This is a genomic window from Vibrio variabilis, assembly GCF_003263785.1.
GTDB lineage: Bacteria > Pseudomonadota > Gammaproteobacteria > Enterobacterales > Vibrionaceae > Vibrio > Vibrio variabilis.
Genome location: NZ_JYJK01000072.1, coordinates 1 through 54,987 on the forward strand (window position 1 = coordinate 1; position 54,987 = coordinate 54,987).

The following is a 54,987-nucleotide window of genomic DNA, read 5'->3' on the forward strand; positions in this document are numbered from 1 at the left end:
GTGGTCGATACGGTGTCCAAGCCCGACCGACTCGAGAAGTTGACGTGCTTTTGCTTCGTCCTCTTGCTCGCCTTTTAAAAGGCAGGGCAAAGTCACGTTGCCAAGTGCGGATAAACTTGGGATTAATAGAAAACTCTGAAAAACAAAACCGAGGTGCTCACTACGAATACTGGCTCTGTCTTCATCACTCATTTGAGAAATGGGATTAGAGAGTAGTTGGATATTGCCTGTGCTTGGCACATCTAAGCCAGCCAATAGCGTCATTAGCGTCGATTTTCCTGCTCCAGACGTTCCAACGATAGCGATGGACTCTCCTTCTTGAATCGACAGATTCACATCCTCGAGGATTGTTAAATGCTCCGTTTTCGTAGACACTACTTTGGACACTGATTCAGCTTTGATTATGGAAGAACTCATGATTCGGCAACTTTCCTCTTTGATTATTATTTTTGTTTCCTTGGCCTCTTTTCACGCAAAGGCGACGTCTATTCTTATTCTCGGCGACAGTCTAAGCGCTGGCTACAACATGTCAGCAGACCTCAGTTGGCCGACAATGCTCTCCGAGCACCTATCTGACGATGATACCGAGTACACCATCATCAATGGTAGCGTGTCAGGCGATACCACGGGCAACGGTCTTGCAAAACTGCCCGGATTGCTGCGCGAACACCAACCCGACTATGTGCTTATTGAGCTCGGTGCGAATGATGGACTGCGTGGCTTCCAGCCGCCTATCATTGAGCGCAACCTATCTACACTAATTACTCAAAGCCAAGAAGCCGGCGCTAACGTATTTTTAATGCAAATTCGTGTACCGCCTAACTATGGCAAGCGTTACAGCACACTGTTCGAGAACATCTACCCAAAGCTGGCCTCAGAGCACGACATTCCACTCATACCTTTCTTCCTTGAAGAAGTTATCGTCAAACCAGAATGGATGATGCAAGACGGTCTACACCCTAAACCTGATGCTCAACCCTTCATCGCACAATTTGTGGCTGAAGCACTAAAGCCGCACCTTTAAATGGCTAATTGGCGATTCTAGCAACATTGTTGCTGAGCAAATACGCTCAGAATCGCCAATTTGATGCCCTAGCTCAATATAATTTACAACACTTTACGCTATCTTGAGTTTTTATCATCGTCTTAGATAGGTTGTATACAGTGATAGTTGAACCAGTTATCAGCGGTGTTGTCGCAAAGACCTCTCACCCACAAGGGTGTAAAAAGGCAGTCGATGACCAAATCGCTTACGTAAAATCGGCTAGCCCGATCAAAAATGGCCCCAAACGCGTGCTTATTTTGGGCGCGTCATCAGGGTTTGGCTTAGCGGCTCGCATTGCTCTCACATTTGGCGGTGCAGACGCTGATACCATTGGTGTTTCTTTTGAGCGTGGCCCTTCTGATAAAGGATTAGGAACTGCTGGTTGGTACAACAACATCTACTTCAAACAACGTGCCCAACAAGCAGGCCGACGCGCAATCAATATTGTCGGTGATGCGTTCTCTCAAGATGTCCGTGAACAAGTTATTGAAGCCATAGAAACTTACTTTGAAGGTGAAGTTGACCTCGTTATCTATAGTCTAGCAACGGGCGTAAGACCAAAAGCAAACGGCGAATTCTGGCGCTCTGCTATCAAACCAATTGGTGAAGCAGTTTCAGGCTCAATCATTAACCTTGAAACACAAGAGTGGGAAGATACTCTGCTAGAGCCCGCGTCAGATGAAGAAATTGAAGGCACTTTAAAAGTCATGGGTGGTGAAGATTGGGAAAGCTGGATTGACACCCTGGTCAACTCTGATTCCGTCGCTAACGGCTTCAAAACCGTCGCATTCTCCTATGTTGGCCCTGAGATCACTCATCCGATCTATCTTGATGGCACGCTAGGTCGTGCTAAGGTCGATTTACATCAGACAAGTCATGCACTCAATCTTGAGCTGTCTAACTTTGATGGCAATGCCTATGCCGCGGTATGTAAAGCACTCGTCACTAAAGCCAGTGTGTTTATCCCAGGTTTGTCACCCTACCTACTGGCTCTATACAAAACCATGAAAGAGCAAGGTACACACGAAGAGTGTATTGAGCAAATGCAACGTTTGTTTGCAACCAAGCTCTACGGTCAAGACAAGGTTCCTCTGGATGGTGAGCGTTTGATTCGCATGGACGACTGGGAGCTCAATCCCGAAGTTCAAGATAAGGTTAAGCAGCTCCTATCTGAAATGAATCAAGATAACTTCAAGCAAATTGGCGATTTTGAAGGCTTTCAACGCGCATTCTTGAACTTAAATGGTTTTGGATTCGATGATATTGATTACAGCCAACCACAAGATGTTGATGCTCTAAGACGTCTAAAGCCATAAAATCCTTCGGCGAAAGATAACCATTGCTTTCGCCGTTATTTCCTCACAGAAACCGTCACCTCTCAACTTTGAGAATACGTTGAATAATCCTCTCGTTTAATCAAACTCTGCTGCAAATTCCCCCTTAACATCAATACAGCTCTTATACTGTAACAATCAGCTATTCGCTTCGACAAAGATGACGAAGCACAACCACAGGATGTGGTATACATTGAAGAGAAAAGATAAGTTGTCCATTCTGCAGAATATGAGTGGTCAAGAGCGAGATAAAATCCTCGCAACTATGCGAACACCAAATACCGCCTCTATCGCTAGGTCTATTTTCGGTTGGTGCTCGCTAGAAGCCAACTGCCTGAGATTAGGCTATATCACAGAGCAAATGAGTTCTAACGCGCTCACCGCATCCATTGAGGTAACAGCGGAAGAAGACCCTATTCTAGGCGCGTTGCAGTCATTACTTAGTCCAAACCCGTCGCTCACATTGCATTACCAACCCGTCTACTCTCTGTCTAAACACCCTGTAGGCGTTGCATTTGTCTTGTGCGAGGAGCAATCTCAAACTTCCAACTTACTATATCGCTTACAACAAACACTATCGGTGTGGTCTGCGAGAAAAGAGACCGCAAGGAAAATCCAATCCATTCGACGCGGCTATCAGCGCCAAAAAGCGGAACATCAACACTTAGTCGACACCGTTAACTACGACAAGCATAAGTTGGAAAAGCGCATGCTCTATCAACTCAGTCACGATTCCGCGACGAACATGCTCAATCGTTCAGGCTTAGAGAATGCGTTATTAGCTTCGTTCGACAGTGTGCCTATCGTTAACGGCGAAGCCTATTTAAGCGTCATACTGGTTCAATTTACCAATGGAGAACGCGTACAAGCCCGGATCGGGTGTGAAGGTTGGGATGAACTATTGAAAGAGTTTGAGCTAAAAGTCTCAGAAGTCACCGCTCAAATCCACTACTTTGCCAGGATCTCTACAACGGAACTTGCCCTTGCTACCGTCGTTCCCTCTTTTGACGATCAATGTCTTCCCAGACTGTGCAAACAAATTGCACAAGTCGCCAAACAAGGCTTTTTCTATCAAGGCAAGAAGTCCATTTACACAGCTATATGGGGTAGCTAATTCTTTTCACACTCAAGACGCCAGCCAACTTATTGATAACGCGTTCCACGCTGCGTTGGCATGTAAAGAATCCGGGGAACTCGTCTCTTTTTATACCCAAGCTGACCAACAGAGCCAAAAAGCATTCAACCAGTTAGAGCATTACCTCCTTCAAGCAGTACGAAACGATGATCTTATTTTGTACTTTCAGCCCAAGGTCGATCTTGTTTCTAAAAAATGGACTGGCGCCGAGGTTCTACTTCGTTGGAAACACCCAGTGCTGGGAGAGATGTCCAATGAAGCCCTGATCCATATGGCGGAACAAAATGGGCTGATTATCGAGGTGGGTTATTTTGTATTGAGTAACGCTATTGACCGTGCTTCAGAGTGGATTGAGTTTTCTCCGGACTTCTGCTTGTCAATCAACGTTTCCGCTAAACAAATATGCTTGCCTACGTTTGCTAGTAAAGTAGCCGCCTTGCTAGAGCAGTATGAGCTGCCACCTAAAAACCTCGAACTAGAGCTCACCGAAAGCTGCCTCGTTACCAACTTCGAGGTAGCCAAGTCCAATATTGATACCCTTAGATTGTTAGGAGTGAAGTTTGCTCTTGATGACTTCGGTACTGGATACGCCTCATTTAATTACCTAAGAAAGCTGCCGTTTAGTGCACTAAAGATCGACAAAGAATTTTTGACCAATATCTTTGATAATCCCCAAGACAAGTCTATCTTCCGCTCCATCACCAACATCGCCAGAAAGCTCGACAAGCAAGTCGTTGTTGAGGGCGTGGAAACGCGCGAACAACACCTGTTTATTTCCAATGAAGAGTGCGATGTCGGACAAGGCTATTACTACGCCAAACCGATGCCTCGTGACATCTTTGAAATCGAACTACAAAAACAGTATCCACCACCAAAAAATTTTGTTATTCGCTAGCCAAGTTCGTGGCTTTTGCTCAACATCCAAAATGGATTTGCTATTATTCAAGCAAACCCTTTACCCGCGATGGTTCGCCTCCTATAATCGCGCACCAACCTTTTGAAATTCGAGACATTCGACATGGATCTACTTATAGCCAAACTTAAAAAGATCGAAAAGCAAAATTATCGTGCTTACCAACAAATTAAAGGTAGCTACGATTTCACTGATTTTGAGTTTCATATCGATCACGTTCAGTCTGATCCATACGCAGCAGCCTCACGAGTGCGCGCTTTTCGCCGCTGGGCACCAACAGGCCTAGAATGGCTAAAAGAGCAATCACCAGCCTACCAGATTGCGGCGCGTGATTATCTTGCTAGACAGTTCGCTTTATTTGCTAAACAAGAGAATAGCGTCTCGATTTCAACAACCGGTCAAACCGTACTGGATTCAACAGCTGTAGTGTTTACTGATGAAGGGATTGAGCTTCGCTTTCGCATAAATCTGCCGGCCGAAGGTCGCAGCATCTTGGCGAAGAAAGCGATCAACATCATGACTTTCCATTTACCAAAGTACATTCGTAAAGCCACAATTGATCGCGAACTGGATATCACAGCTTTGAAGCATCACTGTGAAGTGATTGAAGACCAAGTCATGTTACGTGATCAGCTTGAAGCCAAAAATCTTGTAGCTTTTGTTGCTAACGGTAGCGTTCTTCCTCGTCTAGCGGGTAACTGCGACCTACCGATGAAAGAGGCGGTGCCTTTCACATCACCGGCTTCTTTAGAGGTGACTTTAACACGCCCTAACCAAGGCGACATAAAAGGCATGGGTGTTCCAGCAGGTGTTACCCTGATTGTTGGTGGCGGCTTCCATGGTAAATCCACACTTCTGAACGCACTGGAGAAAGCGATATACGATCATATCCCGGGTGATGGTCGTGAAGGTGTGGTGACTCTCAATAATGCTTGTAAAATCAAGGCAGAAGATGGTCGCTCAATCCACAACCTAAACTTAAGTAACTACATCAATCACTTGCCATTTGGTAAACAGACCAGCGACTTTAGCACTCAGGATGCTTCTGGCTCTACGTCTCAAGCGGCCTGGCTTCAAGAGTCTATTGAGTCTGGTGCGACCGCCATCATGATTGATGAGGACACCTCAGCAACAAACTTCATGATCCGCGATGAGCGTATGCAGGCGTTGGTTTCAAAAGGCGATGAGCCTATCACGCCATTTGTCGATCGAGTTGGACAACTTCGTGATGAGCTCGATATCTCAACCATCATCGTAATGGGTGGTTCAGGTGATTACTTAGACGTAGCTGACACTGTAATTCAAATGCACGACTATCAAGCGATTGATGTAACGGAGAAAGCGCGTGAGGTGATCAAGCTTCATCCAACCGAGCGCCAAAACGAGTGTGAGAAGCCGATTGAACTTATCCCGCCTCGCCATGTAGATTGTGCTCACCTACAGAAACTGCTTATCGACGGTAAGTATCGCGTTTCTGGTAAAGGTGGAAACAACCTAAGATTTGGTAAAGAACACATTGATGTTCAAGCACTAGAACAATTGGAATCGAACTCAGAGCTCAACGCGATTGGCTGGACTTTGTTCCAGTTTGCGCAAAATCCGGGCTGGTCAATGCATCCACCAAAAGATATTGCGACACTGCTAGAGGGAAATTGGAGTGCCACCATGCCAAACTCGGGCGATCTTGCAAAGCCACGCGTTGTTGATGTACTTGCGACCCTAAACCGTCTTCGAGCTGGAAAAATGAGACAGCCTCGCTAAACAACACTCTCTCATTAAACAAAGCCCTTTCGTTACACAAAATCGTTCAGCACAGCGTGGTCACTACTCTTTGAGCAATGACCACGCTTCACAATAAATCCGAAATTTTTCTGTATCCCCACCCGACCGATCTGGATGCCATTTCAAGGCTAGCCTACGCCAAGCATGGCGTATCTCCTTTTGTGTTGCTGATTCATCCAGCTCAAAACAAGCCAAAGCCTGCTTTTGTGACATTGTCACCTCGCCAACACCAACATGCTGCTTGTAGCGAGTCCAAAACTCTTCAAGTAACCGTTTTACTTCTCGGTTGTCCGCCTCGTAGTGTGACCAATCAAGATAATAATCACGCAATGGGTCTTCATTGGTAACGTTGTGTTGGGCGGGATTGTATGGCATTAAACGAATGTCCATCGCTTCGACTTGTAGCCATTTTTCAGGTAACAATATAGCCTGAAGCTGATAAAGAGCATTCATTAGCAAGAAGTTTCGTTTGAATAAATCTTTCTCTGCGCTGTCATCGAGGATTGGGATAAGTTCTTTTTCAGCCAGTACAGCAAACAGTTTGTGAATTTGAAGTCCATCGGCCTGCCGCTCTACTACGTTAAGTACAGACCATAGTAATGGGTTCTCGGTTTGACGCTGAACGTGTATTTGATGAGGTGAAAATTCCGTCAAGCCGCACTCCCTGTCTAAACGGTGATAGTTCTATCTCTATGGTAGCACTACATCGTAAAGAACAGGAAATGGCAACTAAAAAAGCCTTCACCGAGGTAAAGGCTTAAAATCAGAGGGGATTACTTACGCTTTACGACGCGCTTCAACAGCGTCTGCTAGCTCACGCAGCACTTGCTCAGTGTCTTCCCAACCGATACAAGCATCTGTGATTGATTGACCGTAGGTTGGCGCTACACCATCAACCAAGTCTTGGCGGCCTTCAACTAGGTGCGACTCAATCATAACACCAAAGATTGCATCTTCACCGTTCGCCATTTGCTGGGCAACATCTGTTGACACGACTTTTTGACGTTGGAACTGTTTAGAGCTGTTCGCGTGACTAAAGTCGATCATGACTTTCGCAGGTAGACCGTTCGTGGTCAGCTCGTCTTTGATCGCTTTAACATGGGCTGCGCTGTAGTTTGGCTCTTTACCACCACGTAGAATGATGTGGCAATCTGGGTTACCTGCAGTTTCAATAATCGCAGAGTGACCGTATTTTGTTACCGACAAGAAGTGGTGAGAAGCGCTTGCAGAGCGAATTGCGTCTGATGCAATTTTAATGTTGCCATCTGTACCATTCTTGAAGCCAACTGGGCATGAGATACCAGAAGCTAGCTCACGGTGAACCTGAGATTCCGTCGTACGTGCGCCAATTGCGCCCCAACTAATAAGATCGGCTACATATTGTGGCGTGATCATATCTAGGAATTCACTCGCTGTCGGCATACCCATATCAGTAAGATCAAGCAGAAGCTTTCGACCCATGCGTAGACCATCGTTAATTTTGAACGTGTCATTTAGGTAAGGGTCGTTGATCAGGCCTTTCCAACCAACCGTAGTACGAGGTTTTTCAAAGTAAACTCGCATCACGATTTCAAGGCGATCACCCAGCTCATCACGAAGGACTTTCAAACGTTTGCCGTATTCAACAGCCGCTTCTGGATCGTGAATTGAGCAAGGGCCAACGATAACAAGTAGGCGGTCATCTTCGCCTTCAAGAATGTTGTGAATAGCTTTACGTGCGTTAAACGTGGTAGAAGAAGCGACTTCAGTCGCTGGAAACTTCTCTAACACAGCAACCGGTGGTAAAAGTTCTTTTACTTTATTAATTCTTACGTCATCAGTTTGGAACATCGCTTACTTCTTCCTATTCTTTAAATCTACATCTTATGAGCGCGACCACCACAATCCATTCTGTGATTTGTATCGCGCTCTTTCCTGTAACTTATCCGCTTAGAACAAGAAGTGCAATCACTAATTTTAAAAAAACGCAAATTTCTTTACCGTTTTTCCAAATTAACGCTGTGTAAACTTTTAAATACAGCCGGTTTTTTGCCCTTAAGGATTGATTAACAAAGAAAATTTGCTGGATTTTCGACCAAACTCCTGTTTGGCCATACGATCAAGATCACTCAAAGTGACGCTGTCTGCCACCGATTCGTAGTTATAAAGTGACTCAGTGCCATAACCCAGTAACCAATAACGGAACAGCATAAAACTCATATTCTCAGGATTATCTGTCCAAGGAGAGAGATCGCTTTTTAGCTGAGCAACCACTTTGTCACGCTCGTGAACTTCGAAGCCTTCGAGCACTCCTTTGGTCACATCGTGGAACAAGTTCATGGCCTTTGCTTCGTCTTCTGGCTCTACATGGGCATAAAACGACCAACCAACTAAGCCATTTCCTTCCTGCACGAAACCATAAGCTTCTGGACTGTAGTCCAGTGAGTTGTCCACTCGAACCGTTTTCATTACTCGTTCATTTAGTAACCTTAGCAACAAGTCCTCTGCAAACACATCTTTTGCTGTTCTCGGTTCACTTCGCTCGGCAACTGTCACCATGTACACTTTAGATTTACCGTCGTCAGAAGGATAGCTGTCTATGGTCTTCACTTCTCCCTCCCCTGACGATATGAGCGAGACGGTAGGCCACTGGTATGCAGCTTCGCTAGTGAATTTTATGTTCGCTATATACTGCTCTAATATCGGTTGAAGCTGGGTTACCGGCTTACCTCCTACTAGAACCATTTTATAACCACGGTTAACTCGGAATAGTTTATTGTAGGCCTCCAGTACATCCTCTTTATCCACCATAGCAATCTCTGCTTCCGTTCTTGGTTGCAAGTGACTATTTGCATCCAAACCGATCTTAAACGCATCACTAAACGTCTTGAATTCAGGAGCTTGCTTTAAACGATTGAGCTCATTGGTGAGCATTGTCTTAGCTTTATCCACGGCCGAACTATCTACATCGGTCAGAGACATCGCATGATGCATTACGGACATGACATCTGCGACACCCTTTTCATTAGTCCCAAACACTACCCCGTGTTTAATGTCGTGAATGAAGGGTTCCATGTAACTATTGGTGCGGCGAAATGCTCGCTCTATTTGCTCTGGTGTTAAGGGGCCAATGTTGCTGTTAAGCGCAACGAGCGGGAATAGCTGTCCAGAGGCCATTGACTCGCTGTCAAGTACCGCCGAGCCACCAAGAGAGCCGAACCATCCGTAAAACTTATCTGCTGCTTTATCATGTTGCGCATATAAAACTTCAATGCCATTGCTTAGCGTCAACAGAACCAACTCATTGCCTTTCTTCTCCAATGACACGACACTTCCTTTGGTGCTTGGCGCAATAAGCGCTTTGGTCACGACCATTTCAAGTGGCTTGTCTGTTTTTTGCTTAAGTCCCACTTTAATGGCTCCAACATCAACAGTCTCAAGTTTGGTGTTCACCGCAATAATTGGAGATTGTGAAAGCAGCTTTTTGATGGCTTTATTGGCGTCTTTTAAAGTCATCTTGTCGACCAAACGACGATGAACAGCAACATATTGTTTTGGATCTTGAGCAATACTCTGTGCTTGCAGCCTACCGAACTTATAGTCGACTAGCTCTTTCGGCGTCCAAGTCTGAATATCATTCAACAACTGGTCATTAAATGAGTGCCAACTTTGTTTTACGGTATCGAGCTCCTCTACACTGATTCCGTGTTGCGCTAAAGAGGCGATAGCGCCAGTCACCGCGCGCTGAACTTGCTCTCGCTCTGACTCTTCAAACCCTACCCCAATCACAAAAACACGGTTGCTATTCAAATCCAACGTATGAGAATTGCTCCATTGCAAGGTAAACTCTGGAGAACGGCTCAGTTCAGACAATCTGTTGGAAATCAAATCACCAATAAAATAGGTACCTAGTTGAACGAGCTGATCAGCTTCGGTATTCACTATCGGATTTGGCATTTGATAAGCGAGATCAAGAGCGGCATGCTCCTGTACCAAAGCCTTCGCGACTAAAGGTTCATCATTAAACTCAATCGGCTTAATGAGAGCTCGTCTTGGCTGCTCGCCCTTTTCTAGTGAACCAAAATAGCGACTTATACTCGCAACTATGTCGCTTTGTCCCCAGTCACCAACGATCATGAGCTCCATGTTCTGCGGTTGATACCATTGCTGATAAAATCGCTTAAGTTCTTCCAAGTCCAAATTTTCAATAGAAGATTTGCTACCGAGGATGTCATGAGATTCAAGTTCTGTCCCTTGAGCAAGTGCAGATACGCTTTATCGGTGTAGGGTTGAGGCTCTGGTCTTCTTTGCCTCATTTCGCCAATGACCACACCTTTTTCTTGCTCAATCATCTTCTCGGTGATGGTCATCCCTCCTGCGACGTAGGCTAGCCAAGATAAAGCTGCGTCTTTTGACTCTTTATCATCTATCGAAAGTTCATAAGCTGTGTATTGGTTGAATGTAAACGCATTTAGATCAGCACCAAAACTTACCCCTGATTTAAACAGCTCTTCTCTTGCTGCATTCTGTTCTGGTACATCCTCTACTCTGAAAAATAAGTGCTCTAGAAAGTGTGCATAGCCAGATTGGTTTTGTGTTTCTTGAAGGCTCCCAGCATGAACAACGAGCCTGAGAGCTATCGGCTCTCCCGCTTTTTGATACTGACTTACCAAAAGACCATTTTCTAACTCAGTCGACATCCAACTTGGGTCTGGTTTAATGGGCGCATCGCTCTCTGGAGAACACCCAAACATAAACACGAATACCCAAGACAAACACCATAATTGCAGTTTTTTCATACCAATACCTAGCTTGCGAGTAATACCGGTAAACGCTACGATGTTTCATAAACCATTGAAATGCTATTCAATGGTTTGCATTTAGTTTTACGGCTCAATGCGAGTCAATTCATAAAACCAACCAGTAGGTCATGTCGTGAATAACCCTTCCCCCATCATCCTCGAACCGAAATACTATCTGAGCAACTTCATGACGTTGCTCCACAGCGTAGAGGAGCTATATGGTGATCTATTAGATACGTCAGAGCGCAACTGGTTACATCGCTTTTACCAGCTAGAGGAAGATGAACAATGTCTGTTGATCCGAATGATGACTCGCAAAGGAGAATGGTTTCGAAGCGATAAACTGATATACCCAGAACTTGGGGCTACAGAACCGTTACTCAGCAAACTCGAACTCTCGGGTTTCATCGTTCTCACTCTACCAAGCTCGCCGCATATATTGGCCGACAAGCTCCTGACGAAGCCTGAGCTTTTGTCGCTATATCCTGACTTACCAAAGGCACTTCGTAAGTCACAGCTTATTGAACGACTCCCTGAACAGTTTGAAAGCCCCACATTATCATTGCCATTTACGCCAATTGAACTTGTCGACAACGATAAACTGCCACTGTTTTGTTTACTGTTCTTTGGCAATAGGCATCAAGATTTCGCTCAATTTGTGCTCGAGAACTTAGGGATCCATACATTCGAGCAATACGAAGTTTCTACTAAGACACGCATATTCCATTCTCGAAATGAAATTATCTCATCACTGACATTAGGTGAACTCGCTGCCTCCTATGAAGAAATAGACCGTAAATCACAGCAAGCATTGCAAGATTTCTCTAAGCTCATACCAATGCCACAGGGCAAACACGCCTCTCGTACATACAATAAACTGGTTAATTTGGTTGCGCGCGACCTTGAGCGAGTTGGTGCATTCGATGACGCATTCGCTCTCTTTATACAAACCGTCACTCCACCTTCTAGGGAGCGTCAGGCACGTATTCTGAAAGCACAAGCCAAGCTGGAAAGCGCCCAAAAAATCGTTCAAACAATGCTCGAGAGTCCACTTAGCATTGATGAGTTTGAGGTAGCAGAACGCTTGTCAGCACCTCTGTGCAAAGCGCTGGGTAAGCCAAAACCAAAGGCAGTAAAGCTTTTGCCCCCAGAAGTGCATCGCAAACTTGATCTTAGCTCCAACCGTGTCGAACTTGCCGTTGTAAAAGCGCTGAACAAAGAAGGTTGGCAGGCTTTTTATTTAGAAAATCAGTTTCTAAACACCTTGTTTGGGCTCGCTTTCTGGGACATTTTATTTGCTCCTGTTGAAGGTGCTTTTGTAAACCCCTATCAACGCCAGCCCCTGGATTTGTATCGCAAGGAGTTCGTTGAAAGCCGAAAACAGTTAGTCGAAAACAGACTGAATGACATCCGCCTGCAAGGCATTTCTTGTTTGATTGACCGACACAAAAATAAAAGAGGCATTCAAAATCCGTTTGTTGTTTGGGAGCTGTTGGATGATTCATGGCTGAATCTGGCCATGGAGAGCATTAGCAGCGACCAGCTCATCGGCCTATTTGAAGTGATACTCTCAGACATTCGCGCATATCGAGCTGGTCAGCCGGACGTTGTTGCATTCAAAGATGGCGATTGGATGTGGTGTGAAGTAAAAGGTCCTGGAGACAAATTACAGCACAACCAAATACGATGGATGAAACAATTCGAAAAGCTCAATATCTGCTACCAAGTATGCTACGTCAACCATAGATAACCTATCACGCATTGGACAACTGCTGGTAAAGACCAAGACACCAAGCGCAAAAAAGCCCAGCGTTTAAACTGGGCTTTAGCGATTCAGTATTTAGAATTAGAAGTGCAGGTGAATGACCGATGTTGCAATGCACGCTGGGCGGCGCACACCTTCTATCTCAACTCGAATTTCACGCTCAATTTCTAAGCCTTTACGAATAGGTGTTACCTTAACCAAGGTACTCTTCGCGCGCAGGTTACTACCTACTTTCACAGGGTATGGGAACCGAACCTGATTAAGGCCAATGTTCACCATCATTTTCGCTGTCGGGAACAGTGGTTTATCGGGATCAACACTGTCGGTCAACGCTGGCAGCAATGACAAAGTAAGAAAACCGTGCGCAATCGTCGTTTTAAACGGTGATTCTTGTTCAGCACGCTCCGGATCTGTGTGGATCCACTGATTATCTTCTGTAATTGAGCCGAATTGATTAATACGTTCTTGACCCACATGAATCCAGTTACCCTCGTGAATCACTGTCCCTATTTGCTCTTGCAACTCATCGTATAGAGCCTGAGCTGCGGGCTTGAGCACAATTTCTGGTTCGACCTGTGCAACTTCTGGTTCATTGACCGCTGGCTTGTGATAGTCTCGAACCCACGCTAGGAAATTACTGTGGTTCGTTTTATCAACAAACTCAGTCCAATACTCTCTAATCGCTGGCGACATCCATTGCATAAGCTCAGACTGATGCTTAATAGAATCAGCTCTTTGTTTAAACAATTTAACAACTTTCATCTTGACCTCAAATCACAGTTCGCGAGAACTAACCGTAATATTTTGAAGCAACATGCATGATCACGCAAACATTTTCGAGCGAACATGCGTATTCTGAATGGTGTTTTATTTATTAAAAACAGCACCTTACCGATAAAAAACAAAGTTTTATTTTGTGCACTCCATCAGCCTCGAACCGCTACGAAACCGTTTGCCGTAAAAAGGTTCGCCTTTAAAACCCATCCATTGCGTAACGTTTCACCAGATTGAGCAGATTTAAAGCAAACGGTCAAAAGCATGAATTTTTCGCTTTACAGTTACCTCACCCACCTCTATTATGAGCGCCAACACGGAGAGATGGCTGAGTGGTCGAAAGCACCGGTCTTGAAAACCGGCAACCGTTAATAGCGGTTCTAGGGTTCAAATCCCTATCTCTCCGCCACATTCTAAAAAGCCGCTGATAATTCAGCGGCTTTTTTCGTTTTAATACCTTACAAACCTATACTTGCACGCCATTAAATGTTTAAAGCCTATTAGCAGCTAAACTTAATCCAGATTACTGCGAAATCTATAGGTAATAATGAAAGCTATCCTTCTTTTTCTCTCAATACTTTTTGTGTCTTTTCATGGATTCGCCCATCAAGAGCACGCTTTAGTTGTAAAAGCCAGCGCTTACACTTCTTCAGTCGGTGAAACGGACTCCACACCTAACATTGGTGCCTGGGGTGATACCCTTGAACCTGGCATGAAGTCCATCGCTGTGTCCCGAGATCTGCTCGATATGGGCTTAAACCACAATCAAGAAGTCAGAATTGAAGGGTTTGAAGGTACATACCGCGTTCTAGACAAAATGCATAAACGATGGACTAAAAAAATCGATATCTACATGGGAAACGATGTTGAGAAAGCAAAACAATGGGGCGTGCGAGACGTCACTATTTATTGGACCAACGAAGAGAAATAGATGGAAGATCCTATTAAAAAGGACGGCTGACTTTCAACTAGCCGTCCTTTTTTATTGAATCACACTAGGCATACCCCATTAGGCTCGGTAGCAAAGTACGATTCCAGGCATGACCAGTAGTACCGCTATAGTGATGACATCGGCAACAAAAAATGGCAAACAGCCACGGAAGACATCTTGCACCGAGCATTCAGGACGGACACCCGCGACCACGAAACAGTTAAGGCCAATAGGCGGCGTAATCAAACACAACTCGGCCATTTTCACCACGATGATACCAAACCAAATCGCGCACCCTACTCCTGACACCCCAAAAGCCGAATCTACAGCAGCCACATCCGCGCCACCATTGAGAGCAATCACGGCAGGATATACGACAGGCAATGTAAGCAGTAACATCCCAATCGCATCCATAAACATACCAAGCACAGCATAGGCGCAAAGGATAAGTAGCAGCGTCAACATTGGGCTTTGTTCCAGACTCACGATCCAATCGGAGAAAGCCGTTGGTAAATCAGCGAAACCCAAGAAACGAACGTATATCAGTACACCCCAGATAATTGCAAAGATCATCGCAGACAGTTTTGCTGTTTCCATCAAAGAGCTTTTGATTTCTTTCCAGCGACTACCATGAAAAATAGCCAGCGCCAAAATAAGTGAAGCGCCAAGCGCTCCGGCCTCGGTTGGTGTGCCAACGCCGCCATAGATACAAACAACAATAATGCCTACGACAGCAAAGATTGGCATTGCGCCCGGCAGCGTTTCGAATCTTTCCTTCCAAGTAAAGCCTCTTACCGGCGGGCCAAAGTTCTTTCTTGTTAGCGCCAAAAACACCACCAGACCGCCGTAGATCAGTGCGGATACCGCGCCAGGTAAAAAACCCGCCATGAGCAGTGCTCCCACATCTTGTTCAACGATAATGGCGTATATCACCAATATGGCGGATGGTGGAATAAGCGATGCCAACGTACCACCAGCCGCCACGACTCCAGCAGCAAATCGCTTGTCGTAGCCGAGCTTCAGCATTTCCGGTACCGCGATACGCGCAAAAACCGCTGAGGTGGCGACAGAGGCGCCCGATACAGCCGCAAAACCAGCCGTTGAAAATACTGTTGCCACCCCATCACCTCCCGGTAGCCAACCAACCCAACGTTTAGCAGCTTCAAATAAAGAGCGCGTTAAACCCGCATGATAAGCAAGAAAGCCAATAAGGATAAAGGTTGGAATGAGCGATAGTGCCAGTGATGACACTTTGGAATGAGGAATCGTGCCAGCCATCTTGATGGCAACGAGTAGCCCTCTCTCAAAGCCGAGTTTGGCAGAAAAGATCCAGACCAGTCCAAAGAAGCCTGCGATGGCCGCAGCAAAGGCGACGCGAACACCAATAACCACTAAGAGCAACATAAAGCCCGAGACCCAAAGCCCAATTTCAATCGAATCCATCGAGCCCATTGTGTCAAACAGAGACATCATTTCAACGCCTCCTTGTCATCATCACCACTTACCGTTTCGGCTTCTTTTGCAGCAACTTCCGCAGCAGATTCAATCATTGGGACTGCGACGGGTTTATCTTCTCCTCGCTTAAGTGCTCTAAGATACGCCCACAGTTGAAGCACTAATCTGAGCGCTAATATCGACAAAGCAAAAGGCACAACGAGTTTGGCAGGCCAAGTTGGCAAATTGATATCAACCGAAGAGTCACCTATCGAGTATGCACGCCAAAAGTGCAGGTAGGATCCGTAAATCAACAACGATGTGACCACCAGCATGAGTAGCGTCGAGATAAACTCGGTCAGCCACAGCCAGCGCCCTTTGAAGCGTCCAACTAGAATATCCATACGAATATGGCCACCCATGCGTTGGGTGTAAGCTATGCCCAAAAAGGCAATGAACGCCATGGCTTGCTCGACCCAATCGATGTAGCCACTAATCGGCGTTGAGAACAGCCAGCGGCCTAATATATTGGTGGTCGCTAATGCCACCAGTGCAACGATGACGCACCCTGCGGCGAGATTAAGTAATGACTCAAGTTTAAAGAATACCCTATCGACCCGACTTACCGCCGAGCTGTCCTCTAATACAGACGCAGACATACTCGAAATCCTTTTGGTATTTACAAATAAAACGAGCGCTAGTATTACCTAGCGCTAGAACAACTAATTAGAGATAGTGAAGTTAGTTTTGCTGTTTAAACAATGCGTCGGTGTAATCAAATAGCGCCTTAGCGTCGAACTGCCCTTGGTATTTTTTCACCCAGTCTTCACGAACTGAAGCCGCGAGTTCATTTAGCTGCGCTGTTTGTTCTGGAGTAAATGTCACCTGTTTCACTGACTCGTCCGCAATGGCTTTGTCGAATTTAGCGGTCGTGTTTTGCTCATAGTTTGAAACGTAGTAATCAAGCGCTTCTGGTACCGAGCTTAATAACGCTTCGCGGTGTTCCGGTTTTAGCATTTCCAGCGCTTCTGTATTAACAACAACTGGGCAGTTCGCAGAGCCAAGGTTGAGGTTAGTTGTCACCCAGTTAGCGACTTTATAAGTGTTGGTTGCTAGATGAGCATGAGGTGCAAACGAAGCCGCATCGATCACGCCAGAGTCCATAGATTGACGTACTTCAGAGAAAGGTACGGTTGTTTTGACTGCGCCAAGCTTGCCCAACACGCTCATGATCCCGCCAGGGCCACGCACTCTCAGTCCTTTAAAGTCTTCCAAAGAGCCGAGGTCGTCACTTTTACTGGCAATATTGTACTGAGGGAGAGGCGTTGGCATTAACAAGGTTGCGTTCCATCTCGCCAAATCTTTTTTCACCTCAGGGTGATTAAACACCTCGGTATAAATCTCTCCTACTCGCGCTAAAGACACATCTTGTGAGAAAGGCAGCTCAGTCACCGTGATTGTCGGGTTTTTGTCGGTATGGTAGAAAGAACAAAACTGTGCCATTTCAAATGCACCAAACGAAATGCCATCTAGGTTTTCACGTGCCTTCGACAATCCACCATAGGAGAGCACCAGCTTGAAATCGCCGTTGGTTTTTTGCTCTACCAATTCAGATAACTTTTCAACATTCTCGGTAAACGCACGACGTTTACCCCATAAAGAGACATTCCACTCAGTAGCAGCATGAACTTCTGCCGCGACGAATCCTGTCAAAATAAGTGATACTGTTAATGCCGTTTTCGTTACTTTCATCGACAACTTCTCCTAATCCTTTTCTTATCTTTAGCGCACGTTGCCCGCGCCACTACGAGCCCAGAATCCACTGTTTACCTGGGTCTTAAGCTAACTCAATGATAAGAATAGAATATTGTTAACATTTCGCTCAAAATGTTAACGTTTTTGCAGCGCAGGGCACGTTATCTTTATCCAAAAACACCGCAACTGGTCACTCATCACGGCAGTCAATTTAAAGCCCGTTCATTACTGAAGGTTATGATGATTGACCCTCTCTTGCAGATACACTAGCATCGCCCTGATTTTACTCGACGCCTGTTTTATTGAGTCTTTTATGAAGCACATTCTTTCTTTGGCTATTCCTCTTATTATCTCTCAACTTATCTCAATGGCGTTGGTATTAACGGATGTCTGGATGATGGCCAAACTCAGCGTGGAAGATCTTGCAGGCGGCGGATTGGGCGCGTCCGTATATACATTCGTTTTTCTGGTTGCAGGAAGCATCGTTGGCTGCGTAGCAAACCTAATTGCGATAGCCCACGGGCAAAGCGTCGCAAGGCCGTCCTTTGGCAGACAGCAAATACGTTTTGCCATTAAGGGCGCTCTTATTCTCTCTATCGTAATAACCGCACTTGCTAGTCTGACTCTTAATCTCACAGGTGAGTTACTGGTCGTAGCAAAACAGCCCGTTGACGCCATTCCGATCGCTACCAACTATCTCGATGCTCTCAAATGGGCCATGTTACCTACCCTGCTCTTATTGATCTTGCGCGGTCTGACGAGCACATTTGGCGATGCAAAGTCAGTAATGTGGATGTCCCTCGCCACTGTCGTACTCAACGTACCGCTAAGCTATTGGTTTGCTTTTACACTTAAAGGTGGAATTGCCGGGCTTGGTTGGGGTACAACTCTAGCGGCAACATTAATTCTGTTTGCATACGGTGCGTGGGTGTTTCGTCAAGAAAAGTACTATCGGTTCGCGCCGTGGAAACGGATGTCAGAGTATTCATGGCGCTTAACACTCCCGCTGTTATCTCTCGGCTTACCTATCGCCGTTGCTAGTGCATTAGAACTCAGCCTGATTTATGGTAGTACCATACTCGCAGGCATGCTTGGCGTGACAGCACTGGCGCTGCACCAAGTGCTCCTTCAATGCTTGAACTTTAGTTTCAACATTAATTTTGGCTTTTCCCAAGCCGCTGCAATTTTGACAGGCAAAGACTTTGGTCAAGATCGCTTTGAAAGCATCAAAATGACAGCACGCAGGAGTTTCATTCTAGTCACATTGATCAGCGCAGTATTGGCGATAACGTTTAGTACCTGGCCTCACCTTATCGCTGACATCTTTCAACTTGATGGTTCAAATGACAACCTTAGCAATCAGCTTGCTTCTATCATTTGGGTTGTTGCACTTTGCTTCATGGTCGATGGTTGGCAACTCCTTGCCATGAACCTGTTGCGTGGTATGAAAATCGTAACTGTGCCAATGATAATAACCGCTATTGGTTATTGGGGCTTTGGTATCAGCAGTGCGTGGTGGCTGATGGCACACTTCCAATTAGCGGGCGTCTGGGGCGGCGTTGCAATTGGCCTCGCGGCGACAGGCATAATGCTAATAGGGCTGCTAGCCGTTTCCTTCAGGCGTTGAGTGATGGCTCCAACCGTAACTCAAAAACTTCCAGAAACACTGTTACTAATTGTGCATATTTTCTTTGCGTCTTTGAATAACGTTTCTGCAAGCTCTCGGTCTGGATGAATGCTGTTACTTAACTGGATGTCATAGTGGGTAAAATGAGCCGGCAGAAACTCACCCTTGTGCCCAGTAATTTGGAGATGAAATGGATGTATTTCGTTTTTTCTTCGAAGCGCAAGCTTTTGCAAAGAGATAGCCATACAAGAGCCAATTGAATACAGAAAAGTCTCTGCGGGATTATCTAAAACGGGAGCGACTGAAAGCTCACTAAGTACACGGCCATACCTTAGACCTTTATGCTCATCGAACGAGACAAATATAGGGCCTTCACTCGATGGCTTAACTCTCAACGTCATGTCCTTCTCCATTTGCGTCTGTCTAGGCAAACACTAATGGATCTTTTTGTTGTTGTACATCTTAGTCATCGGTGCCTAGAAGCACGATAAACGGCCGTGTTCCAGATACTAGTCTGTATAAAACCAAGCACTCCATCAGGAGTGCTTGGTTTCTGTGTTGTTTCAAACGGAATTTGAGCAACCTAAAGCTCGACCGATACCATTTCACCATCCACTGTTAACTCAAGAGTATCGCCGACTAGCTTGTGAGACACTTCCACTTGCTGACCTTCGTTCTTGTTTGGAACAAGTAAAGTCAGAATGTTGTGCTCTTTCGCGGCACCGAACCCAACTTCCACGTGGCGGTGGATTTCAAGATCTTGGTACTCGTATGGGTCAACCTCGCCAAAGCCTTCAACATTCTTCACAGACAGAATGTTGTCTTGGGATTCGTTGATAAAGTTTACGTCTAGGTGTGCTACTTCGCCTTGAATGGTGAATGACTTGTCAGCCACTTCGTTAGCGAATGTGGTGTGCATTAACCATGTCATGTCCTTCTCTTCAGATAGAGAAGCCTTGTCTTGCATCACGAATACTTTGCCCTTCACAAACCAGATCTTACGCTTGTAAGACTCAATTTCAGGAACAAAGTACTTGTAAGATGCGGTTGCGTCACCTTCTACCATCTTCACATCAGATTCTGTGTCGTAATCGGTGATCTGACCGCCAGCTTCAATACAGAAGCGATCTTGGTGACCTTCGTAGCCTGTGTTTTTGTTCTCACCGTACTGACCTTTACCACCAAATAGAGGCAGGTTCTTAGAGAACGTTTGACGACGCCACTTAGTGTGCATATCCACACCGAAGCCACCATAGTAGCCAGTAATCGCTGCTAGCGTCTCTCCGAATGCATGTAGAGTGAACGCATTCTGGTCACCGTGTGAGTGAGAGATAGAACCGAACGGAGAACACTTAAATACCATATGGATATGGTTATCACGCTCAGTCATCTTGTTATGGAACGCTGCCCAACCAGTGATTGGGAATACTTTCAATAGTGGATCGTTTGAAGGCGCTTGCTCTTCTGGAGCATCCCATAGAATGTTGAAGCGCAGATCGTCGTAACCAAAGTCCCACCAGCCAAAGTTATAAAACTTCGTGTGCGCTTCAGTATCGCGACCTTTAAGCTGGTTGTAGTACCAAACGTACTCCGGCTTTTGGTTAACACCTGCGTAGTGCTTGATGTTGTATGCCAACTTAAGACCCGGGAAATCACCGATTGAAGACTGGTCACAGAAGCTCGCGCGCTTAGAGTGAACAGGCATGCAATACAGCGGGAAGTCACCTGTGTTCTCGTAGAATGTCTTATTGAACATATCTACGCCACAGTAAGCTTTCAATAGGTCGAATGCTTCGCCTAGGAATGCAGTTTGCGTATTCCAGTAATCAGGACCTTCTGCCCAACCGCCATCTTCACCGCCCCATGGTGGGTAGTGTACTGCGTAGTATTCCAATGCGTACGCAATGTACTCACCCGCTTTCGGGTGGTCATGATATAGCGCGATACAGGTCGGGATGATAGCAGAAGAGATAGAACGAACACCGTGGCTATTCAGTGGGTTGTTGAGTAGATCAACCGTTACTTTTAGGTGGTGCATGATTTCGTCTAGACGCTCGATCAGTGCATCTTGAACTTGCTGACGCTCTTCATCTGTGAAATAAGCGTGTAGCCAATCGTAACCCCAAGCCATTGCTGCGATAACGCGGAAAGCGGCTTCGTCGTTATAACCACGAGAAGTCACACCTTCAGGATCGTAAGTAGACAGCTTCAACGTCCACGCTTTTGCTTTCGCGATCAGATCTTCATCTTCTTTAACGATACCCGCGATAGCAAGGTTACGAGTTGCGTTTAGAGCCATTTGGCAATCAACGTACATTTGACGCCAGTATGGACGCCATAGAGACGCCTTACCAACGGTCTCTTCTGGATATGGCTTTGGCTCTTCATAAGGCGTGGTATCCAAAAACTTAACCGTTGAGTTGTTGTAGAAGTCATCGAACATGCAGTGAGATTCATCTGCACGTACAGCCGCTTTAAATGCTTCCAAATCAGCAGACTGGACAAGAAGGCGCGGACGCGCTTCGCTCAGGTTATCTAGGAATGACAAATCAAAGTCACGTTTTTGTACTTCGATTGGGAGTAGGTCTACAAGGTTACCCGCTGAAGTGTCGTTTTCCAGCTTCATCTTCCTGATGGCATCAAGAGATTTTTGGTTGCTCATGCTAACTCTCTTATTTCAAATTGAGTGAAATGGTATGGGAACCAATATACATCTTATTGTAATACAATTGAATGGATTTCGCTGTCTAAATGCTATTTTTTGGGAAAATCGTGACCTAGGTTAAGTATTTTCCCTGCCCGTTTAATATCGAGTCTAGACGCTAATCAGACATAAAAAATAGCCGCTAAATCTAGCGGCTATTTTCTCAGTTAACGTGTTAAATACGTTATGACTTTACATCTACTGTTTAGTTAGCAACTGCTTTCTGTGGCGCTCGCGCTGCGTTCACTAGCAGAACACCAACTGAAAGAACGATAGAGCCACACAAGATGAACAACAAGCGACCTGTTGGTTCGTTTGGAATCAGTGCCATAGCTAGGATACCGAAGCCAGCAACGCTGATGAGTTTACCCAACATACCACGTTGTTTGGTGTCTAAGTTTTGCTGCTCTTCTGAGTCTGCTACTACTGGTGTGTTCCAGTTTTCAAACAGTTTTTCTACTTCAGCTTCGCGCTCAGGCGAGCGGCCTTTGTAAACTAGCGTTGTTGCTAGGAAGAAGCCACCGGTTAGCACCACGTGCGCTGCCAAGCTAAGTGCAACTTTCAAGTCACCCCACTCACGGCCAGTCAATGCTTGCTCTAGACCAAACCAGTTTTGAATGTCTTCTGCAGTTAGTGAGATACCAAAGATGTAAGAAACGAAACCACCAACTACGAGTGTTGCCCAACCCGCCCAATCCGGAGTCTTGCGTACCCACATACCGAGTAGTACTGGGATTAGCATTGGGAAGCCAATCAATGCACCCACGTTTAATACGATGTCGAATAGGCTCAAGTGACGTAGTGAGTTAATGAACAGACCAATACCGATAATGATGAAGCCCATGATGATAGTCGTCACTTTACTCACGACAACCAGCTCTTTTTGGCTCGCTTGAGGACGAACAATCGGGCTGTAGAAGTTCATGACAAAGATACCAGCGTTACGGTTCAAACCAGAGTCCATTGAAGACATGGTTGCCGCGAACATTGCAGACATCAGTAGACCAACCATACCTGCTGGCATGACATTCTGTACAAACGCTAGGTAAGCTGCATCACCACCCACTGAACCATATTGGTCAGCGAAATCTGGCATAAACGCACTTACGTACCATGGTGGTAGGAACCAAATGATTGGACCAACAATCATAAGAACACATGCTAGACCTGCAGCTTTACGCGCATTTTCACTGTCTTTAGCACACAGGTAACGGTACGCGTTGATACTGTTGTTCATTACACCAAACTGCTTGATGAAGATGAACACCACCCAAAGGATAAAGATACTCATGTAGTTTAGGTTGTTACCAACAAAGAACTCACCGTCGAAATTGCTAACAATGTTACCGATGCCACCACCGTGGAAGTAAGCTGCAATCGCACAGGTAATTGTCACTGCCATGATAACAAGCATCTGCATGAAATCTGACGCAACAACCGCCCAAGAACCACCTGTCACTGCCATTAGCATCAACACCAAACCAGTCACAACGATTGTTGCTTCCATTGGGATGTTGAATACCGCTGCGACAAAGATAGCCAAACCATTTAGCCAAATACCAGCAGAGATCAAGCTGTCAGGCATGCCTGCCCAAGTGAAGAACTGCTCTGAAGTTTTACCAAATCGTTGGCGAATCGCTTCAATCGCTGTCACTACGCGCAACTGTCGAAACTTTGGAGCGAAGTACAAATAGTTCATGAGGTAGCCAAATGCATTGGCCAAGAATAGGATTACAACAACGAAACCGTCGCTGAACGCGCGTCCTGCGGCACCTGTAAACGTCCATGCTGAAAATTGCGTCATGAAGGCGGTTGCACCAACCATCCACCACAACATCTTACCGCCCCCACGAAAGTAGTCACTAGTTGATGTTGTGAACTTACGGAACATCCATCCAATGGCTACTAAAAAGAAGAAGTAGGCAAGAACAACAAGAGTATCAATAGTCATTTTTTCAGCCTTAATTAAGGTTATCAATTTACTGTAGTTAGATTACTCTTTTGCCGGACTTATTTGTACTACAATATGTCCAATGTGTGATCTAAAACAAAGGTTTTCGACTTTCTAAAACGCCCCAAAATACTCACAAAGCCTTTTAAAATTGATGTAAGGACACAAATACAGAGTCACCACAAAAGCAACATTTAATCATACAATACCAAGTCCAAATTGTAACAAAGTGCTGCTTAATCCTAGTTACTAAAGACGCCAAAAACAAAAAAGCGAGCTATCAAAACTCGCTTTCACTCATAGGACTTAATTTGCTTAGTTCACGTGCTCTACTGCCGCTTTCACCAAGGCACCCAGCTCGTCCCACTTACCTTCATCCATCAGCTTGGTTGGAACCATCCAAGTCCCCCACATGCAAGAACTGATGAAATAGATAAGTAGTCGTCAACATTGTTCAAGCTAACGCCACCCGTTGGCATAAAGTTTACTGGGTAAACCGCTGACAACGCTTTAAGCATGCCAACACCACCCGAAGGCTCTGCTGGGAAGAATTTTAATGTACGAAGACCCATTTCCATCGCTTGCTCAACCAGACTTGGGTTGTTCACTCCAGGGACAATCGCCACACCTTTATCAATACAGTATTGAACAGTGCGAGGGTTGAACCCTGGGCTTACGATAAAATCAACACCAGCCTCAATTGACGCATCAACCTGTTCATTAGTCAGTACCGTGCCAGAACCGATAAGCATTTCTGGAAAGGCTTCGCGCATTGCTTTGATTGCATCAATTGCACACTCTGTACGCAGCGTGATCTCTGCACATGGCATACCGTTTTCTACTAACGCACGACCAAGTGGAATAGCGTGTTCAACTTTGTTAATGGCAATTACTGGGATAACTTTTAGGTTTGCTAGTTGTTCGTTTAACGTTGTCATAATTTTCAAACTCGTTTTCTAGAAAAGCCCGCAGTAATGCGAGCCTTTGGGATTTATAGGGATAGTTCTGGCATTTCAGACAGAGGAATGATCGCACCTTTGTGCTGAATGACTTGCCCTGCCATGCAGTGTCCGCTAAATGCAGACTCTTGTGCGTTACCGCCTGTTAAGCGTTTCGCAAGGAAACCTGCACTGAAAGAATCGCCAGCAGCGGTGGTATCGATAACATTCGACACGGGGTTTGGTGCAACAAACTCACGCTTGTCACCTTCAACCACCAAGCAAGCTTCCGCACCACGCTTGATAACAATCTCTGTTACGCCAAGTCCTGAAGTACGGCTGATACAGTCATCCAACTCTTCGTCACCGTATAGCGCTTGCTCATCGTCAAATGTCAGCATCGCGATATCCGTCATAGATAGGACTTGCTCATACCAATGAATCGCTTCTTGCTCGCCACTCCAAAGCTTAGGACGGTAGTTGTTATCAAAGAATACTTTGCCACCGCGCTCTTTGAATTGCTTTAGAGTCTCTATCAGCTTTTCACGACCAACTGGCGTAAGAATTGCCAATGTGATGCCGCTTAGATACAGCGCATCGTAACCAAGCAGCTTCTCAACTAAAACGTTTGACTCAGGTTGCTCGAAGATGAATTTTGCTGCGGCTTCGTTTCTCCAATAGTGGAAGTAACGCTCGCCCGTTTCATCTGTCTCAATGTAATAGATGCCTGGGTTCTTGTCTTTGATTTGAAGAACATTAGAGGTATCGATGCCCTCTTTTTGCCAATTGCTAAGCATTTCACCACTGAACTCGTCGTGACCTAATGCCGTTACATAGCTGACGTTGACATCATGTGCTCTCGTTAGCCTAGATAGATATAAAGCGGTATTTAGCGTGTCACCACCGAATGTTTGCTGTAGCTGACCGTTTTTCTTCTGCAGCTCAACCATACACTCGCCAAGGACTGCAATGTTAATATTTTTCATGGTGTTACCTTTGCAACAGTGATTTCTTAATCGATTATTTCAAAAAGTCTTCGCGAGCAGGGTTAAAGATATCTAGAGGAATACTGTCTTGCTCTAACGCAACGGCGCCGTACATCGCTAGTTTGCGCTTAATATCATCGCCTAGATCGACCCACTGGTGCTCTTCTTTGATAAAGAAAGGGTTCATAATGGTTCTCCACTTTAGATTCACCCTAAGTTTAACTGTTATGTACTATAACCCAAAAAATTATTTGTAATACAATATACCTACAAATCTGTGATCTAAATCAACATACAGACAGAAACATCAAGAGCTTTTCCTTGAATACAATTCGCCACACAGAGTCGACGAATCAAACACAACCAATAATAAACAATAACTTACAGTCCCAACCGTGATTTCGGTCATCATTCTCTGGTCTTCAAGTGGGATTTAAGATGCTATTGTATTACTATTATATTCAACAGCTAATTTGTGAGTAAGATTCGGCCGCACATGCAGTCGATTTCGCTCCAAGCAATCAACAGGATTGGTCACAGCGCTTGTTTCGCGCGCCAATCCATCTAGGAGAAACAGTAATGAGCTATCAACCTCTTTTGATGAACTTTGAAGAAGCCGCTGAGCTTCGTAAAGCTTTGGGCACGGATAGCCTTATGGGGAAAGCACTGGCGCGCGATATTAAGCAGACAGATGCGTATATGACAGAAGTGGGTATCGAGGTTCCTGGTCACGGTGAAGGTGGTGGTTACGAACACAACCGTCATAAGCAGAACTACATTCATATTGATTTAGCTGGTCGCTTGTTTTTGATCACTGAAGAGCAAAAGTACCGCGACTACATTGTTGACATGCTAACCGCTTACGCGACGGTATATCCAACGCTAGAAAGCAACACAAGTAAGGATACTAACCCTCCGGGTAAGATCTTCCACCAGACTCTGAACGAAAACATGTGGATGCTTTATGCATCATGCGCTTATTCCTGTATTTATCACACGCTAAGTGAAGAGCAAAAAGCACTCATCGAAAACGATCTCTTCAAGCAAATGATTGATCTTTTCGTTGTCACCTACGGTCACGACTTTGACATTGTTCATAACCATGGCCTTTGGGCGGTAGCCGCTGTTGGTATCTGTGGTTACGCGATCAACGACCAAGAGTCTGTTGATAAAGCACTGTACGGTTTGAAACTCGACAAAGTGAGTGGCGGATTCCTTGCTCAGTTAGATCAGCTATTCTCGCCAGATGGTTACTACATGGAAGGGCCGTACTACCACCGTTTCTCACTGCGACCTATCTATCTTTTTGCTGAAGCCATTGAACGTCGCCAACCTGAGTTAGCTATCTACCAATTCAACGACTCCGTTATCAAGACCACCTCTTACGCTGTATTCAAAACTGCGTTCCCTGATGGCTCCCTACCTGCTTGTAACGACTCATCGAAGACCATCTCGATCAACGATGAGGGGGTGGTTATGGCAACGAGTGTTTGCTTCCATCGCTATGAAAAAGCAGAGACCTTGCTTGCTATGGCAAACCACCAGCAAAACGTTTGGGTACACTCGTCTGGCCTTACACTATCGAATGCTGTGGAAGCAGCAGACGAAATCAAGCCATTTAACTGGGGTAGCTTATACCTAACAGATGGTCCTCAAGGTGAAAAAGGTGGTTTAGGCATTCTTCGTCACCGTGATAGCCAAGACGACGATACCATGGCACTGATTTGGTTTGGTCAGCACGGCTCCGATCACCAGTATCACTCAGCGCTTGACCATGGTCACTACGACGGTCTTCACTTGAGCGTCTTTAACCGAGGCCACGAGGTATTGCACGACTACGGCTATGGCCGTTGGGTGAACGTAGAGCCAAAGTTCGGCGGACGCTACATCCCAGAAAACAAGTCTTACTGTAAGCAAACTGTCGCTCACAACACGGTCACTGTCGATCAGAAGACGCAGAACAACTTCAACACAGCACTTGCAGAGTCTAAGTTTGGTGAGAAGCATTTCTTTGATATCACAAGCGACAAGCTTCAAGGTATGAGTGGCCGCATTTCTGGTTACTACGACGGCGTAGATATGCAGCGCAGTATCCTGCTTGCTGAATTGCCAGAATTTGAAAAACCACTGGTTATCGATGTGTACCGAATTCAGTCTGAGACAGAGCATCAGTACGATCTTCCTGTTCATTACTCTGGCCAAATCATTCGTACTGATTTCGACTATCAAACAGAAGCAACCTTGAAGCCTCTTGGTGAGTCTGACGGTTACCAGCATCTTTGGAACATCGGCTCTGGTCGCGTTGAAGGCAGCTCGCTAGTTAGCTGGTTAGTTAATAACAGCTACTATTCACTCGTGACAAGTGCCAATAAAGACAGTGAAGTTATCTTTGCTCGTATAGGCGCTAATGACCCTGATTTCAATCTACGCAGTGAACCTGCCATGATCATGCGCCAAACCGGCAAAGATCACGTGTTCGCGTCGGTTCTAGAGACTCACGGTTACTTCAATGAAGAATTTGAACAATCAGTGAATGCTCGTGGCCTAGTAGAGTCAGTGAACGTTGTCGGTAACAATGACGTTGCTACCGTTGTTCAAATCAACATGACGACAGGCAAAACGTATTGCTTTGCTATCAGCAACCTGTCGGAAGATGAGCAGCAAGGTCAGCACAGCGTTGAATTTGCAGGTCAAACGTTCTCATGGGAAGGCTCATTCGGCTTAGTTTAATAGTATGCATTTGTTGGATGCCGATATAACATCGGCTTCCAGTTTACTGCTGTAAATAACGCAATGGGCCTCAACTAAGTTGAGGCCCATTTTTATATTCAAGTTTTCAGGCTAACGCTTGAAGCTAAGTTACATCAGTCTCGAATGACAATGGTTAGCCATTAACAACGCTCGATAACCTCTGATTCTCGTCATTCAGCAAGCACGCAGATGCGTTTCGAGCATCGTCTGCCCTGCCCGACATAATCGCTTCGTATATTGCTCTGTGTTCATCCAAGCAGAAACGTCCACCTTCTGCGGATTCATCCAGAAACTGCTTAAAGATGGTTTCAAGTATGTTGCCAAAAGGCACGTAAAACTGATTGCCCGTGGAGAAGAAGATAGTTTGATGGAACAGATGATCATTGACCGTCCACTCTTGGTGGTCGTTGGCCTCAGCAGCAAGCGTCATCTTTTGAAAGATTAGAGAGATAGATTTACGCTGTTCCGCAGTCGCATTTTTCGCGCACAAAGCGCAGGCTTCTGGCTCTATGGCTTTTCGCAGCCCAAGAAACTGAGATAGAAACAGTTTTGTGTCTTCAATATCTTGAATCCAGTAAAGTAACTGGGGATCAAGGAAGTGCCATTCTGTCCTCGGCAGAACCGCAGTACCTACCTTTGGACGTGAAGCAATTAGCCCCTTTGCGGAGAGTAGCTTGGTCGACTCCCTCAACGCAGTGCGACTCACACCGAATGATTCACACAGTGACACCTCATTCGGCAGCTTCTCACCCTCACTTAGTTTTCCAGACAATATTTGTCGAGCAATCTGCCTGGCAACGTGAACATGAATCTTACGACTTGCATCTTCTACAAGTGAAAAAGTAGCCATATACTGCTCCAGATAAAAATTAAGATTTAGAAACTTTTCATATAATACAATAGTACTATAACTATTGCTTTAAGACTTGATAAACTCTTAGCAGTTTCGACCATCTCATATGTATTGAGCTGTATCATTCAAACCGAGGCGCTTGAATATCAATGATACCAAACCAAGAGTTGAAGTATTGAAATAACGGCAAAATGAATAAAGGCTCTCACTACTGAGAGCCTTCAAGTTATCCAGCGAGTGAATCGCTTAGAAGCTGTAAGTTAGGCCGATACGGCTACGTAGTTCACGCTTGTCGCTAGTAGAGCTCACGTTCACGTCACCAAACTCAACAGATGGCGTCCACTGACCAATTTTCTTTGCGACTGTAGCATTTAGCTCGTAGTTGGTGTCTTTTTTGTTATATAGCTCATAACCTTCTGCTTTGTAGTAGTTACCTTCAAAGCCAAAGCGCCAGTCGTCTAGAGCGTAGTTGATGTTTGCTGTGATACGGTGACGACGCTGGTCTTTGCTCGGGATTACAACAGGCTCAAATAGACCATCATTATTATCATCGACGTAAGACGTAGACTCGTTAGTGTGTCTAATGTCGTAACGGTAACGAGCGCTCAAGCTTAGGCCATCAATACTGTCAACTTGGTAAGTCGCACGAAGTTGAGGCTTGTATGTCATACCGGCGCTACGCGCTTCGATTGGCATACCGTAGGTCAGAGTCCAGTTGTCATTCAAAACATGACGGTAGTTTAAACCAAGTTCCCAACCGTTAATTTGTAGGTCTTCCATAAACTTGCCGTTTTGTCCCTTGAACTTCGCTTCAATATCAACAAGGAAGTTGCCGATGTTATCCGCAAGCTTTACACGAGAAGAGTGCTGCTTAGTCTCGTTCTTATACTCATGACGTACGTTAAAAGAGGCTGCAGAAACGGCGGTAGTCGCAAGTAGAGTGGTCACTGCGATAGTGACTTTAGACAGGTTGTTCATAATCAAACCCTAATAGTGCTTGTGTTAATGTATTACAATTATACTAAGCGGTTTTAGAGCTAATATCTGTGATCCACATCACTAGCCACATGCGAATCATCCAAGTTTCCAAATTCAAACGGCAGCAATAATCAATTTAAATAATTGATAAATAAAATAAATAAGTTGGTTCAACTTTATTTACTTCAATGGGACTGCTGATTTCAATTCTGTGATGCAATACATACTACGCTTGCTAACTTACATTTATTTGTAATATTTTATATCCAACAATGCATTGTTTTTATTAACAACAGCGACACATCTTCCAAAAAAAGACAACATGCGATCACTTTTTTACTCAATCAGGAACCAAACCTCACAGCTAGTAAAAACGCAGCTAGCCCAGATATGGCAAGCTTCAGACCAGTTTCTTCCGCACGCTCACCCCACGTGTGCACTTCTACACCTAGCTCACGCTGGTTGGTTCGACGCCTAAATACGTCCCTCGCCACGATCTTGATATATGATACTACAAATAATATAGTCAAACGATAGTATAAGCCTAGCTCGCTGAAAGGCTCCTCTATTGAACTGTGCCTCTCATTTGCTGGATAACTTCGAGAAACAAACCTGAGACTAATATGAAGAAAACACTTATTGCTGCCCTAATCGCTACTTCAATAACAATGGTCGGTTGCACGGCTTCTGATTCCAACTCATCAGTAGACGCTGAGAGTTCAATCACCGCTAATATTGATCTAAATGAACTCTCAAGAGAGATGCTACTAGCTACTGACCGCTACACGATTGCCGATGGTGCATCATTGGTAGAGCAATCGTCTCAACAAGTTGACGAACTTAAACAGCAACTTGAGAATGCCGAAGACGGAGCAACCATTACCCTACCCTCTGGTAAGTTCCCGAATCTTGGTGTCGTCACCATTACAGCCAACAAGGTTACAATCAAATCTGAAACGGCGGGAGAAGCATGGCTTACCGGTCTTGTTCAACTCGTCCTAGAAGGTGACGGTATTACGGTTGATGGCCTCGTATTTACTGAAGGCGGACCTGCGGAGCGATTTGGTGGCATTCGCATGATGGGTAACAACAACATCCTAGTGAACTCTACCTTCTATTACTTCAATCACGACTACGCCTATGAGCCAGATGAGCGCCGTTCTGAGTATCCAAAGTACTTGTGGGTATCACTATGGGGTAAAGACGGCAAGGTGATTAACAACCGTTTCGAAGGTAAACAAAAACGTGGCACATTGATTGGTGTCCAAAAGGATGATCAACCTGACAATCACTTAATTGCGGATAACATCTTCCTAGATCAGCAAAAAAACGTGTTCAACGAACTCGATATCAAAGAAGCTATTCGATACAACGGAAACAGCTGGGAAGCCATTCGTATTGGTGACTCAAAAGCGTCGCAGTGGCCTTCTAAATCGAAATTCGTCAACAACCTGATGATCAATATGGATGGTGAGCGTGAGCTTATCTCAATCAAATCAGGAGAAAACCTGATTGCAGGTAACACCATCTTTGAAAGCGCGTCGCTTATCTCGCTACGTCACGGCAAAGCAAACACGGTTGATAGCAACATCATTCTTGGCAATGAAAAAAGACTAACCGGTGGTATGCGTATCTATGACGAAAATCATGTCATTAGTAATAACTACATCTCTGGTACCCGTGGCCGTGATGGTCTTATTGAAGGGAATGCGGACCTGCGGGGCGGCATTGTTATCAATACCGGTATTATCGATGTAGAAAACAACGAAGTACTTGATCAAAGCGTAAAAGGTAAAGAACTGAATAAACAGTGGACGCCGAAAAACATTACCATCAACAACAATACGCTGGTGGATACTGAATGGGGCATTGTCTACGGAAACCAAACCCATCGCGTCAGTCTGTTTAACAACGATGTGGTTGAAACCGTCTTTACGGGTGTTGACGTTAGCTTCGAAAACAATGTGGTCGATAATACCAAAAACCCAGATTTCGTAAGCGTTCGTGCAGTCGCAGATCATCCGCTAGTCGATGCAAGCTATAAAAATGAAGTTTATGTAGGCACCGTCACTGAAGCCTCGCAAATTGACAACTTCAGCACTGACCTGCCGAAATCTGTTTCAGAAAATGGCCTTATGTCATATGAAAACGCAGGTGCAGACATAAGCAAACTTTCTGTTATTACGGCAGAAACCGCTGGCCCTGATTATCAGTTGATCAACGCTGCCAAAGTAAAATAACAATCAGTTCCTAAATTAACAAAGCCCGGTGGATACTGTTCACCGGGCTTTTTATTCGTCACGAGTACAGCAATGTTCAACTAGGCTTAAGCTTTAAATGTGTCGACTAAATGACGGGGGTTACTCATGAGCCAAAAACTAGACAATGCAACCAACTTGTACATGGAAGGAATTCGTGATGGGCATGCTCGGCAAGCCGTGACCAAATATACGGGTGCACGCTATACCCAACATAGTACTGGCGTTAGAAACGGCATAGAGGCTTTGTCGAGTTTTTTGAGCCATTTATTGAACGGTGCCACGACCGTGACATACGCATCGTACGTTCGCTTGTCGATGGTCAATATGTGTTTGTGCAAGCGTATCAAAACATCAACAACGGCGAAGCATACTGGGTCACCACCGATTTATTTGATACCGACAATAATGACAAGATCATAGAGCATTGGGATGTCATCTCTGCCTATAAAGAAAATCCAGATACCCAACGAGATCAAATAAGCGGCTCAACTGAACCCATTGATATTGATAAGACCGAAGACAACAAAGAGTTAGTTAGGAACTTTTTGTGTGATGTGATGGTGTTAGGGCGAAAAGAGAGCGCTAGCCGCTACGTAAGTTTCGATAACCTCGCTATGCACGCTGCTTTGGATGTTGATCCTGCCGAGAACTATGTTGGGAGCTATGATCAGGTATTTAAAATTGTCGGCCAAGGTAACATGGTTGTCGCTTACAGCCGTTTGTTTTATGAAAACACAGAAATAGCTCGCTTTGATATATTTCGCATAGATAACAAGCAAATTGTCGAATGGTGGATTAATCAAGAACCCGTTCCTCCCAAAAGCGAATGGGTTAACGGTGGGAAGTTTTAAAGCCCAATCGCTTCTCTAATAGCTAAAGCTCTGGATACAATTCACTTAACAGAAACTAGGCACACTGCCCTTTCAAAAACTTAAGTTGTGTTGCAAACAAAACAAAACCCCCACTGATAACATCAGCGGGGTTTTGTTTATTCGTTTCTTAGTGCGATATCTCGCTCAAACTAAGCTTCAACGATTACTTCTTCAGGTTGGTGAAGTAGTCGAAGATCACTGGAACGTCATTTTGACCTAGGCCAGCATCAACTGCTGCTTGTAGGCTTGTGGAAGTACCTTGAGCGATTAGAGACTCTGTACCTAGCTCTTCACATAGAGCAAGGAAGTAACCAAGGTCTTTGTTTGCGTTAGCAACAGAGAAACCTAGTTTTTCTTCACCGTCTACTGCGTAGAACTTACAGAACTGCATGAATGGAGAGTTAGATGGACCAGCTGACATGATGTCAAATAGTTGCTGACCGTCAACCCCTGCTAGCTTAGCGACAGCGAAAGCTTGAGACATAGTTGCAACTGTCGTCATACCCATGAAGTTGTTAACTAGTTTAGTCACGTGACCTGAACCTAGTGCACCTAGGTGGAATACGTTTTCACCTTGCTCGTCAAGAACTGGCTTAACTTTGTTGAACGTTTCGATGTCGCCAGCAGCCATGATGTTTAGAAGACCATCTTTCGCGTGAGCTGGAGTGCGGCCTAGCGGCGCATCGATCATGCCAGCGCCTTTTTCAGCAAGAGCAGCACCGATTTTCTTAGTTGAAGCTGGGATAGAAGTACCGAAGTCGATTAGCGTCTTACCTTCACTCATACCCACTAGGATACCTGTTTCGCCGTATACGACTTTTTCTACAACTTCAGACGTTGTTAGACATAGCATGACGATGTCGCTTTTCTCTGCCAAATCTTTACCAGACGTTGCTTCAGATGCATTACCACGAGCTAGAACAGCTGCAACGGCATCTTTGTTCAGATCCATAACGTTAACTTCGTAACCACGGTTTTGAAGGTTCTCAACCATGTTGCCGCCCATAAGACCTAGACCGATAAAGCCGATTACAGGTTTAGTCATGTTTAATTCCTCTTTACGTACTATTGTATGATTAATTGATGTAAAGGATATAGAGTTGTGTGGTTTAAATCAATCAAAAAACGACTTAAGAAGGAGTTTAAATTAATAATGTGATTTGGGTTAGCGTAGCGAGTGAGCAAACATTAATCAAAAGTGTTGTGACTACTGGTTAGTAGGATAACTGAGAGGCATGTAACGCGAGGATAGAACTAAGCTAAACGGTGTCTTTACAGGGGATAAATAGAGCAAGAATTCTTTAACGCACATTCGTGGCGTCAAAAGAAAAAGTGTCGTGCATATGAACGACACTTTTTCTGAGTCAAACTATTCCCAATCGAGAATAACCTTACCAGACTGACCGCTACGCATCACATCGAAGCCTTCTTGGAAGTCATCAACTTTGTAGTGGTGAGTGATGATTGGTGTTAGATCTAGACCTGATTGAATCAAGCTTGCCATCTTGTACCAAGTTTCGAACATCTCACGACCGTAGATACCTTTGATCACAAGACCTTTAAAGATAACTTGGTTCCAGTCGATGCCCATGTCTGATGGTGGAATACCTAGAAGTGCGATACGACCACCGTGGTTCATAGTTTCTAACATTGAGCTGAATGCAGCTTGTACGCCAGACATTTCCAAACCAACATCGAAGCCTTCCGTCATGCCGAGTTCAGCCATCACGTCTTTTAGGTTTTCGTTCGCTACGTTAACTGCGCGCGTTACGCCCATCTTCTTAGCAAGATCTAGACGGTATTCGTTCACGTCCGTGATAACCACGTGACGAGCACCAACGTGTTTTGCAACCGCTGCAGCCATGATGCCGATTGGACCCGCACCTGTGATCAGTACGTCCTCACCGACTAGGTCGAAAGAAAGCGCTGTGTGTACCGCGTTACCAAACGGGTCAAAGATAGACGCTAGGTCATCAGAAATACCTTCAGGAATCTTAAAACGCATTGAACGCTGGAATAACAAGGTACTCAGAGAAAGCACCCGTGCGGTTAACACCCACACCCACTGTGTTACGACATAGGTGAGTACGACCGCCACGACAGTTACGGCAGTGACCACAAGTGATGTGACCTTCACCAGATACACGATCGCCAATTTCGAAGCCGCGAACTTCTTGACCGATACCGACGACTTCACCCACGTACTCGTGACCTACAACCATAGGCACAGGAATGGTGTTTTGTGACCACTCATCCCAGTTATAAATGTGAACGTCAGTACCACAGATAGCGGTCTTTTTGATGCGGATTAGGATGTCGTTGTGACCAAGCTCTGGCTTGTCTACTTCGGTCATCCAGATGCCTTGTTCTGGCTTAAGCTTTGAAAGTGCTTTGATTTTCATAATATTTACCAAACTATGCCCCGAGCTATAAGCTCAGGGCTAAAAATCAATGGGAGAGCAATTACTTGATAAGACCCATGTCTTTACCCACTTCGATGAATGCATCGATAGCGCGGTCTAGTTGCTCGCGAGAGTGTGCTGCTGACATTTGAGTACGGATACGTGCTTGACCCTTAGGTACAACTGGGAAAGAGAAACCAATCACGTAGATGCCTTTCTCTAGCGCACGCTCAGCAAACTCAGCCGCGACTTTTGCATCGCCTAGCATGATTGGAATGATCGCGTGATCTGCACCACCCATAGTAAAGCCCGCGCCTTCCATACGAGTACGGAAGTGTGCCGCGTTTTTCCATAGACGCTCACGAAGATCGCCACTTTCTTGTAGCAGGTCTAGAACGCGGATAGACGCGTTAACAATGGCCGGTGCTACAGAGTTAGAGAATAGGTATGGACGAGAGCGCTGACGCAACCAATCAATCACTTCTTTTTTACCTGAAGTATAGCCACCTGACGCGCCGCCCATTGCTTTACCTAGCGTACCTGTAATGATATCGATACGGTCAATCACGTCGTGGAATTCGTGAGTACCTGCGCCGTTTTTACCCATAAAGCCAACAGCGTGAGAATCATCAACCATAACCAGTGCGCCGTATTTATCAGCAAGGTCACAGATAGCTGGTAGGTTTGCGACTACGCCGTCCATAGAGAAAACGCCGTCAGTCACGATAAGCTTGTGGCGAGCACCTGCTTCAGTTGCAGCGATAAGTTGCTGTTCTAGCTCTGCCATGTTGTTGTTCGCGTAGCGGTAACGCATCGCTTTACATAGACGAACGCCATCGATGATAGATGCGTGGTTTAGTGCGTCAGAGATGATTGCATCTTCTTTGCCAAGGATAGTCTCGAAAAGACCTGTGTTTGCATCGAAGCAAGATGTGTAAAGAATCGTGTCTTCTTTACCTAGGAAAGTAGAAAGCTTCTGCTCAAGCTCTTTATGAATGTCTTGAGTACCACAGATAAAGCGTACCGACGCCATACCGAAGCCATTTTTATCCATACCCGCTTTCCCCGCTTCAATAAGCGCAGGGTGGTTAGCTAGACCAAGATAGTTGTTCGCACAGAAGTTCAGCACTTCTTCGCCCGTTGAGATTTCAACAGCCGCTTGTTGTTGAGAAGTGATAACACGCTCAGATTTGTACAAACCTTCCGCTTTTACTTCTTCAATCTGATCTTGGATTTGCTTATAAAACGAAGCAGACATAGTGGATTCCTTTTTCTATCCTATTTCTCAATAGGTTATGTAGGGGATGAGATAGCCAAATTCTATTGATTTGGTGTATCTAACGAATGCAATCATTTTAGTTCATTGTGCTGCTAACGATTATCCCTTAACATGGAAAACCATTAGTGAATCTGAGGCACGAATCATGTTTAACCACAAGCTTATCGCGCTCCTACCGGACTTGGCATCCTATATTTTGGTCGTGAACGAGGGCAGTTTTACTGCGGCCGCGAAGAACCTCGGCGTCACCCCATCCGCACTCTCCAAGACCATCACGCGACTTGAAAGTGCCCTGTCAGTAAAGTTGTTTGAGCGTACGACTCGAAAGCTCATTATCACGCAAGCGGGTAGAAAGGTTTACGATCAAAGCGTGCTAATGGTTAACGCGGCTCAGCAAGCGGTTGAAGTTTCTCAATCTGATCACGCTGAGCCAAGTGGCTCTCTCACTATTGCCGCGCCTGAAGCCTTCTTGAACTCGGTGTTGCAACCATTTATCGCACCATTTCTCCAGCAGTATCCAGAGATTCAGCTAAAAGTGCGCGCCATAGATGGCACTTATGACCTGCTCAATCTGGGTATCGACGTTGCGTTCAAACTCACAGACAAGCCAGACGAAAACCTTGTGATGAAAGAGCTGGGGCCGACTAACCTAGTGCTATGTGCCAGCCCGGATTACGTTAAAACCAACGGCCTCCCTGCTTCTCCCAGCGATCTTGAGCATCACGACTGTCTCTATCTGGCCGAAGTCGATAGAGACAATGTATGGGACTTTCTTAAAGACGATGACTTTCACACGGTCACTGTGTCTGGTCGCTACGCCATCAACCACTCGCAAATGCGCCTCAGTGGTGTGAAACAAGGTCTGGGTATCGGTATTTTTCATGACTTCGTGATAAAAGAATCACTCGATGATGGAAGTGTCGTGCCCGTGCTTCCTGATTGGACAATAAAGAGTAACTATCATGGGGCGATTGCAATGCAGTACGCCCAGACTAAGTACATGCCGGCAAGGCTGCGCGTCTTTATAGACTATGTCGCCCGTGGCTGCCCGCTAAACTTATCAAACACAACTAGGATCCGACCATGCTCAAAGGAACGCATCACATCGCCATCATTTGTTCTGATTACCCAAGATCGAAGGAGTTCTATACCGAAGTTTTGGGGTTAAACGTATTGGCGGAGAACTACCGCGAGGCGCGTGATTCGTACAAACTCGATCTCGAACTGCCAGATAGTACACAGATCGAATTGTTCTCTTTTCCTGGTTCGCCGCCACGTCCAAGTTTTCCCGAAGCACAAGGGTTAAGACATCTTGCCTTTGTAGTGGATGATATTGACCAGGCCGTGAACAAACTCGTCGGTCATGGAATAGCAGTTGAGCCCATTCGCATCGATGAATACACGGGTAAGCGCTATACCTTTTTCCAAGATCCAGACGGACTGCCTTTAGAGCTCTGTGAAGAGGTGACATTGTAACTTTCCGTCTATCAACAGACGATAAAAAGGCCAACACCATTGGCCTTTTTGTTCAAATCTCGACGACTTTATCCATTTTCTCCAAATTCTCATTCAGAACCATATTTCAGTTCGAAAGATCTCACCCTTGAATTAGCAGAGCTTTACACCACCATTTGGCAATTAGCTAGCATATAACATCCAATAATTAGCGCTGTAAGGTTTTATTTACTAAATGGCCATTTCTCTTTTGAAGCATAATTTAACAATTTGTTTACACTTATAGTATCCAAGCGTTTGAAACATTGCGTATAAACACGTACTGGTTTCAGCCTTATCGACATCACTCTTATCCAGAGTATGTGAAAAGGAGTTCGAGATGAACGTACAAGCATTACCCATGCATCGTTTTATCGACTACCAAGGACACTTAGTTAGCCCACTACCCGATTGGGCTGACGAAGCAACCCTAAAGAAGCTGTACCGCGACATGGTAGTCGCAAGAACGTACGATGCTAAAGCCGTTGCCCTTCAACGCACCGGCAAACTTGGCACTTACCCTTCGCACCTTGGTGCCGAAGCAATAGGTATCGCCATTGGCCACGCCCTGTCTCACCGAGATGTTTTCATCCCCTACTATCGCGACATGCCCGCCATGTGGGTTCGCGGCATTCCAATGGAAAAAAACCTACAATATTGGGGCGGTGACGAACGCGGTAGCGATTTTGAGTTCAACAATAGCGACAACCGATGCACCGACCTACCGTTTTGTGTCCCTATAGCGACTCAGTGTACTCACGCCGTAGGCGTCGCAGCGGCACTGAAGATCAAAGGCAACCACGATGTCGCACTGGTAACCTGTGGTGATGGCGCCACTTCAAAAGGTGATTTTCTAGAATCCATTAATTGCGCCGGAGCTTGGAACATTCCATTAGTGTTTGTGGTGAACAACAACCAATGGGCGATCTCAGTCCCTAGGGCACTACAATGCGGGGCAGAATTCCTTGCAGATAAAGCCCAAGGCGCAGGCATTCCTGGACTCAAAGTCGATGGTAACGATGTCGTCGCCATGCTAGATGCAATCGGCAACGCTATTGCCAATGCGCGCAAAGGCAAAGGCGCAACGCTGATTGAAGCAATAAGCTACAGACTCAGCGACCACACCACTGCTGATGACGCCACTCGATACAGAAGCGATGACGAACTTGATACCGCTTGGGAGTATGAGCCAATTCAACGACTCAAGACCTTTTTGGAAGCTCAAGGTTGGTGGCAAAATTCAGACGAAGCCGCGCTTGCCGCAGAGAGCAAGCAATTGGTTGAGGAAGCCGTCGCTCGCTATCTCAATACCCCACCTCAAGCACCAGAAACCGCATTTGACTATCTCTACGAGCAACCCACCAAAGAACTTCGTCTACAGCGCGATGAACTCATCAACAAATCGATGCGCATGCAAGGAGGACAACATGGCTGATCAACTGCATATTGAACCCCTAGCAAGCCCTATCGCTTCAGTAGAATCCACACTGGTCGATGCGGTGAATTTAGCCCTCCATCATGAAATGGGCAGAGACAAACGCGTTGTACTGCTTGGAGAGGATGTTGCGATAACGGCGGCGTATTCCGCGCCACCGTTGGCCTTAAAGAACGTTTTGGGCTTAAACGCGTTATCGATACCCCACTTGCCGAAGCACTCATCGGCGGTGTTGCGGTAGGCATGGCAACTCAAGGGCTGCGACCCATTGCTGAGTTCCAATTTCAGGGGTTCGTGTTTCCTGCCATGGAGCACATCATTTGTCATGCGGCTCGAATGCGCAATCGCACCCGCGGGCGTCTCTCCTGCCCAATTGTGTTTCGCGCGCCATTTGGCGGTGGCATACATGCGCCAGAACATCACTCCGAAAGTGTCGAAGCACTGTTTGCTCATATTCCAGGCCTGAGGGTTGTTATCCCGTCATCACCGCAACGCGCCTACGGTTTGTTGCTATCGGCAATACGCTGCAACGATCCGGTTATGTTCTTCGAGCCCAAACGCATCTATCGCACCGTTAAATCGAATGTGGTTGATAATGGTGAAGCCCTGCCTCTTGATACTTGCTACACCCTTCGCAAAGGGCGGGATTTAACGCTTGTGACTTGGGGAGCCTGTGTTGTTGAGTCACTTCAGGCCGCGGATACACTGTCTAAAGCTGGTATCGAAGTGGAGGTGATTGATCTAGCGAGCATCAAACCCATTGATATGGAAACGATATTAAAATCACTTGAGAAAACCGGGCGTTTATTGGTCGTTCATGAAGCAGCAGAAGCTGCGGCGTTGGCGCAGAGATCATTACTCGAACTTCAGAGCAAGCCATGTGCATGCTCAAAGCGCCGCCTAAGCGAGTAACCGGGCTTGATACCGTGATGCCTTACTACAAAAATGAAGACTACTTTTTGATCCAAGAGGCCGACATCGTACAAGCAGCAAGAGAGCTAGTGGAGGGTTGGAAATGAAGTCATTTTTATTGCCAGACTTGGGGGAAGGACTCGCCGAATCTGAGATTGTCGAATGGCATGTGAATGTCGGCGACGATGTCGACTTAGACCAAGTTATCCTTACCGTTGAGACCGCGAAAGCCGTTGTCGAAGTCCCCGCGCCGTACAGCGGAAAAATCGTCAAACGATATGGTGAAGAAGGTGATGTCATCAGTATTGGCAGCCTATTAATTGAAATCGAAGAGGCGGTCACGGAAGGCGCTAACCTCAATGAGTCATCAAGTACCAATGATGCGGCAACCGTTGTCGGCAATGTCTCCAACCACACACATCACGTTGAGGTCGATGACTTTTGGGTTGGCGCGGCGCACCACAACGCAGAGGAAAACGCGATTACCGCCATGCCCTCTGCTCGGCTGCTAGCGAAGAAGCTCGGAATCGATCTGCTTCGCGTCAAAGGCAGTGGCCAAGATGGTGTGATCACAGACAATGACATTTACGATCAAATAGACAAGCAAGCACCCGGCACGGAAGTTCTTAAAGGCGCACGTCGAACCATGGTTGGCACCATGGCGCAGTCGCACCACTCCGTGGCTTCTGTCACCATCACCGAAGAAGCATGCTAGACAACTGGCAAAGTGGCGAGGATATCTCAGGAAGGCTTATCAAAGCTGTGGTACATGCGTGCCAAACAGAACCCGCGCTTAATGCGTGGTTCGATGCAGAAACCATGACCCGATGTGTCCATTCCAACGTGAACATTGGTATTGCCGTAGACAGTAGCCATGGACTGTATGTTCCTGTGCTCAGAAACGCTAATGAGTACGATCAAGCAGGCATCCGCCAATGGTTAAATGAAACCGTCCAAGGTATAAGAGCAAGACGAATTGGACGAGAGCAGTTGCAACACGCCACCATCACCCTGTCTAACTTTGGTGCTATCGCTGGGATATTCGCGACACCCGTGGTGACACCTCCTCAGGTCGCGATCGTGGGTGCGGGTCGAATTATTGAGAAAGTAATAATGAAGGATGGACAAGCGGTTGGAGTCAAAGCGTTGCCGCTTTCGATAACCTTTGACCATAGAGCGTGCACCGGTGGTGAAGCTGCTCGCTTTGTTAAAGTGTTGGTGGAGCATTTGCAGCAAGGTTAATGACGCTCATTGGGCACTCTCACAGTGCCCGTCACTCCACAACGATTCCCAACTCCATTCTTTTTCGCTTACTTAGCCCCAAAGATACGATTCGATATGACTCGCTAATGTAGTAGCGAAGCTCCTCATCTAGATGACCGCGAGTGTCTGTCTGCTGAATCCACTTCATTCCTCGATTGGCAAAGTACGGAGCCGGTCGGTAGCCTTCGTGATCAGAAAGAAAATCAAAGTTAAGATCCGAAGTTTTAAAGATATAAGCCTCACTTCCCTCCTTACTCCAACCACCAATCGCGAACACCTTTCCACCCACTTTCCACACATGCGCATCCCCCACTGAATCACATGTGAGGTAGCCGTAAAGGAGCCACAATACTCATTAAACTCATCGTATTTCATTGAATGCCCTGTTCATTAACTCACCTCTTTTTAGCATAGACAGAATACCGTCTGGGTAAACAGGAATAGACCCACTGATAACGTCCTCTTCTGGTACCCATCTTACCGTAAACTCGACGCCATTCGTTTCTATACCCTTAAAGCGTTCTTTCTGATACAGATCGGAATTTTCGAGGATACCTTCGAAGACAAAAACCACTTCATGTCCGGGAACGCCATCGAACGTGAACCTATTCTCACTCACGCCAAGTAAGTTTAGGTCTGAGACATCCGCTCCAATCTCTTCGCGAACTTCACGAACCGCGGCTTGTTCAGCAAGCTCTCCAAACTCAACCCCGCCACCAATCGGCATCAAATAGTGCTCATTTTTCGTCGGATCATAACCTTCCGCCAGCAGTATTTTTCTATCATATCGACAAAGACAGACTGCTTTTACTCGAATAGGTTTACTCACTTAGGAACTCCTTAAGTGCAGCGAGCGCCTCATCTGCTTTGTAAGACTGGACAAAGATATGGTCATGATAATAGGCTGCTACCACGTTAGCGCTAATATCCCGCTCCGCAAGTTTGTTGGACACCGCTGCCGTTAAACCGACCGCTTCAAGACTGGAGTGAACGTTCAAAGTGATCATTCTAAACACCCCTTCAAAGTCGAGTTCAGCTTGCTCTGCCTGAAGCTTTGGAAGTACTAGAGTCAAACCTTCCTGTTCTTTAAACGAACCTAAGATATCGAGCATCAGGAATTCAGCCAGTGAGCCTTTCACTGTACAAAACACAAATTCCCCATCGACTAAACGTGGCTCCATTGATACGAGTAGCTGTTCTAAATCGGTAATTCCTGACATCGTTTGCCCTAAGCGTTTCCACACATTTTCAACATGTTGCGCTTCGAAAACGCCTACGGCAAGCATCAACACTTCAAAGTATTTGCACCATCACGAAACCACCTTCGTCCGTATGATATATTCGCAGCCTTCGGATAAATTGGAGCACTGTATCCAATTCAATAATAGGAATGTAGGTAGGAATGTAGGTAGGAAACCGTTCGTTTTGAATAGAGAATCAAAGCTGCTCGTCGTCGCAATCGCTATTGCTGTGCTCAACATAGTGTCACATCTTTTGTTGTCGAAGTTCTTTGCTGAGTATTCGTGGGTCGAAATGTCGTTGGCTTCGATACCTTTCATTATGATGTTGATGTGTGTTTTTGCGGTTCGCTACGCGGCCAAAACATTAAAGGAAAGCGACAAAGAAGAAGGCTAAGGTCGCTTGAAAGAAACCTAAGCCCTGTCAGGTGGTGTGTTTGAACAACGAAAGATAGGCTAAGGCACCTTATCAATCAGCTCCGGCATGATTTCAAATAAATCTCCAACTAACCCATAATCTGCCACCTCAAAAATCGCCGCGTCAGGGTCACTGTTAATCGCCACGATAACTTTCGAGTCCTTCATTCCCGCCATGTGCTGAATCGCTCCGGAGATGCCAATCGCAATGTAGAGCTCAGGCGCAACAATTTTGCCCGTCTGACCGACTTGAAGGTCGTTAGAAACAAAGCCAGCGTCCACCGCAGCTCTTGATGCGCCAACAGCACCACCCAGTTTGTCGGCTAAGCGCTCAACCAATGCAAAATTCTCTTTACTGCCTAGACCTCGACCTCCTGATATAACGACTTTTGCCGACGAAAAGTCGGGGCGCTCTGATACCGTCTGTTGAGAATCAATAAAGCGAGCCAGGGTTTGTTGAGAAGCCTGCGGCTCAAGCGCTTCAACTGATGCATGTTCTTGGCTGTTCGTACTAGCCGAATCAAACGCTGAGCCACGAATCGTCATGACCAACTTAGAATCGTCGGACTTTACGCGTGCTAGTGCGTTGCCGGCATAAATCGGGCGAATAACAGTATCGGATGATTCGATTTGAATAACGTCTGACAACTGCCCAACATCAAGCAGCGCCGCCACTCTCGGCATCAGGTTTTTACCAAACGTTGTTGCTGGTGCAAGAAAATGCGTAAACGCCTCGCTCAACTCAACAATGATAGGAGCGACATCTTCAGCGGTGGGATGTTTGAATTGCTCGGCATCGACACGGAGTACCTGCTTTACTCCCTTCACTTTTGATAAACTTTCCGCTATTGCTGTGACGTTGTTGCCTACCACAAGAACAGCAATATCACCGCCAATCTGGCTAGCAGCATGCAGCGTTTTCAGCGTATCTGCGGCGATATTGTTATTATCGTGTTCAGCAATGACCAGTGTTTTACTATCCATGATTTACCCTCCCCTTAGTCAAAGCACTTTGGCTTCATTACGGAGCTTATCCACCAGCTCGTCGACACTCGCTACCGATTGACCCGCTGCGCGTGATTTCGGAGCCATCACTTCTAACACCTGTTGACGCGATTCAATATCAACCGCTAATGATTCTATAGGAACGACATGTAGCGGCTTCTTTTTCGCTCTCATTATGTTGGGTAGAGAGGCATACCTTGGTTCATTGAGGCGTAAATCAGTGCTGATAATCGCTGGTAACTGCAAACTCAATGTTTCCAGTCCGCCATCCACTTCTCTTGTTATCAACGCTGATTCACCTTCTATGACAAGTTTCGACGCGAATGTACCTTGTGGACGATCAGTCAGAGCGGCGAGCATCTGAGCAACTTGGTTGTTGTCGGTATCGATAGATTGCTTGCCCACTAACACCAGTTGAGGTAGTTCTTGGGACATGACTTGCTTAAGCACTTTTGCAACCGCTAAAGGCTCTAACATCGACTCAGTTTCAACATGAATGGCGCGATCAGCCCCTAGGGCAAGAGCATTACGAAGTGTCTCTTGAGCCGTACTGTCGCCAATGCTGATCACTACAATTTCTGTTGCTAAACCAGCCTCTTTCAGCCGAATGGCCTCTTCAACAGCGATCTCGCAAAATGGGTTCATCGACATTTTCATATTGCTGGTTTCAACCCCAGACCCATCGGCATTTACTCGGATTTTTGCATAGGGATCGATGACACGTTTAACCGCCACTAATACCTTCATACACCCTCCTGTTTTAAGCACAAACGCCATAAAGTGGTTATAAATTGAGCTTAGTTAAGTTTACGTTTACGTCAACTGCACTATAGTTATACGTAACATCTTTAAGATCCGATGGATGGCAACCGAGGTGTACAACATGCAAAGAGAATCAATGGAATTTGACGTGGTGATTGTAGGCGCTGGCCCCGCTGGTCTCTCTGCTGCCATTCGGTTAGCTCAACTTCAACAGCAGCAAGAAAAGCCGCTAGCAATTTGTGTGATTGAAAAAGGCAGCGAAGTCGGTGCGCATATACTTTCCGGCGCAGTATTTGAAACTCGAGCGTTAGATGAACTACTCCCCGATTGGAGAAGTCTCGGTGCACCTGTGAATAACCCCGTTACCAGCGATGAGTGTTTGTATCTCACAACTCACCTCAATCATGTCGTAATACCTGAATTTCTGACTCCGAACAGTTTACAAAACAGCTCAGACAACCACGTCATAAGCCTTGGAAACTTATGTCGGTGGTTAGCCGAACAAGCTGAGCAGTTAGGCGTCGAAATCTTCCCTGGTTTCGCCGCGAGCAAGATTTTGCATGAGTCAGATAATAGCGTGATAGGTGTGCAAACCGCTGACATGGGTCTGGATAAAAACGGAGAGAAAAAGCCAAACTTCGAGCCCGGCATTGATCTCATCGCCCCATACACCATTTTTGCGGAAGGTGCTCGCGGCCACCTCGGTAAATCACTCATAGACAAGTATTCTCTCGACCATGACAAGCAGCCCCAACACTACGCGCTTGGTTTTAAAGAGCTGTGGCAACTGCCAAAAGAGCACCCCCATTATAAACAAGGGCGCGTTATTCACGGTGTCGGTTGGCCACTGAGTGAAACGGGTACCACTGGAGGTAGCTTTTTATATCACTTACCCAATAACCAGGTTGCGGTTGGTTTGATTGTCGACCTCAATTACCGCAACCCTCACCTAGATCCTTTTGAAGAGTTCCAACGCTTTAAACATCATCGCGCGATTGCCAAATATTTATCAGGTGCCGAACGACTATGTTTTGGAGCAAGAGCCATTGCCAAAGGCGGATTACGCTCTCTACCGAAGCAGCAGTTTCCCGGCGGCCTGCTCGTTGGCTGTGATGCTGGTACGCTCAATATGGGGAAAATTAAAGGTAGCCACACCGCTATGAAATCAGGCATGTTGGCAGCAGAAGCGGTATTTAAGTCTCTATTAGCACCGAAACCAGATCGTGAGGCAGACTATCAAGCTGAATTTGAATCTTCATGGCTTTATGATGAGCTGGAAAGCACCCAAAACTTTGGTGCTAACCTTCATCGGTTTGGTGAACCTATTGGTGGTCTTATCAATGTGCTCGAACAAAACTGGTGGCCGAAACTGTTTAAGAAGTCAGTGCCATGGAGAGTACTGGATCGTACCGAAGATCATATGTGCCTTGATGGAATCGACCAATCTAAGCCCATTGACTACCCCAAGCCAGATGGAAAACTAAGCTTTGACAAGCCTTCCTCGTTGTTTCTCTCTGGCACCCAACATGAAGAAAACCAGCCGTGTCATCTTCATCTGCGCGACCCCGCTCTGGTAATTGAGACTCACCTACCTCAGTACAATGAACCCAGCCAACGCTACTGCCCAGCAGGGGTGTACGAAATTTTCGATTCCGGTGGACAGCCACAGTTGCAAATCAACGCCACCAATTGCCTGCACTGCAAGACATGCGACATAAAAGATCCATCAGCTAACATCGATTGGACTGCTCCAGAGGGGGCGGAGGGCCAAATTATCGCGGTATGTGAACAACGAAAACTTCACTGCAACACTTGTATCGATGCCTAGTACTGTTAGACCAGTAGGGTAAATAAATCCATTGACAATCAGTAGTGTGACAGTTGCATAAGAAACTCATTATCAAGCTCGCTACAATCACACTCCCCCGTAGTAAAAAAGAAAATGGATACACCATGAAAGAGTTAATTTATCAAACGCTTGTTAGCCTCTCCAACAAAATGCCAGAAGAGCATGCTGAAATCAGACAAAACCTTTATGAGCAGTTAGATCTGCCTTTCAATAAACAGGCCGATCTGTTTGCGAGCGTGCTTGGTCCTGCTGGGTCCGGTAAGTTTGAAAATGACCAGGCAATGAATGCCGCTGTAGAAAGTGCCATTCGTTTGTTAGAAACGCCTGAGCATTAATAATTAAAAAAGCCAGCTGTCATAAAAGGACTGCTGGCATTTTCATTAAGCAATATCCCATTCTAGAGCGTTATTTCTCAATGCACACTCGCTGGAAGTCATTCCAATCACCTACCCCTGGCGCCACTTCCATACAACCCGATTTCGTATCCATTACTGCTGTCAGTGTCGAAATAAAATCAGAACCATAGGCTGCATGTTGTGCGATTGGCTTAGTATTCAAGACATATTTAGCAGCATCGACATTGCCCTCTGGCGTGTTGTCGATGAACTGCTGTGCAAACTCAGCGCGCCACTCGGTGTATGCTGTCGCAACCGTGCGTTGCACACTTTTCTCACCTAGACCAACAGATTCTGCGAAGGCTTGCATAATGCCCGGGCGCTCAGAGTGGTTAGCGTGACCAACACCAGCAGGACGTTTAATCACATAGTTCTCACCATCAAGCATTTCAACGCCAACGGTATTACCCTTGCTATCAGCAAAGTTAAAATGAGAAGCCACTACTGTGCGATATTGGTCTAGGATCTTTTCCGCATCATCAACGTTCTTAGCATTGCGCACGAGATAGTTTTGCAGCGCACCTAGCTCAATCGCACTGTCTGCTTCGAGCCCAACACCTTTAGAGTCAGTGCCTTGGAAGTTAATCACAACACCAATATCTTTACCGAGCGTTTGACCTGAGCCATAGAAGCCAGACGCCATCACCTGTACATAGTCATCCGCTTGCAATACCCAATAGTTACCCCCAGAAAGTGATGGTGTGTCGTTTACCTGACCAACAACACCTGTGCCAGCGAAACTTACTGTTGTACATCCACTTAGCGCAGACTGGGCTGCCGATGCCAATGCGGCATCTAGTTGCGATAGAGTGAACATGGTTTCTAGTGAAATCCCGCCCACTTTGGCCAGCGCTTCAACGATTTCAAAGTATTCAGGATTTAACTTTCGAGAGTTTTCTAACACCTTCATTGAGTTTTTCTCAAACTCGACCACATTGATCCCTGCTAGCTTATAAACGTACTGCGCTTCCTTAATACCACGTCGAACTTCTTCGCCAACCTGCTTCTCAAATAGCTCAGCGTAGTCTGCTGGTTTTACACCTCGAATATCCACAATTGGTAGGCTTTCCTGCTGCACAAATGCTTGAGGAGCATAGTAAGGCTGGTTCACATCCAGACCTGGAGCAGGCTCAAGAGAAATCGCCTGAGCTGCGCCAGATAATGCAAGTGCAGTAGCAAGGATTGCGCGTTTCGTCGTTAGCATGATGTTTACCCTTATGTATTTGGTTAATCAGTAGAGACGGTATGTGTCTTCGTGTCTGGCTATTAAATTATCATTTCAAATTTCCGAAATTCAGATACCATTAAGGGACTGATTCCAGAAAAACGGACAAAGGCGATGGCAGAAATAGAAACGGAAGGATTCGAGTTTTTTGGCGTTGAAGAGACGGTATTTCGAAAAATGGTCATAGAGCGAATCGAGGCGCTCATGGTTCAAGAGGGGCTATCTAAAAACGGGCTGGCTAAAAAGGCGGACATTGGCCGCTCTGCTCTTTATGAGAAAATGGATCGTGAAGCGAAGAGTCATTTCACCATTTTGGACTTTTTCCGAATTGCCAAAGCGCTTGATGTGAGCATACTGCAATTATTCCCCATGACTCAGTTAGAGCGTTTACATGGTGGTCAACTGCCGCTTTCGGCAAGTACGCTAAAGTTTCTCGATCTCATGCTAGCCGCGCCTAAAGAGGACATTGAGTTTCTCTCTAACTTCTACGCATCTTTGAAAAAGCGCGATGGTGACAGCGAAGACTAATACCCAAAGTCAACATCCATAATTCATACAATTTACTCCGTTCCTTTCCGAATAATGGAAAAGCCCTCTAGTAATCTAAGCCTCAATCGCACACAAGGTGCTTACTTTGAGCCCGAGATTACTGGAGGCAGCCATGAAAGCCATTTATAAAGTTTTTCTAACCCCTTTATTAACACTTGCCATGTGCTCAACGGCATTGGCTGCTAAGTCGCCAGAACCTAACTCGCCAGAACCTAACTCGCCAGAACCTAACTCGCCAGAACCTAAGCCTAGATCAAACCAAACCGAGCAATATGCGATGGTCATCGCGTCGGGGAAAATGCTCAGTCTTACCCAATGGAAAGTAGAAGTAGATTTCGGTCAAGCGCTCAAAATCGGCCTCAAAAATAAAGACCTACTTAGAGATGAGAAAGGAAAAACCCTTTCCTTTAACTCTCCCATGGATGCGCTCAATTATATGAACAGCCAAGGCTGGGTATTAGTGTCGGCAAACTCCACTGACAATCGATTTACTGCAGTCATCAAACGCAAGGTGATTGAAAGTAGCACTGAATAACACCGGGTTATTTGCCACTCAAATTTGTCATTACTGAATTAAGCAATATAAGGCGGTCTTCACGTGGAAAATAGACGAGTTATACCGAGCATTTTTATTTCGACAGCACATAGCAGTTTGTTGCAAGAACCTTTAGAAAACAAAGTGAGTATTCCTGACCTGTGTACTCTATCGGCAGCAAGTTATTCATCGCGAATTAGGCCAATTCATTTACTAAATCATAATCAAGTAGCTGGCTTGTCATCGGAGAGACGCACGCTACTCGAGTCTGATAAAAACCGACTAAGAATCAGAGCATTAAGCTGCTTGATTTTGAAACATCAACAGGAATTTGAAGCCTTAAAACTGCCTCTACTATCCGCACTCAAGGGTGACAGACTCGACGTTGAGCCTTCTTGGGAGCTTGATCAAAGCCGACGACTATCACTAATCCAGATATTGCACCTACTCAGCAATATGGTTAGCCGAAAAGAGTATTTAAGTAGCTCTTTAATTAGCACCGGTTTTACCGCTGCACTCAATATTTTTGAATCATTAGATTTGGAAAGCACATCACTACACAACAATCGTTAGGAAATTGTATATGAAACTTAAGAATAAACTTTTACTACTATCAACATCACTATTTGCATTGCCAACGCTCGCACAAGGTTTGTATGCCGGTGCAAGTATTGGCTACGGCAACCAACACAATGTGGTTCATGATTTGAGCACGGCAACTGGATATTTAATGGCCGGTTATCGATTTAATGAAAACATTGGTGCTGAATACCGTTTCGGCGGTGTGAATACTCATGATAGCTATATCAATGACCTAAGATCATACAACAGCCTGTATGTGCGCGGCAGCTACGAGATCGATCCAGGCTTTGAGGTTTATGGCCTTGCTGGTTTTACTCAAGCTAGAGGTGGCGACTATTTCTCAAATGGTAGTCGAACTACAAGCAGCCCTAGTTTTGGTCTCGGCGCTCGTTTTGAGATTGCAGAAGAGCTAGGACTAAACGCGGAATACGTGTCCGTTATTTCAAAGCGTGAGTATTCTTTGTCAGCAGTTTACTTTGGTATCGATTACCGCTTCTAATAGCTCTGTACTTAAGTGCATGGATGCACTTACCCTTTCAAAACGGCCATTACTTCAAAGCAGTTGTTACTTCAACACAACCGCTATTTCAAAAAACCGCTGCCAAAAGAAACATAGCGTTAAAAAAAGCAGCCCCCAGAAATAATCCAGGGGACTGTACTCACTTACGGTTAACCTTATATAACCAAGCCACCATCCACTTCAATCACTCGACCATTAACGTACTCATTTTCCAAAATGAAACGTACGGTATGAGCAATCTCTGATGGATCCGCCATGCGGCGCACTGGCACCATATTTTCCAGACGTTCACGGGCTTCTGGTTTCATTGATGCTGTCATCGACGTCTCCACAACGCCTGGTGCAATAGCAACAGAACGGATGCCGTAACGAGCAAGTTCTTTACCCCATACGGATGACATCGTTGCGACTGCTGCTTTGGAAGCCGCGTAGTTGGTTTGCCCCATGTTGCCTGCTCTCGACACACTGGAAATATTAATAATGACCCCTCGAGAATCGGATTCAATCATCTGTACTGCCGCTTCACGTCCGCACAGAAAAGTACCGGTAAGATTCACATTGATAACGGCATTAAAGTCACCCAGAGACATTTTACTGATTTCACCGTCTCGAGATTTAACTAGCATTCCGTCTCGTAAGATGCCCGCATTGTTGACTAACCCATTCAAAGATCCAAATTCCGTGACAATGTCACGAAATACCTTTTCTACTTGCTCTTCATTGGTGACATCGACCTGATAAGTTTGCGCTTTTACCCCAAATGCCTCACAAAGTTCTTTTGTCTCTGTTAAGGCGTCTTGATTGACATCGAGCAGTGCTAAGCTCGCTCCTTGCTGAGCTAAGCTTGTCGCCATAGTTTGACCTAATCCTTGTCCTGCACCAGTAATAGCGATAACGCTCTGTTCAAGTTCCATTTACTTCTCCCTTCTACTGCTTATTGCGAAAAAACTCAAAAAGACTCGAGAAATCCAACTCCGCATTTCCGTTTCGGTTATGGAGTGCGTAGAGACTATGAGCTAACGCTCCCATGGGCACCGAAGATTGGCTCATTTTTGCCGCTTCTAGCCCAAGCCCCAAATCTTTTGACATCAACTTACACATAAAACCGGGAGTATATTGGGCACTCGCTGGCGCGTGCTCAATTACTCCCGGACAAGGGTTATATAGTTCTAAAACCCAGTTTCTGCCAGAGCTCTGAAGAATAATATTTGATAACACCTCAGGATTGAGACCGTTGTCCATACCAAGACTAAGGGATTCACAAGTCGCTGCCATGACAGAGCCGAGAATCAGGTTGTTGCAAATTTTTGCCATTTGCCCATCGCCCGCTTTGCCCGCATGAAACACATTTTTACCCATGAAAGACAGCAAGTTATTGGCTTTGGTAAACCCTTCATCGCTGCCACCTACGATAAACGTCAACGTACCAGCACTGGCACCAGCAACGCCTCCGGAAACAGGAGCGTCGACAAACTCCAACCCTTTGTTTTGAGATTCTCTTGAAACCAGGCGCGCTGAGTCAGGATCAATGGTTGAACAGTCGATAAGAAAAGTGTCACTCGATGCAAGTTCAATGATGCCTTTCTCATCATCACAGCCGAGATAAACTGCTTTGACATGCTCACTGGCTGGTAGCATGGTCACTACAACGCTCGCCGAATCGAGCACCTGTTCCAGGCTATGGCAAACAAGAGCGCCCTTGTCGCCAAGAGGTTGCGATAACGCCGATACTCGATCGTAAACTTGCACGCTGAAGCCTGCTTTGAGCAAGTTGTTCGCCATCGGACTGCCCATATTTCCTAGCCCAATAAACGCAACCTTAGTGTCTGTTGGCTGACTCATCACAACCTCCTTGGCTGTTTCAATTCATCGATGGTTTAAAAGAGATTCATTGTTTGTCTGCGCGACTTAATGATGCCCTAGTAACGCAAGTGGGTGCTCTTGCTCACGCCACAGTGAAGTAAACAAGTTGTCGATCACTGACTTTGGCACCTGGCTGATGTGCGCGTATGCCCAATGGGGCATGCCGTCCTTGTCCACCAAGCGTGCACGCACCCCTTCCCGAAATTCGCCATACTCGACGCTACGCAGCCCCAAGATCAGTTCAAGCCTAAAACAATCGGCCAATGACAAATGGTGATACTGTTTTAACTGGCGAAAACAAATGTGCGCGGTAATTGGGCTGCCATCCATTAAATTGCGCTGAGCCGTTTGCATCCACTTTTCGTGACAAGGTAACGCCTGAATGTTATCAAACACTTCTTCAAGCGTATCGGACGCACAAGCACGTTGAATGTCAGGAATTAACGGCAGAAGATGAGCAGCAGGTTTGGCGATGTTGGCATTGTCTGCAAGCTCGGTGAGTACTTCTGTTAAGTAGTCATAGCTGTCTTCAATGCTGTTCCAATCCGATTGCTGCAATTGATGCAGTAGCTTTTGTTTGTCCGTCGGTGCGTTCATATGATCAGCAAGTCTGACGTCGAGGGCGTCGGTGCCATTCATCATTACGCCCGTAAGTCCAAGGAACAAACCAATATCATCGTCGAGACGGTTCAGAAAATAGGTCGCACCAACATCGGGAAACAACCCGATATGAATCTCTGGCATGGCTAATCGGGAATCTGGTGTCACCACTTTGTGAGACGCCCCCATAAAGAGCCCCATCCCACCACCCATTACGATGCCTTCGCCCCATGCAATAATGGGTTTGCTATATGTATGGATGAGATAGTCACATTGATATTCTGTGCCAAAAAATGCTTCAGCGTAGGCTTTTGCATCTTCTATTGGTGCGTGTTTCATTTTGTCATGCAGAGTACGCACGTCACCGCCGGCACAGAACGCTTTCTCTCCTTCACCGTCCAGTATCACGCACAGCACCGCGTCATCGTCGTGCCACTTTTCAAGTTGGTCATTAAGCAACACCAACATATTGTGAGTAAGAGCGTTGAGGGCTTTAGGATTGCATAGGGTCGCAACGGCAATTTTGCTCTGTTGGTCACTACATACGATTTCTTGAAATCGAACGGTATCTTGAGTCGCTGGCGACGAGTTTGACGTTGAACTGGTTGTAGACATGGCGCCTCCTAACGATTTTTCCATTGTGGTGAACGCTTTTCTAGAAAGGCGTTGACGCCTTCTCGCTGATCTTCAGTATCAAACAGTTGAATGAACAGCTCACGCTCTTTGACTAGCCCATGAGAAATAAAATGCTGGCGATTATTTTGGATAAGAGCTTTACAAGCTGTAACGGAAGATGGCGATTGATGGGCAACTTGATTAGCAAGATTGGTCGAAGCAGTTAACGCCTCTCCCGAATTCACAATCTCTTCTACCAGTTTGATTTGAAGAGCTTGTGATGCATCAATCTTCTCCCCGCACAAAATGATCCGCTTAGCCCAACCTTCTCCTACTAAAGCAGTTAAATTTTGGGTACCACCTGCGCATGGCAGTAGGCCAACCTTGGCTTCAGGCAGCGCCATCACGGCGTGCTCCTCGGCAATTCGAATATCACACGCCAAAGCAACTTCAAGCCCGCCTCCCATGGCATACCCG

Annotated in this window: 46 protein-coding genes, 1 tRNA gene and 7 pseudogenes; 24 read left to right on the top strand and 30 right to left on the bottom strand. The window is 45.9% G+C overall.

Translation table 11 applies throughout. The features are described from left to right. The coding region (locus tag TZ48_RS10575) for an ATP-binding cassette domain-containing protein (RefSeq protein WP_162674535.1) at nt 1-417 on the bottom strand (417 nt) is incomplete at its 3' end. On the opposite strand from TZ48_RS10575, the gene TZ48_RS10580 reads away from it, so the two are divergent. The 5 genes from TZ48_RS10580 (at nt 416) to TZ48_RS10600 (ending at nt 6,188) form a co-directional block, all read left to right on the top strand. Then, a complete protein-coding gene (locus TZ48_RS10580) occupies nt 416-1,024 on the top strand; it encodes an arylesterase (protein WP_112479118.1) in 609 nt (202 codons plus the stop codon). The genes TZ48_RS10575 and TZ48_RS10580 overlap by 2 nt on opposite strands. A gap of 140 nt (nt 1,025-1,164) precedes the next feature. Further along, on the top strand, nt 1,165-2,361 hold the full coding sequence (gene fabV, locus TZ48_RS10585) for an enoyl-ACP reductase FabV (RefSeq protein WP_112479119.1): 1,197 nt from the start codon (nt 1,165-1,167) through the stop codon (nt 2,359-2,361). Nucleotides 2,362-2,572: 211 nt separating this feature from the next. Next, a complete protein-coding gene (locus TZ48_RS10590; RefSeq protein ID WP_162674536.1) occupies nt 2,573-3,493 on the top strand; it encodes a diguanylate cyclase domain-containing protein in 921 nt (306 codons plus the stop codon). Continuing rightward, on the top strand, nt 3,420-4,409 hold the full coding sequence (locus TZ48_RS10595) for a putative bifunctional diguanylate cyclase/phosphodiesterase (RefSeq protein WP_239670791.1): 990 nt from the start codon (nt 3,420-3,422) through the stop codon (nt 4,407-4,409). Before TZ48_RS10590 ends, TZ48_RS10595 begins: the two co-directional genes overlap by 74 nt. 123 nt (nt 4,410-4,532) lie before the next feature. After that, the gene (locus TZ48_RS10600; protein ID WP_112479122.1) at nt 4,533-6,188 is read left to right on the top strand and encodes an ABC-ATPase domain-containing protein; all 1,656 of its coding nucleotides are present in this window, start codon (nt 4,533-4,535) and stop codon (nt 6,186-6,188) included. A gap of 63 nt (nt 6,189-6,251) precedes the next feature. Here the strand turns inward: TZ48_RS10600 and TZ48_RS10605 are convergent, their stop codons facing one another. From TZ48_RS10605 to TZ48_RS10620, 4 genes are all read right to left on the bottom strand, one after another. Then, nucleotides 6,252-6,863, bottom strand: a complete 612-nt coding sequence (locus TZ48_RS10605) for a DNA-J related domain-containing protein (RefSeq protein ID WP_112479123.1) — start codon at nt 6,861-6,863, stop codon at nt 6,252-6,254. Between the two features lie 123 nt (nt 6,864-6,986). After that, complete coding sequence (aroG, locus tag TZ48_RS10610) at nt 6,987-8,039, bottom strand: 3-deoxy-7-phosphoheptulonate synthase AroG (RefSeq protein WP_112462707.1); 1,053 nt, start codon at nt 8,037-8,039, stop codon at nt 6,987-6,989. A gap of 204 nt (nt 8,040-8,243) precedes the next feature. Beyond that, entirely contained in the window at nt 8,244-10,382 is a 2,139-nt protein-coding gene (locus TZ48_RS10615; protein ID WP_162674538.1) for a M16 family metallopeptidase, read from the bottom strand. After that, nucleotides 10,322-10,987, bottom strand: a complete 666-nt coding sequence (locus tag TZ48_RS10620; protein ID WP_112479125.1) for a M16 family metallopeptidase — start codon at nt 10,985-10,987, stop codon at nt 10,322-10,324. Before TZ48_RS10620 ends, TZ48_RS10615 begins: the two co-directional genes overlap by 61 nt. 136 nt (nt 10,988-11,123) lie before the next feature. Between TZ48_RS10620 and TZ48_RS10625 the strand changes: the two genes are divergently transcribed. Next, complete coding sequence (locus tag TZ48_RS10625) at nt 11,124-12,740, top strand: VRR-NUC domain-containing protein (protein ID WP_162674539.1); 1,617 nt, start codon at nt 11,124-11,126, stop codon at nt 12,738-12,740. A gap of 96 nt (nt 12,741-12,836) precedes the next feature. On the opposite strand, the gene TZ48_RS10630 is transcribed toward TZ48_RS10625, so the two are convergent. After that, entirely contained in the window at nt 12,837-13,517 is a 681-nt protein-coding gene (locus TZ48_RS10630) for a MaoC family dehydratase (protein ID WP_112479127.1), read from the bottom strand. Between the two features lie 330 nt (nt 13,518-13,847). Between TZ48_RS10630 and TZ48_RS10635 the strand changes: the two genes are divergently transcribed. Together TZ48_RS10635 and TZ48_RS10640 are read left to right on the top strand one after the other, a co-directional pair. Continuing rightward, nucleotides 13,848-13,938 (top strand) — tRNA-Ser (locus TZ48_RS10635). Nucleotides 13,939-14,076: 138 nt separating this feature from the next. Then, nucleotides 14,077-14,460 (top strand): 3D domain-containing protein, encoded by a 384-nt coding sequence (locus TZ48_RS10640; protein ID WP_112479128.1) that lies wholly within the window; start codon nt 14,077-14,079, stop codon nt 14,458-14,460. 78 nt (nt 14,461-14,538) lie between these two features. Here TZ48_RS10640 and TZ48_RS10645 read toward each other — a convergent pair whose 3' ends face one another. From TZ48_RS10645 to dctP, 3 genes are all read right to left on the bottom strand, one after another. Then, entirely contained in the window at nt 14,539-15,933 is a 1,395-nt protein-coding gene (locus TZ48_RS10645) for a TRAP transporter large permease (RefSeq protein ID WP_239670792.1), read from the bottom strand. After that, on the bottom strand, nt 15,930-16,553 hold the full coding sequence (locus TZ48_RS10650; RefSeq protein ID WP_112479129.1) for a TRAP transporter small permease subunit: 624 nt from the start codon (nt 16,551-16,553) through the stop codon (nt 15,930-15,932). The genes TZ48_RS10645 and TZ48_RS10650 overlap by 4 nt, the downstream gene beginning before the upstream one ends. A gap of 82 nt (nt 16,554-16,635) precedes the next feature. Then, nucleotides 16,636-17,646: a TRAP transporter substrate-binding protein DctP gene (gene dctP, locus TZ48_RS10655; protein WP_112479130.1), complete on the bottom strand. Its 1,011-nt coding sequence runs from the start codon at nt 17,644-17,646 to the stop codon at nt 16,636-16,638. A 316-nt stretch (nt 17,647-17,962) separates the two neighbouring features. Between dctP and TZ48_RS10660 the strand changes: the two genes are divergently transcribed. Further along, the gene (locus tag TZ48_RS10660) at nt 17,963-19,276 is read left to right on the top strand and encodes an MATE family efflux transporter (RefSeq protein WP_112479131.1); all 1,314 of its coding nucleotides are present in this window, start codon (nt 17,963-17,965) and stop codon (nt 19,274-19,276) included. A 20-nt stretch (nt 19,277-19,296) separates the two neighbouring features. Here the strand turns inward: TZ48_RS10660 and TZ48_RS10665 are convergent, their stop codons facing one another. The 6 genes and pseudogenes from TZ48_RS10665 to TZ48_RS26315 form a co-directional block, all read right to left on the bottom strand. Beyond that, nucleotides 19,297-19,677 (bottom strand): OsmC family protein, encoded by a 381-nt coding sequence (locus TZ48_RS10665; protein WP_162674540.1) that lies wholly within the window; start codon nt 19,675-19,677, stop codon nt 19,297-19,299. Between the two features lie 182 nt (nt 19,678-19,859). Next, nucleotides 19,860-21,938: a DUF4962 domain-containing protein gene (locus tag TZ48_RS10670; protein ID WP_112479133.1), complete on the bottom strand. Its 2,079-nt coding sequence runs from the start codon at nt 21,936-21,938 to the stop codon at nt 19,860-19,862. 247 nt (nt 21,939-22,185) lie between these two features. After that, nucleotides 22,186-23,931 carry a sodium:solute symporter family transporter gene (locus TZ48_RS10675; protein ID WP_112479134.1) on the bottom strand — a complete coding sequence of 582 codons (1,746 nt, stop codon included), beginning with the start codon at nt 23,929-23,931 and terminating at the stop codon, nt 22,186-22,188. A 315-nt stretch (nt 23,932-24,246) separates the two neighbouring features. After that, a pseudogene (locus tag TZ48_RS10680) lies at nt 24,247-24,869 on the bottom strand (bifunctional 4-hydroxy-2-oxoglutarate aldolase/2-dehydro-3-deoxy-phosphogluconate aldolase). Between the two features lie 53 nt (nt 24,870-24,922). After that, nucleotides 24,923-25,855 carry a 2-dehydro-3-deoxygluconokinase gene (kdgK, locus tag TZ48_RS10685; RefSeq protein ID WP_112479135.1) on the bottom strand — a complete coding sequence of 311 codons (933 nt, stop codon included), beginning with the start codon at nt 25,853-25,855 and terminating at the stop codon, nt 24,923-24,925. A 34-nt stretch (nt 25,856-25,889) separates the two neighbouring features. Then, nucleotides 25,890-25,982, bottom strand: a pseudogene (locus tag TZ48_RS26315) (cupin domain-containing protein); the annotation flags it as partial. A 452-nt stretch (nt 25,983-26,434) separates the two neighbouring features. On the opposite strand from TZ48_RS26315, the gene TZ48_RS10690 reads away from it, so the two are divergent. Next, the gene (locus TZ48_RS10690) at nt 26,435-28,585 is read left to right on the top strand and encodes a heparinase II/III domain-containing protein (protein WP_112479136.1); all 2,151 of its coding nucleotides are present in this window, start codon (nt 26,435-26,437) and stop codon (nt 28,583-28,585) included. Nucleotides 28,586-28,739: 154 nt separating this feature from the next. Here the strand turns inward: TZ48_RS10690 and TZ48_RS10695 are convergent, their stop codons facing one another. Together TZ48_RS10695 and TZ48_RS10700 are read right to left on the bottom strand one after the other, a co-directional pair. Next, the gene (locus tag TZ48_RS10695) at nt 28,740-29,456 is read right to left on the bottom strand and encodes a FadR/GntR family transcriptional regulator (RefSeq protein WP_112479137.1); all 717 of its coding nucleotides are present in this window, start codon (nt 29,454-29,456) and stop codon (nt 28,740-28,742) included. A gap of 249 nt (nt 29,457-29,705) precedes the next feature. After that, complete coding sequence (locus tag TZ48_RS10700; protein ID WP_112479138.1) at nt 29,706-30,437, bottom strand: oligogalacturonate-specific porin KdgM family protein; 732 nt, start codon at nt 30,435-30,437, stop codon at nt 29,706-29,708. Nucleotides 30,438-31,060: 623 nt separating this feature from the next. On the opposite strand from TZ48_RS10700, the gene TZ48_RS10705 reads away from it, so the two are divergent. Beyond that, entirely contained in the window at nt 31,061-32,677 is a 1,617-nt protein-coding gene (locus TZ48_RS10705; RefSeq protein WP_112479139.1) for a polysaccharide lyase 6 family protein, read from the top strand. Between the two features lie 347 nt (nt 32,678-33,024). Beyond that, the gene (locus tag TZ48_RS10710; RefSeq protein ID WP_239670794.1) at nt 33,025-33,549 is read left to right on the top strand and encodes a nuclear transport factor 2 family protein; all 525 of its coding nucleotides are present in this window, start codon (nt 33,025-33,027) and stop codon (nt 33,547-33,549) included. Between the two features lie 184 nt (nt 33,550-33,733). On the opposite strand, the gene TZ48_RS10715 is transcribed toward TZ48_RS10710, so the two are convergent. The 3 genes and pseudogenes from TZ48_RS10715 to TZ48_RS10725 all read right to left on the bottom strand — a co-directional run bounded on the left by TZ48_RS10715 (nt 33,734) and on the right by TZ48_RS10725 (nt 37,230). After that, nucleotides 33,734-34,615, bottom strand: coding sequence for an NAD(P)-dependent oxidoreductase (locus tag TZ48_RS10715; protein ID WP_112479140.1), 882 nt, complete (start codon nt 34,613-34,615; stop codon nt 33,734-33,736). Nucleotides 34,616-34,939: 324 nt separating this feature from the next. Further along, nucleotides 34,940-35,972: pseudogene (gene tdh / locus TZ48_RS10720) on the bottom strand (L-threonine 3-dehydrogenase). Nucleotides 35,973-36,033: 61 nt separating this feature from the next. Further along, nucleotides 36,034-37,230: a glycine C-acetyltransferase gene (locus TZ48_RS10725; RefSeq protein ID WP_112479141.1), complete on the bottom strand. Its 1,197-nt coding sequence runs from the start codon at nt 37,228-37,230 to the stop codon at nt 36,034-36,036. A 166-nt stretch (nt 37,231-37,396) separates the two neighbouring features. Here TZ48_RS10725 and TZ48_RS10730 point away from each other — a divergent pair, with 166 nt between their 5' ends. The 5 genes and pseudogenes from TZ48_RS10730 (at nt 37,397) to TZ48_RS10750 (ending at nt 42,334) form a co-directional block, all read left to right on the top strand. Further along, entirely contained in the window at nt 37,397-38,419 is a 1,023-nt protein-coding gene (locus TZ48_RS10730) for a LysR family transcriptional regulator (protein ID WP_112479142.1), read from the top strand. Beyond that, on the top strand, nt 38,335-38,727 hold the full coding sequence (gene gloA2 / locus TZ48_RS10735; RefSeq protein WP_112479143.1) for an SMU1112c/YaeR family gloxylase I-like metalloprotein: 393 nt from the start codon (nt 38,335-38,337) through the stop codon (nt 38,725-38,727). Before TZ48_RS10730 ends, gloA2 begins: the two co-directional genes overlap by 85 nt. A 358-nt stretch (nt 38,728-39,085) precedes the next feature. Further along, nucleotides 39,086-40,180, top strand: coding sequence for a pyruvate dehydrogenase (acetyl-transferring) E1 component subunit alpha (gene pdhA, locus TZ48_RS10740; RefSeq protein WP_112479144.1), 1,095 nt, complete (start codon nt 39,086-39,088; stop codon nt 40,178-40,180). Further along, nucleotides 40,173-41,199 (top strand): annotated as a pseudogene (locus tag TZ48_RS10745) (alpha-ketoacid dehydrogenase subunit beta). The gene pdhA and the pseudogene TZ48_RS10745 overlap by 8 nt, the downstream one beginning before the upstream one ends. Next, a pseudogene (locus tag TZ48_RS10750) lies at nt 41,196-42,334 on the top strand (dihydrolipoamide acetyltransferase family protein). Before TZ48_RS10745 ends, TZ48_RS10750 begins: the two co-directional pseudogenes overlap by 4 nt. 31 nt (nt 42,335-42,365) lie before the next feature. Here TZ48_RS10750 and TZ48_RS10755 read toward each other — a convergent pair. The 3 genes and pseudogenes from TZ48_RS10755 to TZ48_RS10765 form a co-directional block, all read right to left on the bottom strand. Then, nucleotides 42,366-42,730: pseudogene (locus TZ48_RS10755) on the bottom strand (MmcQ/YjbR family DNA-binding protein). Then, nucleotides 42,717-43,184, bottom strand: a complete 468-nt coding sequence (locus TZ48_RS10760) for an NUDIX hydrolase (protein ID WP_112479145.1) — start codon at nt 43,182-43,184, stop codon at nt 42,717-42,719. Before TZ48_RS10760 ends, TZ48_RS10755 begins: the two are co-directional and overlap by 14 nt. Continuing rightward, a complete protein-coding gene (locus TZ48_RS10765) occupies nt 43,177-43,575 on the bottom strand; it encodes an ACT domain-containing protein (protein WP_112479158.1) in 399 nt (132 codons plus the stop codon). Before TZ48_RS10765 ends, TZ48_RS10760 begins: the two co-directional genes overlap by 8 nt. A gap of 205 nt (nt 43,576-43,780) precedes the next feature. On the opposite strand from TZ48_RS10765, the gene TZ48_RS10770 reads away from it, so the two are divergent. Continuing rightward, entirely contained in the window at nt 43,781-43,990 is a 210-nt protein-coding gene (locus TZ48_RS10770) for a hypothetical protein (protein WP_112462747.1), read from the top strand. Between the two features lie 59 nt (nt 43,991-44,049). Here TZ48_RS10770 and TZ48_RS10775 read toward each other — a convergent pair whose 3' ends face one another. After that, the gene (locus TZ48_RS10775) at nt 44,050-44,994 is read right to left on the bottom strand and encodes an electron transfer flavoprotein subunit alpha/FixB family protein (RefSeq protein ID WP_112479146.1); all 945 of its coding nucleotides are present in this window, start codon (nt 44,992-44,994) and stop codon (nt 44,050-44,052) included. Between the two features lie 18 nt (nt 44,995-45,012). Further along, entirely contained in the window at nt 45,013-45,762 is a 750-nt protein-coding gene (locus TZ48_RS10780) for an electron transfer flavoprotein subunit beta/FixA family protein (protein ID WP_112479147.1), read from the bottom strand. Nucleotides 45,763-45,898: 136 nt separating this feature from the next. Between TZ48_RS10780 and TZ48_RS10785 the strand changes: the two are divergent. Beyond that, a pseudogene (locus tag TZ48_RS10785) lies at nt 45,899-47,565 on the top strand (electron transfer flavoprotein-ubiquinone oxidoreductase). Nucleotides 47,566-47,730: 165 nt separating this feature from the next. Continuing rightward, entirely contained in the window at nt 47,731-47,961 is a 231-nt protein-coding gene (locus TZ48_RS10790) for a PAS factor family protein (RefSeq protein ID WP_112479148.1), read from the top strand. 70 nt (nt 47,962-48,031) lie between these two features. Here the strand turns inward: TZ48_RS10790 and TZ48_RS10795 are convergent, their stop codons facing one another. After that, on the bottom strand, nt 48,032-49,225 hold the full coding sequence (locus TZ48_RS10795; RefSeq protein ID WP_112479149.1) for a C45 family autoproteolytic acyltransferase/hydrolase: 1,194 nt from the start codon (nt 49,223-49,225) through the stop codon (nt 48,032-48,034). Nucleotides 49,226-49,360: 135 nt separating this feature from the next. On the opposite strand from TZ48_RS10795, the gene TZ48_RS10800 reads away from it, so the two are divergent. The 4 genes from TZ48_RS10800 to TZ48_RS10815 all read left to right on the top strand — a co-directional run bounded on the left by TZ48_RS10800 (nt 49,361) and on the right by TZ48_RS10815 (nt 51,411). Next, nucleotides 49,361-49,774: a helix-turn-helix domain-containing protein gene (locus TZ48_RS10800; RefSeq protein WP_112479150.1), complete on the top strand. Its 414-nt coding sequence runs from the start codon at nt 49,361-49,363 to the stop codon at nt 49,772-49,774. Between the two features lie 133 nt (nt 49,775-49,907). Next, nucleotides 49,908-50,330 carry a hypothetical protein gene (locus TZ48_RS10805; protein ID WP_112479151.1) on the top strand — a complete coding sequence of 141 codons (423 nt, stop codon included), beginning with the start codon at nt 49,908-49,910 and terminating at the stop codon, nt 50,328-50,330. A gap of 312 nt (nt 50,331-50,642) precedes the next feature. After that, nucleotides 50,643-50,903 carry a hypothetical protein gene (locus TZ48_RS10810; protein ID WP_162674541.1) on the top strand — a complete coding sequence of 87 codons (261 nt, stop codon included), beginning with the start codon at nt 50,643-50,645 and terminating at the stop codon, nt 50,901-50,903. A 10-nt stretch (nt 50,904-50,913) separates the two neighbouring features. After that, nucleotides 50,914-51,411, top strand: a complete 498-nt coding sequence (locus TZ48_RS10815) for an outer membrane beta-barrel protein (RefSeq protein ID WP_112479153.1) — start codon at nt 50,914-50,916, stop codon at nt 51,409-51,411. 176 nt (nt 51,412-51,587) lie between these two features. On the opposite strand, the gene TZ48_RS10820 is transcribed toward TZ48_RS10815, so the two are convergent. The 4 genes from TZ48_RS10820 to TZ48_RS10835 form a co-directional block, all read right to left on the bottom strand. Next, nucleotides 51,588-52,346, bottom strand: a complete 759-nt coding sequence (locus tag TZ48_RS10820) for an SDR family oxidoreductase (RefSeq protein WP_112479154.1) — start codon at nt 52,344-52,346, stop codon at nt 51,588-51,590. Nucleotides 52,347-52,359: 13 nt separating this feature from the next. Beyond that, nucleotides 52,360-53,274 (bottom strand): 3-hydroxyisobutyrate dehydrogenase, encoded by a 915-nt coding sequence (mmsB, locus tag TZ48_RS10825; protein ID WP_112479155.1) that lies wholly within the window; start codon nt 53,272-53,274, stop codon nt 52,360-52,362. 66 nt (nt 53,275-53,340) lie between these two features. After that, nucleotides 53,341-54,510 carry an enoyl-CoA hydratase/isomerase family protein gene (locus tag TZ48_RS10830; protein ID WP_112479156.1) on the bottom strand — a complete coding sequence of 390 codons (1,170 nt, stop codon included), beginning with the start codon at nt 54,508-54,510 and terminating at the stop codon, nt 53,341-53,343. Nucleotides 54,511-54,518: 8 nt separating this feature from the next. Beyond that, nucleotides 54,519-54,987: enoyl-CoA hydratase-related protein (locus tag TZ48_RS10835; protein WP_239670795.1), on the bottom strand; the 469-nt coding region annotated here is incomplete at its 5' end.

Coding starts and splice junctions, on each gene's coding strand:
- TZ48_RS10675 (WP_112479134.1), bottom strand. CDS start 23,931: ATGACTATTGATACTCTTGTTGTTCTTGCCTACTTCTTCTTTTTAGTA.
- TZ48_RS10775 (WP_112479146.1), bottom strand. CDS start 44,994: ATGGATAGTAAAACACTGGTCATTGCTGAACACGATAATAACAATATC.
- TZ48_RS10790 (WP_112479148.1), top strand. CDS start 47,731: ATGAAAGAGTTAATTTATCAAACGCTTGTTAGCCTCTCCAACAAAATG.
- TZ48_RS10580 (WP_112479118.1), top strand. CDS start 416: ATGATTCGGCAACTTTCCTCTTTGATTATTATTTTTGTTTCCTTGGCC.
- TZ48_RS10690 (WP_112479136.1), top strand. CDS start 26,435: ATGAGCTATCAACCTCTTTTGATGAACTTTGAAGAAGCCGCTGAGCTT.
- TZ48_RS10800 (WP_112479150.1), top strand. CDS start 49,361: ATGGCAGAAATAGAAACGGAAGGATTCGAGTTTTTTGGCGTTGAAGAG.
- TZ48_RS10665 (WP_162674540.1), bottom strand. CDS start 19,677: ATGACGTTGAGAGTTAAGCCATCGAGTGAAGGCCCTATATTTGTCTCG.
- TZ48_RS10620 (WP_112479125.1), bottom strand. CDS start 10,987: ATGAAAAAACTGCAATTATGGTGTTTGTCTTGGGTATTCGTGTTTATG.
- TZ48_RS10730 (WP_112479142.1), top strand. CDS start 37,397: ATGTTTAACCACAAGCTTATCGCGCTCCTACCGGACTTGGCATCCTAT.
- TZ48_RS10650 (WP_112479129.1), bottom strand. CDS start 16,553: ATGTCTGCGTCTGTATTAGAGGACAGCTCGGCGGTAAGTCGGGTCGAT.
- TZ48_RS10670 (WP_112479133.1), bottom strand. CDS start 21,938: ATGAGCAACCAAAAATCTCTTGATGCCATCAGGAAGATGAAGCTGGAA.
- mmsB (WP_112479155.1), bottom strand. CDS start 53,274: ATGAGTCAGCCAACAGACACTAAGGTTGCGTTTATTGGGCTAGGAAAT.
- TZ48_RS10715 (WP_112479140.1), bottom strand. CDS start 34,615: ATGACTAAACCTGTAATCGGCTTTATCGGTCTAGGTCTTATGGGCGGC.
- aroG (WP_112462707.1), bottom strand. CDS start 8,039: ATGTTCCAAACTGATGACGTAAGAATTAATAAAGTAAAAGAACTTTTA.
- TZ48_RS10820 (WP_112479154.1), bottom strand. CDS start 52,346: ATGGAACTTGAACAGAGCGTTATCGCTATTACTGGTGCAGGACAAGGA.
- TZ48_RS10660 (WP_112479131.1), top strand. CDS start 17,963: ATGAAGCACATTCTTTCTTTGGCTATTCCTCTTATTATCTCTCAACTT.
- kdgK (WP_112479135.1), bottom strand. CDS start 25,855: ATGAAAAATATTAACATTGCAGTCCTTGGCGAGTGTATGGTTGAGCTG.
- TZ48_RS10630 (WP_112479127.1), bottom strand. CDS start 13,517: ATGAAAGTTGTTAAATTGTTTAAACAAAGAGCTGATTCTATTAAGCAT.
- dctP (WP_112479130.1), bottom strand. CDS start 17,646: ATGAAAGTAACGAAAACGGCATTAACAGTATCACTTATTTTGACAGGA.
- TZ48_RS10695 (WP_112479137.1), bottom strand. CDS start 29,456: ATGGCTACTTTTTCACTTGTAGAAGATGCAAGTCGTAAGATTCATGTT.
- TZ48_RS10700 (WP_112479138.1), bottom strand. CDS start 30,437: ATGAACAACCTGTCTAAAGTCACTATCGCAGTGACCACTCTACTTGCG.
- TZ48_RS10765 (WP_112479158.1), bottom strand. CDS start 43,575: ATGTCAGGAATTACCGATTTAGAACAGCTACTCGTATCAATGGAGCCA.
- TZ48_RS10645 (WP_239670792.1), bottom strand. CDS start 15,933: ATGATGTCTCTGTTTGACACAATGGGCTCGATGGATTCGATTGAAATT.
- TZ48_RS10805 (WP_112479151.1), top strand. CDS start 49,908: ATGAAAGCCATTTATAAAGTTTTTCTAACCCCTTTATTAACACTTGCC.
- TZ48_RS10795 (WP_112479149.1), bottom strand. CDS start 49,225: ATGCTAACGACGAAACGCGCAATCCTTGCTACTGCACTTGCATTATCT.
- gloA2 (WP_112479143.1), top strand. CDS start 38,335: ATGCTCAAAGGAACGCATCACATCGCCATCATTTGTTCTGATTACCCA.
- TZ48_RS10815 (WP_112479153.1), top strand. CDS start 50,914: ATGAAACTTAAGAATAAACTTTTACTACTATCAACATCACTATTTGCA.
- pdhA (WP_112479144.1), top strand. CDS start 39,086: ATGAACGTACAAGCATTACCCATGCATCGTTTTATCGACTACCAAGGA.
- TZ48_RS10705 (WP_112479139.1), top strand. CDS start 31,061: ATGAAGAAAACACTTATTGCTGCCCTAATCGCTACTTCAATAACAATG.
- TZ48_RS10780 (WP_112479147.1), bottom strand. CDS start 45,762: ATGAAGGTATTAGTGGCGGTTAAACGTGTCATCGATCCCTATGCAAAA.
- TZ48_RS10640 (WP_112479128.1), top strand. CDS start 14,077: ATGAAAGCTATCCTTCTTTTTCTCTCAATACTTTTTGTGTCTTTTCAT.
- TZ48_RS10830 (WP_112479156.1), bottom strand. CDS start 54,510: ATGTCTACAACCAGTTCAACGTCAAACTCGTCGCCAGCGACTCAAGAT.
- TZ48_RS10725 (WP_112479141.1), bottom strand. CDS start 37,230: ATGTCTGCTTCGTTTTATAAGCAAATCCAAGATCAGATTGAAGAAGTA.
- TZ48_RS10600 (WP_112479122.1), top strand. CDS start 4,533: ATGGATCTACTTATAGCCAAACTTAAAAAGATCGAAAAGCAAAATTAT.